The sequence below is a fragment of the uncultured Methylobacterium sp. genome, from assembly GCF_964244095.1.
Lineage (GTDB): Bacteria > Pseudomonadota > Alphaproteobacteria > Rhizobiales > Beijerinckiaceae > Methylobacterium.
The window spans coordinates 1-45406 of the sequence record NZ_CAXTHR010000016.1; the positions used below are offsets into that span (position 1 = coordinate 1).

General features: G+C 68.1%; 39 protein-coding genes, 1 tRNA gene and 4 pseudogenes. 16 read left to right on the forward strand and 28 right to left on the reverse strand.

From position 1 onward, the window contains the following. Window positions 1–117 precede the first annotated feature (117 nt). The 3 genes from ACFE86_RS04445 to ACFE86_RS04455 all read right to left on the reverse strand — a co-directional run bounded on the left by ACFE86_RS04445 (window position 118) and on the right by ACFE86_RS04455 (window position 1289). Window positions 118–372: a hypothetical protein gene (locus tag ACFE86_RS04445; RefSeq protein WP_375454120.1), complete on the reverse strand. Its 255-nt coding sequence runs from the start codon at window positions 370–372 to the stop codon at window positions 118–120. A 131-nt stretch (window positions 373–503) separates the two neighbouring features. Next, entirely contained in the window at window positions 504–815 is a 312-nt protein-coding gene (locus ACFE86_RS04450; RefSeq protein WP_375454121.1) for a hypothetical protein, read from the reverse strand. 219 nt (window positions 816–1034) lie between these two features. Further along, window positions 1035–1289 (reverse strand): hypothetical protein, encoded by a 255-nt coding sequence (locus tag ACFE86_RS04455; protein ID WP_375454122.1) that lies wholly within the window; start codon window positions 1287–1289, stop codon window positions 1035–1037. Between ACFE86_RS04455 and ACFE86_RS04460 the strand changes: the two genes are divergently transcribed. Continuing rightward, window positions 1288–2628 (forward strand): APC family permease, encoded by a 1341-nt coding sequence (locus ACFE86_RS04460; protein ID WP_375454123.1) that lies wholly within the window; start codon window positions 1288–1290, stop codon window positions 2626–2628. The genes ACFE86_RS04455 and ACFE86_RS04460 overlap by 2 nt on opposite strands. 34 nt (window positions 2629–2662) lie before the next feature. Here ACFE86_RS04460 and ACFE86_RS04465 read toward each other — a convergent pair whose 3' ends face one another. Then, complete coding sequence (locus ACFE86_RS04465; protein ID WP_375454156.1) at window positions 2663–3319, reverse strand: SAM-dependent methyltransferase; 657 nt, start codon at window positions 3317–3319, stop codon at window positions 2663–2665. Between the two features lie 212 nt (window positions 3320–3531). Between ACFE86_RS04465 and ACFE86_RS04470 the strand changes: the two are divergent. Continuing rightward, window positions 3532–4178 (forward strand): annotated as a pseudogene (locus ACFE86_RS04470) (SOS response-associated peptidase); the annotation flags it as partial. On the opposite strand, the gene ACFE86_RS04475 reads toward ACFE86_RS04470, so the two are convergent. From ACFE86_RS04475 to ACFE86_RS04490, 4 genes are all read right to left on the reverse strand, one after another. After that, entirely contained in the window at window positions 4104–4616 is a 513-nt protein-coding gene (locus tag ACFE86_RS04475) for a hypothetical protein (protein ID WP_375454124.1), read from the reverse strand. The pseudogene ACFE86_RS04470 and the gene ACFE86_RS04475 sit on opposite strands and share 75 nt — an antisense overlap. Then, window positions 4616–4885, reverse strand: a complete 270-nt coding sequence (locus ACFE86_RS04480; RefSeq protein WP_375454125.1) for a hypothetical protein — start codon at window positions 4883–4885, stop codon at window positions 4616–4618. Before ACFE86_RS04480 ends, ACFE86_RS04475 begins: the two co-directional genes overlap by 1 nt. Next, window positions 4830–5477: an acyl-homoserine-lactone synthase gene (locus ACFE86_RS04485; protein WP_375454126.1), complete on the reverse strand. Its 648-nt coding sequence runs from the start codon at window positions 5475–5477 to the stop codon at window positions 4830–4832. The genes ACFE86_RS04480 and ACFE86_RS04485 overlap by 56 nt, the downstream gene beginning before the upstream one ends. A gap of 87 nt (window positions 5478–5564) precedes the next feature. Next, window positions 5565–6302 carry a LuxR family transcriptional regulator gene (locus ACFE86_RS04490; RefSeq protein WP_375454127.1) on the reverse strand — a complete coding sequence of 246 codons (738 nt, stop codon included), beginning with the start codon at window positions 6300–6302 and terminating at the stop codon, window positions 5565–5567. A 144-nt stretch (window positions 6303–6446) separates the two neighbouring features. Between ACFE86_RS04490 and ACFE86_RS04495 the strand changes: the two genes are divergently transcribed. Continuing rightward, complete coding sequence (locus tag ACFE86_RS04495; RefSeq protein ID WP_375454128.1) at window positions 6447–6701, forward strand: hypothetical protein; 255 nt, start codon at window positions 6447–6449, stop codon at window positions 6699–6701. A 269-nt stretch (window positions 6702–6970) separates the two neighbouring features. Here the strand turns inward: ACFE86_RS04495 and ACFE86_RS04500 are convergent, their stop codons facing one another. Beyond that, window positions 6971–7351 carry a hypothetical protein gene (locus tag ACFE86_RS04500; RefSeq protein ID WP_375454129.1) on the reverse strand — a complete coding sequence of 127 codons (381 nt, stop codon included), beginning with the start codon at window positions 7349–7351 and terminating at the stop codon, window positions 6971–6973. A 57-nt stretch (window positions 7352–7408) separates the two neighbouring features. Continuing rightward, window positions 7409–7484: transfer RNA gene (locus ACFE86_RS04505), tRNA-Thr, on the reverse strand. 202 nt (window positions 7485–7686) lie between these two features. Between ACFE86_RS04505 and ACFE86_RS04510 the strand changes: the two genes are divergently transcribed. The 3 genes from ACFE86_RS04510 to ACFE86_RS04520 all read left to right on the forward strand — a co-directional run bounded on the left by ACFE86_RS04510 (window position 7687) and on the right by ACFE86_RS04520 (window position 17545). Beyond that, window positions 7687–8169, forward strand: coding sequence for a TerB family tellurite resistance protein (locus ACFE86_RS04510; protein ID WP_375454130.1), 483 nt, complete (start codon window positions 7687–7689; stop codon window positions 8167–8169). Between the two features lie 234 nt (window positions 8170–8403). Beyond that, on the forward strand, window positions 8404–15204 hold the full coding sequence (locus ACFE86_RS04515) for an Ig-like domain-containing protein (RefSeq protein WP_375454131.1): 6801 nt from the start codon (window positions 8404–8406) through the stop codon (window positions 15202–15204). A gap of 85 nt (window positions 15205–15289) precedes the next feature. Further along, window positions 15290–17545 (forward strand): CHASE2 domain-containing protein, encoded by a 2256-nt coding sequence (locus ACFE86_RS04520; RefSeq protein ID WP_375454132.1) that lies wholly within the window; start codon window positions 15290–15292, stop codon window positions 17543–17545. Window positions 17546–17552: 7 nt separating this feature from the next. Here the strand turns inward: ACFE86_RS04520 and ACFE86_RS04525 are convergent, their stop codons facing one another. Next, window positions 17553–18647, reverse strand: a complete 1095-nt coding sequence (locus tag ACFE86_RS04525) for an NAD(P)/FAD-dependent oxidoreductase (RefSeq protein WP_375454133.1) — start codon at window positions 18645–18647, stop codon at window positions 17553–17555. A gap of 126 nt (window positions 18648–18773) precedes the next feature. Between ACFE86_RS04525 and ACFE86_RS04530 the strand changes: the two genes are divergently transcribed. Further along, window positions 18774–18926: a hypothetical protein gene (locus ACFE86_RS04530; RefSeq protein WP_375454134.1), complete on the forward strand. Its 153-nt coding sequence runs from the start codon at window positions 18774–18776 to the stop codon at window positions 18924–18926. Between the two features lie 242 nt (window positions 18927–19168). Next, window positions 19169–19576 carry a MucR family transcriptional regulator gene (locus tag ACFE86_RS04535; protein WP_375454135.1) on the forward strand — a complete coding sequence of 136 codons (408 nt, stop codon included), beginning with the start codon at window positions 19169–19171 and terminating at the stop codon, window positions 19574–19576. 346 nt (window positions 19577–19922) lie between these two features. On the opposite strand, the gene ACFE86_RS04540 is transcribed toward ACFE86_RS04535, so the two are convergent. The 12 genes and pseudogenes from ACFE86_RS04540 to ACFE86_RS04595 all read right to left on the reverse strand — a co-directional run bounded on the left by ACFE86_RS04540 (window position 19923) and on the right by ACFE86_RS04595 (window position 30568). Then, window positions 19923–20054, reverse strand: a complete 132-nt coding sequence (locus ACFE86_RS04540) for a hypothetical protein (RefSeq protein ID WP_375454136.1) — start codon at window positions 20052–20054, stop codon at window positions 19923–19925. 211 nt (window positions 20055–20265) lie between these two features. Continuing rightward, window positions 20266–22776, reverse strand: coding sequence for an ELWxxDGT repeat protein (locus tag ACFE86_RS04545; RefSeq protein ID WP_375454157.1), 2511 nt, complete (start codon window positions 22774–22776; stop codon window positions 20266–20268). Between the two features lie 270 nt (window positions 22777–23046). Then, window positions 23047–23172: pseudogene (locus ACFE86_RS04550) on the reverse strand (ELWxxDGT repeat protein); the annotation flags it as partial. A 328-nt stretch (window positions 23173–23500) separates the two neighbouring features. Continuing rightward, entirely contained in the window at window positions 23501–23905 is a 405-nt protein-coding gene (locus ACFE86_RS04555; protein ID WP_375454158.1) for a (deoxy)nucleoside triphosphate pyrophosphohydrolase, read from the reverse strand. A gap of 20 nt (window positions 23906–23925) precedes the next feature. Then, window positions 23926–25176 (reverse strand): bifunctional glutamate N-acetyltransferase/amino-acid acetyltransferase ArgJ, encoded by a 1251-nt coding sequence (gene argJ, locus ACFE86_RS04560; protein WP_375454137.1) that lies wholly within the window; start codon window positions 25174–25176, stop codon window positions 23926–23928. A 193-nt stretch (window positions 25177–25369) separates the two neighbouring features. Further along, window positions 25370–26149 (reverse strand): annotated as a pseudogene (locus tag ACFE86_RS04565) (IS5 family transposase). Between the two features lie 169 nt (window positions 26150–26318). Further along, a complete protein-coding gene (locus ACFE86_RS04570) occupies window positions 26319–26708 on the reverse strand; it encodes a hypothetical protein (RefSeq protein WP_375454138.1) in 390 nt (129 codons plus the stop codon). A 345-nt stretch (window positions 26709–27053) separates the two neighbouring features. Beyond that, the gene (locus tag ACFE86_RS04575) at window positions 27054–27302 is read right to left on the reverse strand and encodes a Trm112 family protein (RefSeq protein ID WP_375454139.1); all 249 of its coding nucleotides are present in this window, start codon (window positions 27300–27302) and stop codon (window positions 27054–27056) included. 55 nt (window positions 27303–27357) lie between these two features. Then, window positions 27358–28026, reverse strand: coding sequence for an LON peptidase substrate-binding domain-containing protein (locus tag ACFE86_RS04580; RefSeq protein ID WP_375454140.1), 669 nt, complete (start codon window positions 28024–28026; stop codon window positions 27358–27360). Between the two features lie 22 nt (window positions 28027–28048). Further along, window positions 28049–28963 carry a tetratricopeptide repeat protein gene (locus ACFE86_RS04585; RefSeq protein WP_375454141.1) on the reverse strand — a complete coding sequence of 305 codons (915 nt, stop codon included), beginning with the start codon at window positions 28961–28963 and terminating at the stop codon, window positions 28049–28051. A gap of 102 nt (window positions 28964–29065) precedes the next feature. Continuing rightward, window positions 29066–29548, reverse strand: a complete 483-nt coding sequence (locus ACFE86_RS04590) for a hypothetical protein (RefSeq protein WP_375454142.1) — start codon at window positions 29546–29548, stop codon at window positions 29066–29068. Between the two features lie 42 nt (window positions 29549–29590). Beyond that, entirely contained in the window at window positions 29591–30568 is a 978-nt protein-coding gene (locus ACFE86_RS04595) for a glutathione S-transferase family protein (protein ID WP_375454143.1), read from the reverse strand. 361 nt (window positions 30569–30929) lie between these two features. Here ACFE86_RS04595 and ACFE86_RS04600 point away from each other — a divergent pair, with 361 nt between their 5' ends. Then, window positions 30930–31169, forward strand: a complete 240-nt coding sequence (locus ACFE86_RS04600; RefSeq protein WP_375454144.1) for a hypothetical protein — start codon at window positions 30930–30932, stop codon at window positions 31167–31169. Window positions 31170–31568: 399 nt separating this feature from the next. On the opposite strand, the gene ACFE86_RS04605 is transcribed toward ACFE86_RS04600, so the two are convergent. Continuing rightward, window positions 31569–32528, reverse strand: a complete 960-nt coding sequence (locus tag ACFE86_RS04605; RefSeq protein WP_375454145.1) for a hypothetical protein — start codon at window positions 32526–32528, stop codon at window positions 31569–31571. Window positions 32529–32623: 95 nt separating this feature from the next. Here ACFE86_RS04605 and ACFE86_RS04610 point away from each other — a divergent pair, with 95 nt between their 5' ends. The 5 genes from ACFE86_RS04610 (at window position 32624) to aat (ending at window position 37416) form a co-directional block, all read left to right on the forward strand. After that, window positions 32624–33754 carry a radical SAM protein gene (locus tag ACFE86_RS04610; protein WP_375454146.1) on the forward strand — a complete coding sequence of 377 codons (1131 nt, stop codon included), beginning with the start codon at window positions 32624–32626 and terminating at the stop codon, window positions 33752–33754. A gap of 46 nt (window positions 33755–33800) precedes the next feature. Then, the gene (locus tag ACFE86_RS04615; RefSeq protein WP_375454147.1) at window positions 33801–34328 is read left to right on the forward strand and encodes a 2'-5' RNA ligase family protein; all 528 of its coding nucleotides are present in this window, start codon (window positions 33801–33803) and stop codon (window positions 34326–34328) included. Between the two features lie 118 nt (window positions 34329–34446). Then, window positions 34447–35205: a phosphatase PAP2 family protein gene (locus ACFE86_RS04620; protein WP_375454148.1), complete on the forward strand. Its 759-nt coding sequence runs from the start codon at window positions 34447–34449 to the stop codon at window positions 35203–35205. 60 nt (window positions 35206–35265) lie between these two features. Further along, window positions 35266–36570, forward strand: a complete 1305-nt coding sequence (locus ACFE86_RS04625; protein ID WP_375454149.1) for a Gfo/Idh/MocA family protein — start codon at window positions 35266–35268, stop codon at window positions 36568–36570. Window positions 36571–36711: 141 nt separating this feature from the next. Beyond that, complete coding sequence (gene aat / locus ACFE86_RS04630) at window positions 36712–37416, forward strand: leucyl/phenylalanyl-tRNA--protein transferase (RefSeq protein ID WP_375454150.1); 705 nt, start codon at window positions 36712–36714, stop codon at window positions 37414–37416. An 85-nt stretch (window positions 37417–37501) separates the two neighbouring features. Here aat and ACFE86_RS04635 read toward each other — a convergent pair whose 3' ends face one another. The 3 genes from ACFE86_RS04635 to ACFE86_RS04645 all read right to left on the reverse strand — a co-directional run bounded on the left by ACFE86_RS04635 (window position 37502) and on the right by ACFE86_RS04645 (window position 40762). Continuing rightward, complete coding sequence (locus tag ACFE86_RS04635; protein ID WP_375454151.1) at window positions 37502–38146, reverse strand: DUF2155 domain-containing protein; 645 nt, start codon at window positions 38144–38146, stop codon at window positions 37502–37504. A 491-nt stretch (window positions 38147–38637) separates the two neighbouring features. After that, complete coding sequence (locus ACFE86_RS04640) at window positions 38638–39420, reverse strand: class I SAM-dependent methyltransferase (RefSeq protein ID WP_375454152.1); 783 nt, start codon at window positions 39418–39420, stop codon at window positions 38638–38640. Between the two features lie 382 nt (window positions 39421–39802). Continuing rightward, a complete protein-coding gene (locus ACFE86_RS04645) occupies window positions 39803–40762 on the reverse strand; it encodes a hypothetical protein (RefSeq protein ID WP_375454153.1) in 960 nt (319 codons plus the stop codon). A 147-nt stretch (window positions 40763–40909) separates the two neighbouring features. Between ACFE86_RS04645 and ACFE86_RS04650 the strand changes: the two are divergent. Then, window positions 40910–41178: pseudogene (locus ACFE86_RS04650) on the forward strand (IS66 family transposase); the annotation flags it as partial. 105 nt (window positions 41179–41283) lie between these two features. Here ACFE86_RS04650 and ACFE86_RS04655 read toward each other — a convergent pair. Further along, window positions 41284–41700 (reverse strand): NADH:ubiquinone oxidoreductase subunit NDUFA12, encoded by a 417-nt coding sequence (locus ACFE86_RS04655; RefSeq protein WP_375454154.1) that lies wholly within the window; start codon window positions 41698–41700, stop codon window positions 41284–41286. A gap of 531 nt (window positions 41701–42231) precedes the next feature. On the opposite strand from ACFE86_RS04655, the gene ACFE86_RS04660 reads away from it, so the two are divergent. After that, window positions 42232–45406 (forward strand): vitamin B12-dependent ribonucleotide reductase (locus tag ACFE86_RS04660; RefSeq protein WP_375454155.1); only part of this gene is annotated, 3175 nt, incomplete at its 3' end.

Consider the following 45406-nt stretch of genomic DNA (forward strand, 5'->3'; position numbering starts at 1 on the left):
CTCGGCTCGAACACGCGGCGTCGTGCGGGCGCTGCCGTGAAGAACGCCTGCCATAGTGCATCCTCCGCCTGACGCGTCAGCGCCAACAATGCACCATCACACTCCGGGACTGCACACCTAGTGCGCCACGCCTAGAAGCGTCTGCAGTTTCGATTGAAACAACATGATCGCGGTGAGGAGGGCCAGCCTCACAGTCGTCGCGGAAACGATAAAGCCCTTCAAGGGCAGGTGCGCCACGCGCTCCTTCAGCGTCGCGATCTCGACGGCGACGGTTTCAAGCTTGCCGTCGATCCGATCGAGCCGCGTGTCCACGCGTCCGAGGCGATCGTTCGTCGTGTCCATCCGGACTTCGAGTTTCGCGATCCGTTCCATGTCGGGAGGTATACCATCTCCGTCGCCGCCACGCGATAATTCTCTATCCTCGACCCATGAACCGTGGCTACCATCGATCAAACGCAAGGGCGCGCTTGATGTTCTCGACATTCCCGGCCGTGAAAGACTAATCATAACGCCTTCCTCGCAGCTTTCCAATTCATAAACGGAACTATGTCGAAGTTGTAAACATGGCCACACTTGTCGCAGTGCAGTTCGAAACTGCGAAAAAACAGTATCGTCCTCATTTTGAAATTAAAACGAACATGTGCAGGGTCGGTGCCGTCGTCCTGCGTGCCGTACAAGGTCATCGCTTCACTACCGCAGGTCACGCATTTCCACTTCGGTGCGACCTCGTCCATAAAGGCGACGACGTCTGCGAATTTCGAGAACAGCTCGGTTGCGTCTTCCGGGCTGATGTCCTCTTCGTCTCGAATTTCCATCGCTCTCGATCCGCCTTTTCCGAACACCGGCAGTTGAGCCGATCAGCCGTTGCGTGGGAAGCCGTCAACGCCCCTTCGTGATGACGATCATCAGCAGGGCAGCAGCGCGGCGATCAGCGCCCGACTCGGTCGAGCAGCGCGTCGGAAGCCAGCCGGGTTTTCCGCAGCGTGCTTGGTTCTAGGTCGGGCCAGAAGTTCACGACATCCTCCCGTGGCGTTTTAGTCGTCCTGCAAACTCTCCGCGAAATCCTCCGGCACCTCGCCCCATTGCCCGACGATCGTCACGCCCTCCAGCTCGCCGGTCTCGTCGTCGGCCATCACCTTCAGGGCCGCGGTGCCGGGCATCCGGCCGGCCATGGCTTGCGCCTTCTTCAACGCCCCGCTCTCGGTCGGGGCCACCTCGCGGTCGCCGGGGACGAGGCGCTTGCGCTTGATCGCGAACGTCTGCAAGGTGAAGGTCATCTTCATACCCATGGCTGGTAATCCACCCACCACTGGAACCGCCCTAACCGTTTCCACGCGGGCGGCGACCGCCATCGTCGTAGCCGACATGGTGGGCGTCGGCGTCTTCACCAGCCTCGGGTTCCAGGTGACGGACATCCCGTCTGGGTTCGCGCTGTTGCTGCTGTGGTTCGTCGGCGGCGTGGTCGCGCTGTGCGGGGCGTTCAGCTACGCCGAACTGGCCGCGATGTTTCCCCGCTCCAGCGGCGAGTACAACTTCCTCACGCGCGCCTACGGCCCGGCCTTCGGGTTCATGGCGGGATGGCTCTCGGCCACCGTCGGCTTCTCCGCGCCCGTGGCGCTCGCAGCGATGGCCTTCGGGCAGTATGCCGGAGCGGTCCTGCCGGGGGTACCAGCACTTCCGCTCGGGCTTGCGGTCATCTGGCTCGTCTCGGCTGTCCGCCTGCGCGGGGGGCGCCACGGCAGCGCGTTCCAGATCGGCTTTACGTTGCTGAAGTTTGCGCTGATCCTGGCCTTCATCGTCGCGGGCTTTGCCGGGGGTGGAGGCGGGTCGGTCTCCTTCGCGCCGAGCGCGTCCGACCCGGCCCTGATCTTCAGTACCGGCTTCGCGGTGAGTCTCGTCTTCGTGATGTACGCCTACTCGGGCTGGAACGCCGCGACTTACATCGTCGGCGACTTGAGTGACCCGGCCCGCAGCGTGCCGCGGGCGCTGTTCATCGGGACGGGCTTCGTGCTTGCTCTCTACGTCGCGCTGAACGCGGCGTTCCTCTACACGACGCCCGTGGCGGAACTTGCCGGGCAGATCGAGGTCGGTCTGATCAGCGGCCGGCACGTCTTCGGCGAGGCGGGCGGGCGCCTCGTCGGTCTGCTGATCTGCGTCGGCCTGATCCCGACGATCGGCGCGATGATGTGGATCGGCCCGAGCGTCGCGGTGGCGATGGGCGAGGACGTGCCGCTGCTGCACCGGTTCGCGCGCCGCTCGCCCACCGGCGTGCCCGTGGCCGCGATCCTCCTCCAGGCCGTCATCGCCAGCCTCCTGCTTCTCACCCGGAGCTTCGCGGCGGTGCTCGAATTCATCCAGTTCGGGCTGCTCGTCTGCGCGTTCCTGACGGTCCTTGGGTTGATGCGGTTGCGCATCGTCCAGCCGGACCTGCCGCGTCCGTTCCGCGCCTGGGGCTATCCCGTCACGCCGCTGATCTTCCTCGGCACTACGCTTTTCATGCTGGTGCATCTGGCGGCCTCCCGGCCGCTCCAGTCGCTCGCGGGCTGCCTGTTGATGCTGGCGGGCCTGGGGCTCCACGCCGTCACGGCCGCGCAGGCGCGGCGGGCGGCAGGGAAAGCCGCGCCATGAGGCGGTGCGGCCTCATGGACGGCGGCAGGTGCTATCACCGGGCGGAACCCGCCTCGGATGCGAGAGACCTCAGCACGTCGAGCCGGTATTCAGCGGCTCGCTGCTGCGTCAGGACCCGCGCGAAGCCTTGCGCGCCCGCGATGAAGCCCTCGGCTGCATCGTCCCCGGAAAGCGGGTAGTGGGTGACGCCGAGCCAATGCACCAGCACGACGTCGCCCCCGGGCAACAACGCCCCTTCGATCCGCGTGACAAGGCGCGCGAGGTCAGCCCGGTCGAGATAGTAGGCCACCTCCGAAATCACGATCAAGTCGAACCGCCCATCCGGCCATTGGCCGGGAACGGCGGCTAGCTGGAAGTGAGCGTTCGGCCAATCGGCGCACCGGGCACGGGCGTCGTCCAGCACGGACGGCACCACATCAAGCCCGAGCACCACATCGCAGCGGGGGCAGAGCTGGCGGGTGAACACGCCGATGGAACAGCCCACGTCCAGGGCGGACGCGTAACGGGCCCGCGGCAAGGCCGCGAGCGTGGCCGCGTACTTGTCCCGCTCGTAGGCGCTCGTGGCGAAGCGCCAGGGATCTGACTCGGTGGCGTACATGCCCCTGAAGTAGTCCGTGTCGAGGGAGTTCGACCGACGGCCCGTCTCGGCCGGCCCGCCGGCACCGGTCTCCGCGCCGGCTGCTCCTTTCATCCCAAGGATCGTGTCAGCGACGACGGCGCCTCCAGCCCCGAGCAAAACGCGGCGTGAGGGTGGCTTGCGGTCGCGCATGATAATCCTCAACACGTCCGTAGGCATGCGGCGGGGCAACTTCACTTGGAAGGGACAGTTCCGAGGCGCGACATGGAGTTGGTTGAAGGCTTGGGTTGCCGTCTCGGACCTGATCGGCGCACGGTGCGTGCAGGTGCAACCTCTACACCTCGATAAGAGCCAGGACGCCATTTGCGAGGCGTTCAAGGTCGATCGCGACGAAACCGGCAACCTGCCGCCGCTGCCGGCGATCTTCCCGGATCAGATGGCGCCGATCGTCCGCATCGCCGATGACGAGCGCACGCTATCCATGATGCGCTGGGGCTTCCCGCCGCCACCGAAGGCCGTTCCGCAGCCGGTGACGAACATGCGCAACGCCGCCTCGCCGTACTGGTGGCCCTGGCTGAAGCCGGAACAGCGCTGCCTCGTGCCGGTTTCGTTGTTCAGCGAGTACGCCGATACCTAGCCGCGCAAGACGCCGGTGTGGTTCGCCCTCGACGAGGACCGGCCGCTGTTCGCTTTCGCCGGGATCTGGCGCCTCTGGACGGGCGTGCGCGGCACAAAAGCCGAGAACCCGAATCGGAGCGAGGCGGAGCACCGGCTGTACTCCTTCCTGACCTGCCGGGCGAACGGCGTGGTCGGGCCGGTGCACCCGAAGGCGATGCTGGTGCTGCTGACGACGCCGGGGGAGTAGCGCGCTTGGCTGGAGGCGCCAGCCGAGATCGCCCTACAGCTTCAGCGAGCATTGCCCGATGAGGCGATGCAGGAGGTCGCGTGGGGGAACCGTAGCGACGGCGCGTGAGGCCGCCGATCTCCCCGTCACGGTCAGCGGATCGCAGATGCGGCGCACGCGACTGGCAGGTCGTAGGTCATGGTGAGCGCGGTGCGGAGCGCCTGTTGCAATCGCTGGTCTTCGGGGATCGTAGGCTCGCGACCACCCTTTCGCGGCGGAGCCCGCCCCGTCTCGGCCATGAGGCGCTTCAGCATAACCCTCGATCTTGGCCTCAACCGTATCGTCAGGGTCCGCCTCGCGGTCGAGAAGTCCGCGCCGCCGCAACTCGACGTTGACCTCGTCGGCCAGGCGGATGAATTTCTGTCCGATGTCTTCGAGCGTCGTCTCCAATTCAAACGGTAGATGTGGCGAGGCACATAGCTCCGTGATCATGGCTGCGTAGAGCGGCATGGTCACTTCGCGGTAGATCCGGAAGAACAACACGCTTTGCGAGGGCAGCGACGACATCAGATCTCGGTTGTTGAGGGAGTTGAGTGCGGACCGACCCTGGTGCCAAGGTCGAGGAGGATCACGTCGACCAGTTCGCGCAGATCTGGCTGATCGCGGACCGTCTCACGCAGAGCGCAGGCCTGCGCGACGGCGCGCTCGATCCATGCCTCCGGGTCGTTTCGGTCCTCGGCCATCGGTGCGATAAGGCTCAGGAGGGGCGTGCCGGCCGGGTCACGCCACGAGCCGATCCGGTAGTGCCAGCGCGGGGCGGCGACCGTCGACGACAAGGTCGGATCCGTATGCAGCGAGCACTGTCTGCGCCGTAGCGAGCGTGCGCTGCGTCAGCCGCGCGATTATGGGCAGGATCATGTTGCCGTCGTAGGCGGTCGGCAAGGCCAGCGGTTCGACGTCCCAGCCCATGTCCATGACCCGATCCGCTAGCATCGGATGGGTCTGCACCAGGAGAGCTTCGATTCCGACGGCCTCCGCTGCGCGCGCCACGGCCGCAAAATGCGCCTTCGTGAAGTCGCGGGCGCCTCGGCCTTCGCGCTTGCGCGGCGCGACGGCATGCCGGGTCCACTCGTAGATCCGCGGGCCGGTGGGCGAGGGTGCACCCTGCATGATTTCCGGGTAGACGTGGCTGACGAGGTGGGGGCGCGTCGTCGGCAGGAGGCGCGCGTAGGCGACGATCTCGTCGATTTCCTCGCCGACCACATGGATGCAGCCCGGCCCGTCGAACTGGTCACGCTCTCGTCCATCGGGTTTGCGGCAGGCCTCCCAATGCAGGTGGTCCACGAAAAAACCGTGACGAAACCTATAGATATGGTCCGCCAGTTCGGGACTTTCGGCGTCTATGTCACCATTCAGCAGTCTGAACACGGCCGGTATCTCCGCGAAACAGCGAAGATAATCTCTATTCTACGCAGAGCCGGGCATCCGTAGATCTACGGATAGACGCCTATTGGTTCAGCCGATCAGCCCGCGCCGAATCGCCTCCGCCACGCATTGCGCTCGGCTGACTGCGTCGAGCTTGCGTGCCGCACTGGCGAGATGCTGCTCCACGGTCCTAGAGGAGATCGATAGGATGACCCCGATATCCCACGCGCTCTTGCCGTCCGCCGCCCATTTGAGGCACTCCATCTCCCGACCGGTCAGGGGTGGGGGCGCCTCGTCCTTGCCGTCGGCCTCGCCCTCGCGTCGCAGGATCGCCTTGGCGCAGGACATCGCGTAGATCGCGACCAGATGGAGCCCGGCTCGCTCGTCCGGGGTCGGGGCATAGCGGTCGCCGCCGAAGCTGACGCCGGCCTCGCCTCCGTCGATCTGGTGGAAAGGTACGCACAGTCCGGCGTGAAGACCGTAAGCGCGGGCCTCGTCGAACACCACGGTGCCCTGCGGCGTGCCGACCGCCTCGGCAGCCTCCTGCCACAGGAAGGGGTCGGCCGTCCCACGGATGTGGCGGATGACAGGATCGACGTGCATGTATCGGCGGTCCTGGTAGCGGCGCTCCCACTCGGGTGGCCAGCCCGAGATGATTCGGCAGTCGAACAGGTTTTCGCGCGGGGACTGCGGGAGCCCGGCGACTAGGAACGCCTCGTACCCAAACACCCCGCCGCAACGGCGCAGCTCGGTGTAGAGGTCGATATGCGTCTGCGCCTCCTTCAGACGGTGCACGATGTCGAAGGTGATTTGGCGGACGTTCAACACGGCGGCGGATCGATCCCGGCGGCAAAGGTGCAGGGCAGAATTCAACCCGATCGCCGGGCCAACTCAAGATATGTTACTGACGCACCGCGCGTCCGCGATATAAAAACCTTAGATAGGTTTTGGTCAGGAGGCTAGGCGAAGTGGATGTTGAACAACGGGCGCAGCGCCGAACTGCTTCAGACCATTGCGGAAACGGTCGGCGCTGATCTCGCGACCTTCGACGCTTGGCGAAGCGGGCGCACCGCTCGCGATAGTGGCGACACGCCCGCGGAGCACCACCGGACGGTCCTGCTGTTCCGGCTGATCCGAGCATTCCGGTCCCTGCCCGATGGCGAAACCCGGCTACAGGCGCTGCAATACGTTGAGGGTCTGGCGGCCGAGCCGAGCCGCGCGGAGTGATGAGTGCGGATCAGTGAGAGGAGGATCACCAGAGCCGGAACGCGCGCCCGATCATGGCGACCACGATGGCCTAAGCAGGTTTCGCAAAAGTGCCCCGCGGTTTTGCGAAAAAAACCTGCGACAGACCAAGGACCTAAGCAGGCTCGCGTTGGCCTGCCAACGCGAGCCTGCTTAGAACAGCACCGTACAGAGGAGCATGACTGCGTTCGTAAGGCGGATCTCGGTGCGATGGGAACGGACTTCATCGCTGACAACGCGCGGCTCCCTGCTCATCTGTCCCGCCGCATCGTCACGGCGCCGTCGTGGAGATCGATAGCCTTGACCCGTGGACCGCGGACGGCTTCGTCCCGTTGCTCCCACGCGTCGAGCGCCCCGTTCGCGGCGTCAACGATGGCCGGCATCGATCCACTCGGGATCTGGGGTCGGATCGCCTCCACCAAGCGCGTCAGAACCGTCTGCTCGGCCAGCGGCTCGGCATGGACGAACGCACCATCGCTGACGCACTCGGGCAACGCACGACCGAGATGGCGCGTCGCTACGCGAAGGGTCCTGATCTCGCGCCGAAGATGCGGAACGTAGCGCGGAAGTTCGAGGCTGAACTGAACAAACGCGAAACACGGGGTGTCAAACCCGATCGCAAGAAGCGTCAAACCGGCTAGGCTTTCCGATGGCCATTTCGAAAAAATGAACGCCTGCAAAGCGTTAGGTGGTGCCGCAAGAGGGATTCGAACCCCCGACCCCCTCATTACGAATGAGGTGCTCTACCAGCTGAGCTATTGCGGCATCGCCCGGCACCCACACGCTACGGGTTTCCGAGGAGCCGGTGCATAGCCGTCCGGTCCGCCGTTGGCAAGGCGGTGGCGGCGGGCGCGATGCAGCGGGGACACGCGTGCCGGCCGAACCGCCCGGCCTGGGCACCGCGTCCTTGACGGGGCCGGGCGGCGGGGGAAGGGTCGGCGGGCACGCGGCGGGGCCGGAGCACATCATGTCGCTGATCGCACGCCTGCGGGCCTACGCGGCCGAGACCTTCGGCGTCGCCGCCGACGGGACGCCTCCCGACGACGCGCACCTGGCCGCGACCGCGCTCCTCGTCCACGTGGCGCGGGCCGACGGCATCCTCGCGCCGTCGGAAGCCGAGCGGCTCGCGCGGCTGGTGCGCGGGCGCTACGCGGACGGCGCCGCGGCGGCCGACGCGCTGATCGCCCGGGCGACCGCGTTCGATGCCGAGACCCGCGACGTGGCGAGCCTCGTCGAGATGCTGCCGCACGCCGACGATGCGGGCGAGCGCGGCCGCATCCTGGCGATGGCGTGGTCGGTGGCCGCCGCCGACGGCACCGTCGACGAGTTCGAGGAGGCGCTGGTCTGGCGGCTCGGCAAGCTGCTGGGGTTCGACGAGGCCGGGATCGCGCGGGCGCGCGGCGAGGGCATCGCGGAAACCGGCCTCGAGCGGGCACCGGGCCCGGCCTGAGAGGCCGGCGCGCGCCTGATCGCGAGCCCGACGATGCGGCGCGACGGCCTGCGCCCGGACGATCGCTCCAAGTCCGTGACGGACCACGGAATTCGCGCGCGTCGCCTTCGTACGGCTGCAATCGATTGCTGTATCCGAGCTATGTGAGCGACCGCACGACGCCGCCCGCGCCGGGGGGATAGCAGCGAGGACCGGTGCCCGGACGTTCCGGGCGATCGAATGGCGGATCTGCGCGTGTACAGTCTCGACGGCCCTTCCGCGCTCGAACCCGCATCCGCCTTCGGGCCCGGGGGCGTCCGCGTCGTCGAGGCCGGGGACGGCGACACGATCCGGGTCGCGGATTCCGCGCTCCTGTTCCACGGGGACTACGTGCGCGACGGCGCCGACCTGGTGATCGATGCCCCCGGTCACCGCCTCGTGGTGCACGACTACTTCACCGTAGCCCAGCGTCCGCGGCTCGTCGCGCCGGACGGTGCCTCACTCGCGGATGCCGTGATCGCGGCGCTCGCCCGGCCGCTGCACGGGGAGCAGGTGGCGCAGGCGGGCCAGCCCCCGGCCTCCGACGCCTCGGCGGCGATCGGCCGGGTGCAGACGGTGACGGGCGCCGCGAGCGCGGTCCGCAACGGCGTCACGGTCGCGCTCCATGTCGGCGACCTCGTCTACAAGGGCGACGTGGTCGCGACCGACAGGGCGTCGGCGCTGGCGATCGCGTTTCTCGACGGCACCCTGTTCAACCTCTCGGCCGGCGCGCGGATGGTGCTGAGCGAGATGGTCTACCAGGCGGACGGGGCGAACAACGCGGCGCTGTTCAACCTCGTCCAGGGCTCGATCACCTTCGTGGCGGGCCAGGTCGCCAAGACCGGCGACATGAAGGTCGGCACGCCGGTGGCGACCATGGGCATCCGCGGCACCGCGGTCCACGTCACGATCTCGGCGGACGACGGCACCACCCGGTTCTCGGTGATGACCGAGCCCGACGGCCATACCGGCCGCTTCGACGTCTACGACCGCAACGACCCGACCCGCCTGCTGTTCACGGTGTCCGATCCCGGCCTCCAGGCGATCGTCCGGCCGGACGGGCCGGCCCTGGTGCAGATCGAGCAGGTCCCGAAATCGCCGGCCGAGGTCGCGTTCGAGGCGGGGCTGGTGCTGGCGGTCTTCCGGGCGCAGGCCGAGGCGCCGCGCCTGCCGGTCTACCAGGGGCCCTCGACGGGGGGTGGAGGCGGATCGAGCACCGATCCGAACGTGGTCCAGCCGCCATCCGCGCCGGCCGCCCCGAACGGCGGCGGGCCGAGACCGGAGCCGGCTCCGCCATCGGGCGGCGAGGAGCAGCCCCGGGCCGGCGGCGGCGCGCCGACCGCGCCCCCCGCGCAGGCACCCGCGCCGTCGCCAGAGCCTCAGCCGAACCTGACGCTCGCCGGATCGAGCGTGAGCGTGACGCAAGGGGGCGCCCTCGTCGCCGCGACCGTCGCGCAGGGCGTGCTGTCGGCCGCGACCGGGATCGGGGTGCACGTCGTCGGCGGCCATGCCGGCGCGGCCGCGGACATGCCGGACCTGACGCTCACCGGCGGGTCGATGACGCTGACCGGCCGCTACGGCACCCTGGTGCTGACCGCCGACGGCACCTACGCCTACGTGGCCGACCGCGCCGCCGCCCTCGCGCAGGACGAGCATGCCACGGACGTGTTCCGCTACACCGCCCGCGACGGCAGCGGCGGCGCGGCCTCCGCGACGCTGACGGTGGACGTCGCCGGGAGCAACGACGCGCCGGTGGCCGATGCCGGCGCGGCGTCCGCCGCCGCGCGTGCCGGGACGGAGGCGGTGCTGCGCGCGGCCGGAACGATCGCCTTCGCCGACGCGGACCTGACCGACGCGCACACGGTGAGCGTGGCCGCGCCGAGCCTGACGCGATCGCGCGGCGGCGCGATCCCCGCGGACGCCGGCGCGGCGCTCGCGGGCGCGCTCGCGGCGACCCTGCGCGAGGCCGGCGGCGCCGGCACCGTCGACTACGCCTTCGCCGTGGGCGACGGGGCGGTCGCCTTCCTCCTCGGCGGCGAGCGGCTGACCGCGGTCTACGACGTCGCCGTCTCGGACGGCCATGGCGGCGTCGCGCACAGCTTGGTGACGATCACGGTGACGGGCCTCGACCACGCACCGGTCGCGCAGGACGCATCCGCCTCGGTGCCGGCCGGCCGGGTGCTGACGGGGACGCTGAGCGCGAGCGACGTCGATTCGCCCACGCTCACCTACGCGCCGGTGACCGGACCGGCGCACGGCACGCTCGCCCTCCAGGCAGACGGCCGCTACACCTACGTGCCGGCGGCCGGCTATTACGGCGGCGACGGCTTCAGCTTCCGCGCCAACGACGGCACGCTGGATTCCAACGTCGCCACCGTGACGATCGGGGCGCCGCCCGGCGTCGCGCCGGTGGCGCAGGACGCGTCCGCGGATCTGCCGGCGAGCCGCGTGCTAGCGGGCATGCTCACGGCTACCGACGTCGATTCGCCCACGCTGACCTATGCGCCGGTGACCGGGCCGGCGCACGGCACGCTCACCCTCCGGCCGGACGGGCGCTACACCTACGTGCCGGCGGCCGGCTATTACGGCGGCGACGGCTTCAGCTTCCGCGCCAACGACGGAACGCTCGACTCCAACGTCGCCACCGTCACGATCGGGGCGCCACCCGACCTCGCACCGGTGGCCGAGGACGCGTCCGCGGATCTGCCGGCGAGCCGCGTGCTGACGGGAACGCTGAGCGCGACCGACGCCGACTCGCCGACGCTGACCTATGCGCAGGTCGAGGGACCGGCGCACGGGACGGTGACCATCGAGCCAGACGGGCACTACACCTACACGCCCGATGACGGGTACTACGGCGACGACGGCTTCAGCTTCCGCGTCAACGACGGAACGCTCGAGTCCAACATCGCCACCGTCACGATCGGGGCGCCGCCCGACCTCGCGCCGGTGGCGGAAGACGCGTCCGCCGGTCTGCCGGCGAGCCGCATCCTGACGGGAACGCTGAGCGCGACCGACGTCGACTCGCCCGCGCTGACCTACGCGCAGGTCGAGGGACCGAGGCACGGAACGCTGATCGTTCAGCCGGACGGGCGCTACACCTACACGCCGGCGGACGGGTATTACGGCGGCGACAGCTTCACCTTCCGCGCCAGCGACGGCACGCTCGAGTCCAACGTCGCCACCGTCACGATCGGAGCGCCGCCCGACCTCGCCCCGGTGGCCGAAGATGCAGCCCCCACGGTGCCGGCGAGCCGGGTGCTCAGAGGAACGCTGGGTGCGAGCGACCCCGACTCGCCGGTGCTAACGTACGCGCAGGTCACCGGTCCGGCCCACGGGACCCTCACCGTCCAGCCCGATGGAGACTACACCTACACGCCGACGGACGGGTACTACGGCGGCGACGGGTTCACCTTCCGCGCCAGCGACGGCACGCTCGACTCGAACCTTGCCACCGTCACGATCGGAGCGCCGCCCGACCTCGCGCCGGTGGCGCAGGATCTTTCAGTCGCGGTGCCGGCGAACCGGGTCCTGACCGGTGTGCTGATCGCGACGGATGTGGATTCATCCACGTTGACCTACGCGCAGATCGAGGGACCGGCGCACGGCACGCTCACGCTCCAGCCCGATGGCGACTACATCTACACCCCGGCGGACGGCTATTACGGCGGCGACAGCTTCACGTTCCGCGCCAGCGACGGCACGCTCGACTCCAACCTCGCCACCGTCACGATCGGGGCTCCGCCCGACCTCGCGCCGGTGGCGGAGGACGCGTTCACCGCGGTGCCGGCCAGCCGGGTGCTCACGGGTGCGGTGACCGCGACCGACGTCGATTCGTCGAGCTTGACCTACGCCCTGACAAGCGGTCCGGCGCACGGGACGCTGACCCTCGCGTCCGATGGCCGCTACACCTACAGACCCGACGAAGGCTATTACGGCGGCGACCGCTTCACGTTCCGGGCGAACGACGGCACGCTCGACTCCAACATCGCCACCGTGACGATCGGCGCCCCGCCCGACATCGCGCCGGTGGCCGAAGACGCGACCGTGGCGGTGCCGGCAAGCCGCGTGCTGACCGGGGCTCTCGTCGCGACCGACGTGGACTCGCCGGCGCTGACCTACGCGCAGGTCGACGGGCCGATGCATGGCACGCTGATCCTCCGGTCGGATGGCGGCTACATCTACACGCCGGCGGACGGGTATTACGGCGGCGACCGCTTCACCTTCCGGGCGAACGACGGCACGCTCGACTCCAACATCGCCACCGTGACGATCGGGCCCCCGCCCGACATCGCGCCGGTGGCCGAAGACGCGACCGTGGCGGTGCCGGCGAGCCGCGTGCTGACCGGGGTCCTCGTCGCGACCGACGTGGACTCGCCCACGCTGACCTACGCGCGGGTCGAAGGACCGGCCCACGGAACACTGATCCTTCGGTCGGATGGCGGCTACACCTACACGCCGGCGGACGGGTATTACGGCGGCGACCGCTTCACCTTCCGGGCGAACGACGGCACGCTCGACTCCAACATCGCCACCGTGACGATCGGGCCCCCGCCCGACATCGCGCCGGTGGCCGAAGACGCGACCGTGGCGGTGCCGGCGAGCCGCGTGCTGACCGGGGTCCTCGTCGCGACCGACGTGGACTCGCCCGCGCTGACCTACGCGCGGGTCGAAGGACCGGCCCACGGCACGCTGACCCTCGGGTCGGATGGCCGCTACACCTACACGCCCGATGCCGGCTATCGCGGAAGCGACGGCTTCACCTTCCAGGCCAGCGACGGGACGCTGACCTCCAACACCGCCACCGTCACGATGACGCCGCCGCCGAACGCCGCGCCGGCGATCACCCACGGCGCCAGCGCCAGCCTCGCCCTGATGGCCGCCGCGATCCGTGCGCCGCAGGGGGCCGTCGCGAGCGGAGCCATCACCGCCGGCAACAGCCTCGTCGTCGGGCTCGGCGGCACGCCCGGCTTCGGGGAGACGACGCTCGAGCCCAACGACGACGAATCGTCGAGCGCCATCGACATCACCGGCGTGTTCGGAGCCGGCGGCCTCAACTTCTTCGGCGGCGCCTACACGTCGATCTACATCAACACCAACGGCAACATCACCTTCAACGGCCCGTCAGCGACCTTCGTGCCGACGGTGATCGATGCGGGTGCCGACAACCCGATCATCGCGCCGTTCTTCGCCGACGTGGACACCCGCGGCGGAGCGGCGGCGGCGACGCAGGGCGGGACCTCGACCGGCTCGAACCTGATCTACGTCGATCAGGACGCGGCCAACGGCGTCGTGACTATCACCTGGGACGATGTCGGCTACTACAACTCACGCACCGACAGCCTCAACGCCTTCCAGCTCCAGCTCGTCGATCTCGGCGGCGGCGATTTCGACATCGTCTTCCGCTACGAGGCGGTGAACTGGACGCTCGGCTCGGCCAGTGAGGGCCAGAGCGCGCGCGCCGGCTACGCCGCCGGCAACGGGGAGAACTTCTACGAGCTTCCGCAATCGGGCGACGCCACCGCGCTCCTGGCCCTGCCGACGATTGCCGGCAACACCGGCATCGCCGGCGTCTACGTGTTCCAGGTCGAGAAAGGCGCGGTCACCGCCGACACGACGTTGCGCGGCACCGGCACGGTCGATTTCTCCGACGCGGACGCCGACGACCGCCACGGCGTCACGACGCAGGTCGAGGCGGCCTCGGTGCAGTGGCGGCACGCGGACGGGCGTTCTGCGGGCACCGTCTCCGCCGCGACGACGAGCGCGCTCGCCGCCGCGTTCTCGGCGCGGATCACGCAGGACGGCGCGACCGCCAACGGAAGCGCCGGCACCGCGACCTGGACGCTGGCGCTCGCCAACAGCGAGGCCGCGTTCCTGGCCGCCGGCGACACGCTGTCCGTCACCTACGACGTGATCGTCGGCGACGGCAGCGCGAGCGCGCCGCCGGCCACCGTCGCCGTGACGATCACCGGCGTCAACGACGCCCCGACCTCCGGCGGCGACCACGCGCTCACCGTCGCCAGAGGCGGCACCGCGACGCTGACCCCTGCCGACCTCGCCGGGACGGACCCGGACACCGCCGCGGCGGATCTGGTCTACACGGTCGTGACCGACCCGCACGGCCGCTTCACGGTGGATGGCACCACGGGCGACGCGATGCGGTTCACGCAAGGCGACGTCGATGCCGGCCGCGTCCGGTTCCACCACGACGGCAGCGCGCTGGGCACCACGCCGGACGCGGTGGTGCTGACGCTTTCGGACGGCGCCGGCGGCAGCAGCCGCGCCGCGCTGAACCTGACGGTGACCCCGGACACCACCGTCGTCACCGCCGACGACCACGTGGTGCGCGCGAGCGACGCCACGGGCCCGCTGGCGATCCCGACGGAGGCGCTGCTGTTCAACGACCGCGGCGGCGACGGCTCGCCGCTCCATCTCCATGCCGGCAGCGTCGCCGGCCTCGGATCGGGCTACGTCGCAAGCTCGGACGATGCGGCGGTGACGGTGACGGTGCAGCCGGCGGCCTCCGGCCACGACGCCTTCACCTACCGCGCGGCCGACGAAGGCGATCACGCCGGCACCCTCGGCACCGTGTCGGTCGCGACCTCCACCGCCTCCGGGACGACGGCGCAGGCGATCGGCGGGGCCGGGGACGACATCCTGTTTGCGGGCCCGCAGGACACGCGGCTCACCGGCGGGGGCGGGCACGACGTGTTCGTGTTCGACACGCCCGGCCCGAACCCGGCCGCCCACACGATCACCGATTTCTCGGCCACGCAGGACGCGATCGACCTGCCCGGCTTGTCCGCGCATCCGGCGATCACGACGTTGAGCATCGGGACCTACGTCACCGTCGTCGGCAATGGGACCGCCGGCTACGACGTCGCGATCCGCGACGACACGAGCGCCTTCCACATCGCGCATCTCGACCCGACCGTCGCCGTCGGCAATGCGCTGACCATCCTCTGGCACGATCACGTGGCGCAGGTCACCGTCATGCAGTTCCCGTATGCCCTCTAGGGCGCTTCGCGATGGCGTGGATACGGGTCCGTCGTCGGAAGGCGCGGCGGAACGCGGGCGCGGCGCGCTGTTGCGATGCGGATGGATGCGGCGCGGCAGCCGGCAGGGTGCAACCGCGCCGCCGCCGAAGCGCCCCGCCCGCCCGCTGATCCGAAGGATCGGCCTCGACCGCCTGCTCGCGCTCGCCGTGCTCCTCGCCCTGGTGCCGGTCCGCCTGTGGGACCCGGCGCCGGTGGAGATCCTGCGGCTTCGCACCTTCGACGCGTTCCAGACTCTGTCGCCGCGGCCGGTCACCGCCCGGCCGGTGGTGATCGTCGACATCGACGAGGACAGCATCCGCGCCTACGGGCAATGGCCGTGGGCGCGCACCCGCGTCGCCGACCTCGTCGGCAGGCTCACCGCGGCGGGCGCGGCGGTGATCGGCTTCGACGCGGTGTTCCCCGAGCCCGACCGGCTCTCGCCGGGGCTGGTGGCGCAGTCGCTGGCGGGCCTCGACGCCGCGACCGTCGCCGCGCTCGCCAAGCTGCCGAGCAACGACGCGATCCTCGCCGACGCCATCGGTGCCGGCCGCGTCGTCGTCGGCCAGACGGCGCTCGCGCAGGCCACCGACAACGACGCGGCGCTGCCGCAGACGGGCTTTGCCACCCGCGGACCCGACCCGACCGGCTTCCTCGCCACGTTCCCGGGGCTGCTGCGCAACGTGCCGGCGATCGAGCGGGCAGCGGCCGGGCGCGGCCTGTTCACCATCGTGCCGGAGCGCGACGGCATGGTCCGCCGCGTGCCGCTGGTGATGGTCGCCGAGGAGCGGATGGTGCCGGCGCTCGCTCTGGAGATCCTGCGGGTGCTCTCCGGCGGCAGTGCGGTGCTGGTGCGCGGCAACGCGGGCGGCGTCTCGTCCGTGGCGATCCCCGGCTTCGAGGTGCCGACCGACGCCACCGGCGCGGTGTGGCCGCACTTCAACCACCACGACCCGGCCCGCTTCGTCTCGGCGCGCACCATCCTCGACGGGGCGCTGGCGCCTGCCGCGGTGGCGGGTAAGATCGTGCTGGTCGGCACCTCGGCGATCGGGCTCTTGGACAACAAGACCACGCCCGTCGACCGCACCATCCCCGGCGTCGAGGTTCACGCGCAGGTGCTGGAGAGCGTGCTCACCCGCACGACGCTGTCCTATCCCAGCACCGCGGTGGTGGTGGAGCTGGCGCTCGCGATCGCGGTCTGCCTCGGGATCATCGTGCTGGCGCCGGTGCTCGGCGCGATGCGGCTGCTGCTGCTGGCGGCCGTCGTCGCCGGCTCGATCGCCGCGGTGTCGTGGCTGCGGTTCACGCAGCTCGGCATCCTGCTCGACCCGACCTTCCCGCTCGGCGCCAGCTTCGCCGTCTACGCCGTTCTGGTATTCACCAACTACACCCGCGAGCAGGTGGGCCGGCAGCGCATCCGCTCGGCCTTCGGGCAGTACCTCTCGCCGGCGCTCGTCGCGCAGCTCGCCGCCCACCCGGAGCGGCTGAAGCTCGGCGGCGAGGCGCGCACCCTGACGATCATGTTCTCGGACGTGCGCGGCTTCACCACGATCGCCGAGTTCTACAAGACCGATCCTGCCGGTCTCACCGCCCTGATGAACCGCTTCCTGACGCCGCTCACCGACGCGATCCTCGAACGCCGCGGCACCATCGACAAGTACATGGGCGACGCGATCATGGCGTTCTGGAACGCGCCGCTGGACGATGCCGACCAGGAGGCCAACGCCTGCCATGCGGCGCTCGGCATGATCGCGCGGATGACCGCGCTCAACGCCCTGCGCAAGGCGGAGGCCGAATCCGGCGGCCACCCGGTGCTGCCGATCGACATCGGCATCGGCATCAACACCGGACTTTGCGTCGTCGGCAACATGGGCTCGACGCTGCGCTTCGACTACTCGGTGCTCGGCGACACCGTGAACCTCGCCTCGCGGCTGGAGGGCCAGTCGAAAGCCTACGGCGTCAAGACGATCCTCGGCGCGGCGACCGCGGGCGCGGTGGCGGACCGCTTCGCGGTGCTCGAGATCGACCTGATCCGGGTGAAGGGCAAGCGCGAGGCCGAGACCGTCTCGACCCTGCTGGGGGACGCTGCCCTGCGCGCCTCGCCCGCCTTCTCGGACCTGGCGGCCGGGCACGCCGCGATGCTCGCCGCCTACCGGGCGCGCGACTGGGCGGGCGCGCAGACCCGGCTCGACGCCTGCCGCGGCGCGGGCCGGGCTCTCGGGCTCGACGGGCTCTACGACCTCTATGCCGGGCGCATCGCCGGCTTCGCGGCCGAACCGCCGCCGGACGATTGGGGCGGCGTCCACGTCGCGCTGACGAAGTGAGCGCGCCTCATGCCGCCAGCCGGTCGGCGACGTCCTCGGCCAGCGACAGGCTCGCCGTCAGCCCCGGGCTCTCGATGCCGAAGAGCTGGACCAGGCCCGGCAGGCCGTGCTCGGCCGGGCCGTCGATACGGAAGTCCGCCGCGGGCTCGCCGGGGCCGGTGAGCTTGGGGCGGATGCCGGCATAGTCGGCCACCAGCGCGCCGTCGGGCAGGCCCGGCCAGTAGCGCCGGATCGCCGCGTAGAACGCCGCCCCGCGCGCCGGATTCACCCGGTAGTCGAGGCTGTCGATCCACTCCACGTCAGGACCGAAGCGCATCCGCCCGGCGAGATCGAGGGTGAGGTGGGTACCCAGCCCGCCCTCGACCGGGGCCGGGTAGATCAGGCGGCTGAAGGCCGCTTTTCCGGTGCAGCCGAAATAGTTGCCGCGGGCCAGCACCAGGGGCGGCACGCGGGCTGCGGGATAGCCCTCGGTCCGCGCGGCGAGCGCCTGCGCCCCGAAGCTCGCGGCGTTGACGACGGCGTCGCACGGGTAATTACCCGGCGCCTCGCCACCGAAGGCCGCGAGCCACCGGCCGTCCGCCCGCGACAGGCCAGCCACGGGCGTGCGCAGGGCGAGCGCGCCGCCGCGATCGGCGAGGTCGCCCTGGAGCGCCAGCATGAGCGCGTGGCTGTCGACGATGCCGGTGTCCGGCGACAGGAGCGCCGCAGTGCAGGCGAGGTTCGGCTCCAGCCGACGGGCCTGGGCGCCATCGAGCAGTTCCAGGCCCGCGACCCCGTTCGCGTCGCCGCGTTCGCGGATCGCCGCGATCCCGTCGGCTTCCGCTTCGGTCGCGGCGACGATCAGCTTGCCGCATCGGCGATGGCCGATGCCGTGGCTCTCGCAGAGGGCGTAGAGCATCCGCGCGCCGGCGACGCAGTGGCGGGCGCGCAGCGATCCGGACGGATAATACATCCCGCCGTGGATCACCTCGGAGTTGCGCGAGGACACGCCCGTGCCGACCGCGTCGGCGGCTTCGGCGAGCACGACCTCGTGCCCGCGCAGGGCGAGCGCGCGTGCGACCGCGAGACCGACGACGCCCGCACCGACGACCAGGATTTCCATGCCGAGACCCTCCCGCGCCCGTTCTCCGCGAGGACGACGCCCCGGTAAAGAGCCGCCCGCGTCGCGTCGGGCGGCGCAGGACGCGGCGGAGCCGGTGGCAGGATATGCCGATGAACGGCTCGGATGATGGCCGCCGCCGCCGAGCCTGCCGCGCGGACGGTCGCCGCAGAGCGGTCTTCGACGCAGGACAAGCCATTGAAAAAAAAGAGAAATTTCAATGTACGGCACGGCCGGGCGCAGGAGGCGTACAACCCGGTCGATCCCGTTAATCAATTCTAAGTAGGTTCAGTTTACGGAATAATACGCCTATAAGTTGTGTTTCTCGATCCTCGGTGCATAATCATGCCGGGCGGGATGGGCTGATGGCGTCGTGCGAAGCGGCCGAGGCCCGAGATTGCGCCGCGACGCCACGACCGGAGCCACGACCCGAAGGAACCCGGGCGCGATCCCGCATCGCGCATGCCGGAAGGCGCAGGCCACCAGATCGACCCGAAGCCCATCGACCCCGGAAGGAAACGACCGTGCAGACCAGAACCGACACCATCGCACTCGCCGCGAAGATCCTCACCACCTACGTCGCGCGGAACGCCGTCCCGGCCACCGGCCTGCCGGAGTTGATCCGCATCGTTCACGGGTCGATCACCGGCCTCCAGAGCCCGCGCGTGCCGGCCGTCGTCAAGCCGTCGGACGCGCAGATCCACGCCTCGATCCGGCCGGACACGCTCGTCAGCTTCGAGGACGGCAAGCCCTACAAGGCGCTGCGCCGGCACCTCACGCTCCGCGGCCTGTCGCCCGAGGCGTACCGGACCAAATGGGGCCTGCCCGTCGACTACCCCCTGGTCTCGGCCGCCTACAGCGCGCGCCGCTCCCTCATCTCCCGGGCGATCGGCCGGGGTCAGCGCCTGCGGTTGCAGCAGGCGGCGGAGTGAGCGGCCGGGCGGCCGGAGGAGCCCGCATCCGCCCCTCGTCCGGTCGGACGCGGCTCCGGGCGAGGGCCGGGACGGCCCGGAAGGCGCGCGTCCCGACCCTGTCCGTGTTCCAGCGGGAGAAGGGCTTCGTGCCCGATCCGGCGGACGCGATCGGGGATCGGCCTTTGCCCTGCGCCTCGACAGGCTGCCGACGCTCGCCGGGCCGCGCCGCGGATCGGCAGGCGAGCGCACGATGCCGAGCGATTAGAGCATTTTCCAGCGAGGTGGATACCGGCTCGCGTGAAGAAAATGCGACCACACAGAGACTTAGAGCATTTTCCATGATTCAAGAATCATGGAAAATGCTCTAGCCGGCGCGCAGCGCCATCGCCGCATGGACCGGCGCGTCGCCGGCCGGTGCGGCGGTGACGAAGATGGTGTCGCGTTTTGCGAGATCCTCCGGCATCCGCTCCAGCCCGTCGCGCGGCAGCGGTCGCACCAAGCCGCCGCGCGACCGATGCGCCGCATTTCGGCCGTCTAAGCATCGTCCCGCCTCCAGCGCGGTGAATGCAGGTTTTCATGGAGACAATGCAGTCCTACAACAAACATAAAGCGTTTTCAGTGATCGCAAGATCATGGAAAACGCTCTAAGTCTCTGTGTGGTCGCATTTTCTTCACGCGAGCCGGTATCCACCTCGCTAGAAAATGCTCTAGACGATGTTCCAGCCGGCTTCGATGCTCGCGAGAAGGTGCTGGTGCGCCTCTGCGCTTTGCGTGATCGCGATCGCGACGTCGGCACGGTTCGCACCGTGATCCAGCGTGTTCGACCAATACTGAAGGCTACCCGTATCGGCGCTGCGGCCAAGCGCATGCTCATAGAGCGCGTCTACAAATCGGCTGTTGTCCGGGCTGCCGAACCTGACCGCATATTCTCCCGATCCGAGGAACCCCTGCACGATGTCGTGCAGCGAGACACCTTGTCGGATCAGGTTCGCTTCAGCCGCCAGACCACCCGCATCAGGTGCGCGTCCAAGAACGCCGTAATATACCCGTGCCACATCCGTGGACGCAGTGTCAGAAACATAGATACCCGTATCGAACGCACCCTGCAGGTTTGCAATGTGCTCGGATGAAAGCGCGAAACCGAGCGCCACGTCCGCTCGCGATGCCCCGTGGTCCAATTGATCTCCCCAGTATTGAACGCCGCCTGCCTCGCCAGTTCGATGCAAGGTCGCCCCATAAAGCTGTTGTACGAAGTCTGTGCTGTTGAGTGCTCCCGCGCGAGCCTGTCCTTCGGGGGAAGCCAAGAATGCCTGCGCAACGCTTTGTAGCGATGCGCCTGCTCGAAGATTGGCGGTCCATCCTTCGAGCCCCAGCGGGTCCGGTGCTCGTCCGAGCAGACCGTCATAGAGTTCATAGACGCGTCCGGCGACGCTGCCCGGATCGTGGGTCACCGCCCCGAACAGATCGGGACGGGAGGTCATCGCCGCAGCGGCCGGGGTGGTAAAGCCGTCCGGATTGGAACTGAAAGCCGTTTGCGTTTCAGATACCTGTACCGTCCCGGCGGAACTGCCATCGGTTCGCCATACCTCGCGGCCGCTGGCCGCAGTGGCAGCGGTGAAGTAGACCAGCCCGCCGACGGCCGACAAACTGGCAGGACTCGAACTCGCAGCACCGGGGGCGACATCCAGAAGCCTTGTTCCAATCCCGGTCCCATCCGAGACCCAAAGCTCAGTACCGTGCGATCCGTCGTTGGCTGTGAAATAAAGCTGATTGTTCAAAAATGCCAGATTTGCGGGACCAGAGCTTCCCGCGCCCGGATTGATGTCACGCAAGAGCGCGGTTCCGCTCGCGTCTGTGCGCCATATCTCCAGCCCCGCAGACGGTGTCGAGGCCGTGAAATACAGAGCCCCGTTGCCATCGGTCAGGTTGGCGATGCCGGTCCTCTCGCCGGCGGCGAGAACGTTGATCCGGTAAGTGCCCGACGCACTGCCGTCCGAGGTCCACAGCTCCGTAGCGCCTCCCGTCCCCGTCGCGCGAAAGGTGATCGCTCCGCTCGAAGTCTGAAGATCGGTCGGTGCCGAGCTGCCAGCCGCCGCAAGGTCCGCCACGACCGTCGTGCCCTGGGTAGTGCCGTCGCTGTGCCAGATCTGCGATCCGCTCGTGAACGACAGTCCCGACGCGGTCGCGATCAGATTGCTCGGAGCGAAGCCGGAACCACTTGCGTGGACGACGACGGTCCCCTGCGCCGTGCCGTCACTGCGGTAAAGCGCGGAGCCGTGACCGTCGTCAGCGAGGAAATACAGTTGCCCCGCGTTGACGAGGTTCGTCGGATTGGAACTTGCGCTGCCCGGCAGGATGTCGCTGACGAGCAGCGTACCGGAAGCAGTCCCGTCCGTCCGCCACAGTTCCCGCCCGCTCTGGTTGTCTGCGGAGAAGTAGAGCTGGCCATTGTAGTTCGTGAAGTTGGCGGGATTCGAGCTACCATAGGCAATCGTCCCGCCTGCGATGATGCCTGCAACGTAACTAGACGGGTTGATGTCTTTCAGGAGGGTCGTACCGGCGGCTGTTCCGTTGCTGACCCAAAGCTCGCGACCATGAGCGACTTGTCCGAACCTGGAACTTTCGCCGTCGTTACGATTGAAGATCAGACGACCACCGACGACAGCAAGCGATCCGTCGAAACCAATGAAAGATGGCGATGGGTCCGTCAGCGGATTGATGTCGGCGAGGAATGCGGTTGCTGCACCCGTCCGGGTCCACAGTTCGGTCCCATGCCCGACGTCCGTTGCCGCGACGTAGCGCGTGCTTGAAGAGTTCGGGACGACGGCGTCCGCGCTCAACGCGATCGTCCCGGCCGCCGTACCGTCCGACGTCCATACGCGCGGCCCATCCGGGCCGTTGTTGGCGCGAAAGTAGAGCCGACCGTCGACGCTGGTCAGGCCGGTCGGGTTCGAGCTGGAGGAACCGGGCGCGATGTCGCGGACAAGGGTGGCTTCGCCAGACGACGCATCCGCCACCCAGAGTTCCCGACCGTTCACGCCGTCGTCTGCCGTGAAGAACAGCCTGGTTCCCACGACCGTCATTTCGGAGGGATACGAAGGGGCCGTGCCTGCGGCGATGTCCCTGACGAGCCGCGTGCCGGCCGCCGTGCCATCGCTGGACCAGAGCTCCGTCCCGGCTTGAGGGTTGGAAGCGTTGAAAAAGAGCGTGCGTCCCACACCGATCAGATCTGTAATATTATATGGCGAAGAACTACCGTTGCCGGTATAGATCGGTATTGTACCGATCGCAGTACCGTCAGACGTCCAAAGTTGCGTATTTGGATTGTTCGTATAAGTTCTGAAGAATAACCGGTCTCCGGCACTCGTAAGGTTTGTTATATTAGGAAAATTGTCGAGGAGGAACGTTGCGCTTGCCGTACCGTCGGTATGCCAGAGTCCGGCTCCGACTATGAAATACGCGCCTGTAGAGGTAGATGCAAAATCATGCGGTGCCGAGCCGGCGCTTCCTGGAAGGATGTCCTTCAGCAGCATGGTTCCCGTAGCGGTCCCGTCGGTCCGCCACAGTTCACGACCATGCGTACCGTCGTCGGCAGCGAAGACGGTAAGAGACATCGCGCAACCCTGCTTCCAAAAGTCTCAAGCTGAACCGGAGACGAAATCCGCCGATAACCGGCGTGATTTTCGATGCCGGGGGCCTTGTCATAGAAGCCGCTCGTCACGCCGTCCAGTTGACTGACACCTATCGCCGGCTCTTCCGGTGCTGCCGGTTTCTCGGATTCGGCAATGAGGCTTCGACGGCGGGGTCGCCTGCGGCTTGTCGGCAGCCACTTGCGACCTCCGCCCCTCAAGTCATAGATCGACCATGCGTATTCGTGCGGATCGCGGATTTGACCCCACCCCCGGTCCTCTAACGACCCAAGTTCAACCAAGTCAGCACGGCTCAGGGACCCAGCAGGTCGATCAGGCAGGGGATCAGTGGCGCGTCGGCCGGCGGCATCGCGAGATCGCGCAGGTCGCGCGGGCGCACCCAGCGCAGCGCCTGTCCCTCGAGCCCGCGCGGCGTGCCGCTCCAGCGGCGGCAGACGTAGAGCGGCATCAGGAGGTGGAAATCCGGATAGGCGTGGCTCGCGAAGGTGAGCGGCGCGAGGCAGGGCTCCGCGACGCGGACGTCGATCTCCTCGGCAAGCTCGCGGATCAGCGTCGCCTCGGGGCGCTCGCCCGGCTCGACCTTGCCGCCGGGAAACTCCCACAGGCCCGCGAGCGGCTTGCCGGCGGGACGCTCGCTCACCAGCACGCGCCCGTCAGGATCGATCAGCGCCACGGCGACGACGAGCAGGAGCCGCATCGGCGCCGCGTCGGCGCGCGTCACGAGCGGTAATCCCCGTTGATCTCGACGTAGCCCTTGGTGAGATCGCAGGTCCAGACCCGGGCCTGTCCCGAACCCAGCCCGAGGTCGACCCGGACGGTCACGTTCGGCTCGCGCATCACCGCGCCCGCGGCGTCCTCGCTGTAATCCGGGTCGCGCGCGCCCGCGACCGCGACCCGCACGTCGCCGAACCAGATCGCGAGGCGGTCGCGGTCGGCGGGCTCGCCGGCCTTGCCGACCGCCATGACCACGCGGCCCCAGTTGGCGTCCTCGCCGGCGACCGCGGTCTTCACCAGCGGCGAGTTGGCGATCGACATCGCGATGCGGTGGGCCGAGGCGTCGCTCTCGGCGCCGCCCACCGCGACGGTGACGAATTTCCGCGCGCCCTCGCCGTCCCGGGCGACGAGCTGCGCCAGCTCGATCAGGAGGTCGTCGAGCGCCGCGCGGAAGCCCGCGAGCCGCGGGTCGGCGGCATCCGCGACCGGCGCGGTGCCGGCGGCGCCGGTCGCAAACAGCATCAGCGTGTCGGAGGTCGAGGTGTCCCCGTCGACGGTCACGCAGTTGAAGCTCTTTCCCGCGCCCTGCGCCAGCATGGCCTGGAGCGCCGGCCGCGGCAGGGCGGCGTCGGTGAACACGAAGGCCAGCATCGTCGCCATGTCGGGGGCGATCATGCCCGCGCCCTTGGCGATGCCGTTGATCGTCACCGGCACGCCGTCGATCTCCGCCGTGCGGGTCGCGCATTTCGGGAAGGTGTCGGTGGTCATGATCGCGCGCGCGGCCGCCTCCCAGGCCGCGGCACCGCCCACGAGCCGGCCGGCGCAGACGTCGAGCACGCCCGCGAACTTGCGGGCATCCAGCGGCTCTCCGATCACGCCGGTCGAGGCGACGAAGACCTCGTGCTCCCGGCACCCGGCGGCCGCGGCGGCGATGCGCGCGGTCAGCGCCACGGCCTCGCGGCCGAGCCGTCCGGTGAACGCGTTGGCGTTCCCGGAATTGACGACCAGCACCCGGGCCGCGCCGCCGGCCAGCGCCTCGCGGCACCAGTCGACCGGCGCCGAGGGGCAGCGCGAACGGGTGAAGACGCCGGCGGCCTGCGTCCCCGGATCGAGCCCGACGTAGAGCACGTCGGTCCGGCCGGAATAGCGGATTCCGGCCTGCGCGGTGGCGAGGCCGACGCCGCGGATCGGCGGCAGCGCCGGCACCGACGCGGGGGCGAGCGGCGACACGGGGGGAGATTTTGCTGACGGCATCGATGTCCCTCTCCGGGCGTTCGCGCCGGATCGCGCGACGCGGCCGTGTTGCCCCGCCGGCCCGTCCGCGGTCAACCAGAGTGCTTCCCGACGAAGTGGACACCGGTTCGTCGCAAGGAAGCACGTCAAAACAAGAACCTGGAGCCGTGCCCGACCCAACGTGGTCGGGCACGGCTCCAGGTTGTGTGGACATTTACCGTGTCCATAGGACGATGGCGGCGAGCGTGACGACGGCGGCGTAGTTGCGCTCGGTCTTCTCGTAGCGGGTGGCGACGCGGCGGAACTGCTTGAGCTTGGCAAAGCAGCACGCGATGAGGTGGCGCTGCTTGTACGAGTCCTTATCGAAGGGATGCTTGAGCGCGCGGGAGGGGTTGTTCGGGATCACCGCCCGGGCGCGTTTCCCGGCGATGACCTTGCGCAAGGCGATCGCTGTCGTAGGCGGCATCGGCCATGACGACATCAGCCGGCAAGTCGGCGATCAAGCCGTCGGCCTGGGGGGCGTCGCCCCTCTGGCCCGCCGTCAGCGCGAAGCGCACCGGGCAACCAAGCCCGCGCACAGCAGGATGAATCTTGGTGCTCAGGCCGCCGCGCGAGCGTCCAAGCGCCTGATCAGACGGGGCTCGATCACCAGACCCCCCTTTTTAGCGCCAGCCGCATGTTGGTGGGCGCGCACGATGGTGGAATCCACGATCAGGTATTCGAAGTCCGGATCGTCCGACAGCGCCTCGAAGATACGCCACCACACCCCCTTCTGGCTCCAGCGGCTGAACCGGCGATACACGCTGTTCCACGCACCGAACGCCTCGGGCAGGTCGCGCCACGGCGAGCCGATGCGCACGATCCACAGGACGCCCTCGACAAACATCCGGTTGTCGCGGCCGGTCGAGCCCTTCGGGTCGGGCCGGCCGATGATCAGCGCCGCCATGCGCGCCCACTGCAGATCGCTGAGAACCAACCGATCCCAAACCCTCATGGCCGCCTCCAAAAGACAGCCTTGAATCACTCCCTAGCCGCTTTGTGAACCCCAAGAGTCCACACCGCCTAGAGCCGTGCCCGACCACGTTGGGTCGGGCACGGCTCTAAGGTCTTGTCGTGACGTGCTTCCTTGCGACGAACCGGCGTCCACTTCGTCGGGAAGCACTCTATCCGGCCTGTGCCGTCCGCGCGTCGGTGCGCCGCGCCGTCCAGCGGCCCGAGCACAGCGACGAGACCTTCCAGGTGCCGGCACCCCCCTGCGCCTGGAGCCGGCCCGCGGCCGCGCCGCGGGTCCCGCCGTTCGAGACGTCGAGGCCCACCGTGCCATCGGTCCCGACATGGCCGCTCATCCGTGTCCCGGCCTCGATCACTGAGACGAGTTGCACCTGCCCCTCGCGGATCGCCACGGCGTAGCTGTAGCGGGCGCGGCACAGGCCGCTCTCCGTAACGAGGTCCACCGCCCAGGTGCCGTTGTAGGCGCCCCACTCCGATGCCTCCGCCGCAGCCGGAAGGGACAGGACGGCGGCGAGGGCGAGACCCGCGAGCGTCTTCGACATTCAACTTGAACCTCTGAGAGAACGGCATGACATCCATGCGCCGCGACATGCGCGGCGCGATGCATCGCCATCGTTCATCCGTGATGACGCGGAAATGAACGATCCAGGCGGCGAGACTGTGACGCCGAAGCTTTTCGATGGAAGCTTTGCGGAACAGGGTTTTCCAGCGCAGTGATGGCCGGCTCGCGCGAAGAAAATGCGACCCTACAACGAGAGAGCATCCTCCGTGACCCGAAGGTCACGGAGGATGCTCTCGGGCCGTTCGTTTCGGGGCACAGAAACCTTCGGGATCGGCCGCGCGGGGGGCACAACCCGGATTGGTCCGCCACGGTTCGTGGCGGGCGTTCAGTCCGTCAGAGGGCGCGCCTCTTCGGGGAGCATGATCGGGATGCCGTCGCGGATCGGATAGGCGAGCTTGGCCGAGCGGCTGATCAGCTCCTGGCGCGCAACATCGTATTCGAGGGTGCCCTTGGTCAGCGGGCATACCAGGAGTTCAAGCAGCTTCGGATCGACAAGGGTCGCCTCGACGGGCGGCGCGCCTTGGACGGTCAAGCCTTCGGAAGTCGAGCCTTGGGAAGTCGGGTCCTGCGTCATTGTCCGGTCTCTCATGGAAAGGGTGACCGGGTGGTAGCCAAGGAACGCGGCCGCGTCACTGCATCGTCGACTCGGGGCCGGAACCGCGCACCATCTCCATCTCGGTGACCGCGACGAGGATCTCGGCGCGGCTCTTGAGGTCGGCGGCTTCGAGCATCGCCTGCTTCTCGCGCACGCCGAACGGGCTCATCATGCACAACGCGTTGACCAGCGCCTCGTTGGGCGCCTCCTCGATCCCGGCCCAATCGACCTTGAGGTCGTTGGAATCCACGAAGTCGCGCAACGCCCGGAGCACGCCCTCGCGGTCCACCGCTTCCTCGCCGGCCCGCGCCATGAAGTCGATGGAAAAGTCGTCGTAGGACACCTGGCAGCGGCGGTAGGCGCCTGTGGTGGAGAGCTCGCTCATGACCCGGAAGCGGCTGATGCCGGTGAGCGAGAGCAGGTAGCGTCCGTCGCTCGTCTCGGCGAACTGCGTGATGCGGCCAGCGCAGCCGACGCGGTAGAGCTTCGGGCTCATCGGCGACGTGCCGGCCTCGGCGTCCGGCTGGATCATGCCGATGATCCGGTCGGTGCGCAGGGCATCGTCCACCATCGCGAGATAGCGCGGCTCGAAGATGTTGAGCGGCATCTGCCCGCGCGGCAGCAGCAGCGCGCCCGGCAGGGGGAAGACCGGGATCACCGGCGGGCAATCGCCGGGCCCCTTGTAGCCCGCATGCGTACTCATGACATCTCCACCGGCATCCGGCTCAGGCGAACAGGAGCGTCGAGAGCTTGCGCCGCCCCCGGATCGCGGCCGGGTCCATCGGTCCCCAGGCCTCGAAGAACTGGAGCAACTGCTTGCGCGCCCCGTCCTCGTTCCAGGCACGGTCGCGGCGGATGATCTCGATCAGGTGATCGACGGCCTTCTCGCGCTCGTTGCGCGCGTTGAGGCCGAGCGCGAGGTCGAACCGGGCCTGATGCGCGTCCGGGTCCGCCTCCACCTCGGCCTGGAGACCGGCGAGGTCGCCGAGCGCGGCCGCCTGCTCCGCGAGTTCGATCGCGGCGCGGATGCCGGCGAGGCCCGGATCGGCGGCCTTCGCCTCTGGCACCATCGCCAGCACCTGCTTCGCGTTCTCGAGTTCGCCCGCGTCGAGCTGGATCTTGGCAAGGCCCGCGAGCGCCGGGATGTTGTCGGGCTGCTGGCCCAGCACCGCGGCGTAGAGCTCGGAGGCGCCGGCGAGGTCGCCCTCCTCCAGCGCGAGCGCGGCCTCGGCCATCACCCGGTCGAGCTCGCTCGGGCCGGCCAGGCGATCGAAGAACGCCTTGATCTGGCCCTCCGGGAGCACCCCTTCGAACATGTCGACGGGCCGGCCCTGATCGATGGCGACGACGGCCGGAACGCCCTGAAGGCCGAGTTGCTGGCCGATCTGTCCCCAGACCGCCGGATGCTCGTCGACGTTCATCTTCGCGAGCACGACCTTGCCGCCGGCCGCGTGGGCCATGCGCTCCAGGACGGCCATGAGTGCCTTGCACGCAGGCGCGCGCGGCGACCAGAAATTGACCAGCACCGGGCGGTGCATCGACTCGGCGATCACGTCCTGGCGGAAGCCGGCCGTGGTCGTATCCCTGACGAGGTCGGATGCACCCCGGAGTGCGTCCGTCGCGAGCGTGTCGTTGAGCATGCGGTCTGCGGCCTTGGGACTTTCTTCGTCAGACCCGATACATGGGACTCCCCCGGCCGCCTGACCAGTCCGGGCGGCCGGCTCTTCCGAGGACGCGGGCGGCTACCGGCCGGGCGCGCCGGGAGCGGCCCCGGCCTGCGTCAGGAAGGTCCCGGCGAAGGTCCGTCCGTCGATGGCCGTCGCCTCGCAGGTGATCGCCGTCCTGCCCGGCGCCGGCGTCGAGAAGGTGCAGGCGCCCACCGCCGGCGTCGGGTTGCGCACCACGCCCTTGTCGCTCGACGTGCCGGTCGTGACGAGGTTGATCGGCTGGAGCGGGTCGGTGTCGTCGGTGCGCTCCTGCTGGGCGCCGGTGCCGCTGAAGCTCAGCGTCCGGCCGTCGGTGGTCGCGAAGTCGAAGGTCGTGCGACGGCGCTCGGCGGTGTTGCCGAGCCTGGGCCTGCACTGCGCGGTCGCGTCCCGACCGTCGATGACGAGCGTCTCGCACGCGCCGTCCAGTTGCACCGCGGCCTGGGAACAGGCGGGGCCGGCGAGCGCCAGCGGCGCGGCGAGCAGGGCGAGGCGGCGAAGGGTTCTGGCGGTCGTCATGGCAGCCGATCTAACGCGCGCCGCGCGCCCGTCGAGCCCGCCTCACGCACCGAAGCGCAGGGCGCGGTCGTTCGGGACCTCGAAATCGAGCTCAGGGCCGAGCGGCACGATGCCGGTCGGGTTGATGGTCGGATGGCTCTCGTAATAGTGCCGCTTGATGTGGGTGAGGTTCACCGTTCCGGCCACCCCCGGCAGGGCGTGGAGGTCGCGCAGGTAGTTGGAGAGGTTGGGGTAGTCGGCGATCCGCCGCCGGTTGCACTTGAAGTGCCCGACATAGACCGCGTCGAACCGAACCAGCGTCGTGAACAGCCGGATGTCGGCCTCGGTGAGCCGCGCGCCGCAGAGGTAGCGCGCCCGGTCGAGCCGGGCCTCCAGCGCGTCGAGTTCGTCGAACAACGCCGCGAACGCCTCGGCATAGACGGACTGGTCCGTGGCGAAGCCGGCCTTGTAGACGCCGTTGTTGACCCGGTCGTAGACGCGGGCGTTCACGGCGTCGATCGCGTCGCGAAGGTCCTCAGGGTAGAGGTCGGGACCGGAGCCGCCGAAGGCCGCGTTCAGCATCCGGACGATCTCGGCCGACTCGTTCGAGACGACGGTGCCGCGCGCCCTGTCCCACAGCACCGGCACGGTGACGCGGCCGGTATAGGCGGGGTCGGCCGCAAGGTAGATTTCGTAGAGGCGGGACGCCCCGTTGACGGTGTCGGGTGTCGCGCCGGGCGAATCACCGAACACCCAGCCCTCTGCGCCCATGTGCGGATCGACCACCGAGACGGAGACCGCGTCCTCCAGGCACTTCAGCGCGCGCACGATCAGCGTGCGATGCGCCCACGGGCAGGCGAGCGAGACGTAGAGGTGGTAGCGGCCGGGCGCCGCCGCGAACCCGCCCTCTCCCGAGGGGCCGCGCGCGCCGTCCGCCGTGACCCAGTTGCGGAAGGCCGAGGCCTTGCGCTCGAAGCGCCCGCCGCTCGACGCGGTGTCGTACCACCGGTCCTGCCAGACGCCGTCGACGAGCAATCCCATGCGTTCGTCCGTTCCCTTGTCCGATGCGTTCGTCCCGCGCCACGATATCGTGCGCCGAACGTTCCAGTGCCCAGGGCCAACGCCCGCTCGAGGGCGTTGTCCACCTGCATCTCCAGTCCCGGCCCGATCCGCCAAGTCTCCCGGCCCGATCCGCCAAGTCCGCCTTGTCCTTCGCGGGGCGGAACCTCTCACGCAAGGCCGGCCGCTTGCAACCCTCTCCGCGCGGCGCCGGGAACGGGTGGCGCGGCGCTTGCGGGCGCTGGCGGGAAGGGCCGCTGGTGCTTGCGGGCGGGGCCGCTCCCGCGAAAGGACCGTGGAAAACGCTCGGACACGGCCTCGGGACACGGAGCATCAGAACACGATGTCGATGGCCTTTGCACTGCCCGTCGCCCTTCCCGTCGCCGAAGCGGCCGCGTTCACGGCGGGGTGCGCCCTGATCCACGCCCTGCGGCAACGAGCCGACGGGGTCACCGTGGCGCTCGCCGGGATCGTGGCGATCCTCGTCCTGTTGCTCGGCATCGCCTGCACCCCGGAGGCGCTCCCGACCGCGCAGGGCGACGGCGGCGTCGAGGAGACCAGCCTCGTGCAGCCGGGCTATTGAGGGCGATTCTCGACGGAGGGGCCACCCAGGGCAATCGGCGAACCCGATTGCCCTGGGTTCTTTGCTTGAACCTCAAGCGCCGGCGGCCGCATCCGGGCCTTGGCTATCGCTCCGCTCGACGCCTTGCAGGACTTGTCGTCCTGCAAAGCCCGCTCCGCGGGGCGCTCTTCGCGCCCGGAACGATGACAATCGGGTTTCAGCCGATTGCCCTGAGGGGCCACCGGCTCGTCGTCGGGAAGCGCGTCGAAACAGACCTAAGCATCATTGCCGCGAGGTGTCCCACGGTTCGTGGTCGAAAATGATGCGGCAACGAGAGAGAGCGAAGCAGGCTTGCGTGGGCGAAGCCACGAAAGCCTGCTTCGATACGCCGAACCGGCGTCCATTTCGGCGAAGGGCGCTTCAAGGACCGTCCTCGGCCGGAACGGGCGGCGCCGGCCCCCGTCCCGCCCTGCGGCCGGCGGCGACATCGAAATCGTCGCTCGGCAGGCGGGCGAGGAACCGCTCGGCCAGCTCGAACAGCAGGATGTCGGGCCGGACCCGCGCGATGTAGCCCCAGTCCAGGCTCGACGACCACACGAAGTGCACCTCGGCGAAGCTCTCGGCCAGCAACCCGGTGAGCAGGATCGGCGCGAAATGCGCGTAGGAATCGCCGAACAGCACGATGCGGCGCGGGTCGGCGGCGGGGTTGTCGTTGCGGTAGACCGCGTGCGCGCCGACATGCAGGTCCGACGCGCGGCCCGCCGCCTCGTAGGACGCGAGCAGCGCCCCGGTCCCGGCGCGCACCGCATCGCGCTGGATCTGCGGACGGACGATGCGCTCGACCGGGCGGCCCGGCAGCTTGTCGCCGAGATCCATCACCCGCGCATCGGCGACGACGGGACGCGTGCCGATGTCGGCGGGCGGGAGCGCGGCGACCGCCCGCATCACCTCGCGATAGGCGAGCAGGCAGCCCGCGGCCGACCAGTGCGTGTCGGTCCTGAGGTAGAGCGGCTCGGGGCCGTCGCGGGCGGCGCGGAAGGGGCCGAGCAGGTCGAGATAGGCGCCCTGGCCGGCAAGCCGCCGCGCGAGGCGCCGGGTCGAGGCCAAGCCGGCATCGTAGGGCAGGTCGCGCGTCATGTGGTCGTAGACCGAGAGCTTCTCCGGCACGATCATGTGGACGCAGCGTATACCGAGGCGCGCGGCGCGCGCGGCGCGGGCCTCGATCAGCCGTGCCCAGGCCCGCAGGTTCCACCAGTGCCGGAGCCCGCCGCGATACTGGTCCATGACGCTGTTGCTGCCCCCGGTGAGGAACAGCCAGCCGTCGCGCCCCTCGTGGACGGCGTCCCACCGGCGGGACGAGCGGGGACGCTTCGAGACCATGGCCGGTGCTTTAGCCGCAGCCCGGCTCGAGCGGAAGGCCGGAGCCGGTCCCGGCCGGAGCGCGTTTCCCGAGCATGGAACACGACCTCGCGGACATGCCTGTCACGCCCCTGCCTACCCCGTCCCCGCCCACATCGTTCCCGATCTACGCGCCGTCACCCGCCCGTCCCGCCCGTCTCTGGCGCCCGAAACGGGTCCTGGTGACGCCGGCGAGCCTGGAACACGCCCACGGACGCGCGATGCTCGCCCGCGCCGAGGGCCTCGGGCTTCACGTCGAGCGCCTGGCCGCCAACCGCCTCAGCGGATTGCGCGACGCCGACCCGCGGCGGGCCTACGCGGAGGCGAAGGCGACGCTCGCCCTCGTCGTCGCGCCGCCGACCAAGCTGCGGCTGCAGCCGATCCCGCCGTCCGCCGACTGGCGCTTCGACCTCGCCGAGGGCTGCCCGGCCCATTGCCAGTACTGCTACCTCGCGGGCTCGCTGTCCGGGCCGCCGGTGACGCGGGCCTACGCCAACCTCGACGCGATCCTTTCAAACCTCGGCGCCTATCTCGGGCAGGGCGCCGTCACCTCGGCGCAGGCGCCGCGGGCGCACGAAGGCACCACCTTCGAGGCGTCGTGCTACACCGACCCGCTCGGCATCGAGCACCTCACCGGGTCGCTCTCGGCGGCGATCCGGCATTTCGGCGCCTGGAAGGCGCCGGTGCAACTGCGCTTCACCACCAAGTTCGCCGCGGTCGAGCCGCTGCTGGACTTGGACCACGGGCGGCGCACGCGCATCCGCTTCTCGGTCAACGCCCGCGCCGCCGCGCGCTACGAGGGCGGCACCGCGAGCCTCGACGCGCGGCTCCGCGCGATGCGCGCCGCGGCGGAGGCGGGCTATCCGGTCGGGCTCACCATCGCGCCGATCCTGCCGGTGCCCGACTGGGCGGCGGGCTACGCCGCGCTGATCCGCGAGGCGGCCGCAGCACTTGCCGGGGTGCCCGACCTCGACCTGACGGCGGAACTGATCACCCACCGCTTCACCCCGGGCTCGAAGCAGGTGCTCGAGGGCTGGTATCCGGGCTCCGACCTGCCGCTGGACGAGGCCGCACGGTCGCGCAAGCTCACCAAATTTGGCTCCGTGAAGTACGTCTTCCCGAAGGACCTGATGCAGGCGATGCGCGAGAGCCTGTTCGCCTCGCTCGCCCGCGACCTGCCGGCCGCGCGCATCCTCTACTGGACCTGACCGCCCGCCGCGCCATCTCCCGCTTCGCGCCCCACCCAAGGCTCCGATGTCCGAACCGCCGACGCCGAGCCCCCTGATCCTGACGCTCGCCTTCGACGCGGACACGTTCGCGCAGTTCGACGGCCTGCGCCGGCGGCATTTCCCGGAAGCCCTGAACCGCATCCCGGCCCACGCCACCCTGTTCCATCACCTGCCGGGCGAGGACGAGGACGGCGTGCGCGAGACGATCGCGACGCTCGCGCGCGCGTTGCCGCCGCCGGAGGTGGCGGTAACAGGCCTGCGCTTCACCGGGCGCGGCGTCGCCTACGTCCTCGAATCCGAGGCGCTCTCCGGCTTCCGCGCCCGGCTCGCGAAGGCCTTCGACGGGCACCTCACCGCGCAGGACCGCCAGGGCTGGCGCCCGCACGTCACCGTGCAGAACAAGGTCGCCCCGGACACCGCTCGCGCGCTCCACGCCGCGCTCCGGCACGGCTTCGCCCCGTTCCGCTTCACCGCGCCGGCGACCCTGCTGTGGCGCTACCTCGGCGGGCCGTGGGAGGCGCGCGCACGGCTGCCGTTCGGAGAGAACGCGTGAGCGGGACCGCTACCGCGGCGTGGGTGATCGAAGCGCGACGACGCCGCTGCCCTCCCTCCTCTGAAAGGGGAGGGAAGACGCGCGTCTCCGTCATCGCCGGCCAGGGGATTTCCAACGGATGCGGGTGACAGGGACGCCGCGCCGCCATCCCGTCTTCACGCACGCCACGGCCGTCTGGCTGCGCCTGCGCCTCAACGAGGTCGGGCCGCTGCTGGCCCTGATCTGCGTCAGCGGGCTCGGCTACGGCTTCTTCGCGTTGGCCCACGAAGTCGGCGAGGGCTCGACCGAGGGGCTCGACCGCAAGATCCTCCTCTCCCTGCGCAACCCCGCCGACCTGTCCGACCCGATCGGGCCGCGCTGGCTGGAGGAGACGATGCGCGACATCACCGGGCTCGGCAGCGTCTTCACCATCGTGTTCCTGACGGTGGCGGTCGCCGCCTATCTCATGCTTTCGGGCAAACGCCGGGCGGGCTGGTTCGTGATCGGCGCGGTCGGCGGCGGCGAACTGGTCTCGACGGTGCTGAAACTGTTCTACCATCGCCCGCGGCCGGACCTCGTGCCGCACGGGATGGAGGTGTTCACCGCGAGCTTCCCGAGCGGCCACGCGATGATGTCGGCGATCGCCTACCTGACGCTGGCGACGCTGCTTGCCCGCATCGACCGCCGCCGGCGCGTGAAGGCGCTGGTCCTCGCCCTCGGGGTGACGGCGACCCTCCTCGTCGGGATCAGCCGGGTCTATCTCGGCGTCCACTGGCCGAGCGACGTGCTCGCCGGCTGGTGCGTCGGGGCCGCGTGGGCGTCCCTGTGCTGGTTCGTGGCGCTCCAGCTCCAGCGCAGGGGCGAGGTCGAGGCGCCGGACCCGCCGCCGGCAGCGTGAGGGAACCCCGCCCTCCGGCCCCACGTTCCCCGGCTCTCCCCCACGGCTGGACGGGAACGCATGGCGGACGAAAGCGGGCTCTCCCGACGCACCCTCCTCCGGGCCGGCGGCGTCACCCTCACCGGCGCGGCGCTCGCGGGCGCCGCCCCGGCGCAGGCGACCCCTCCGGGCCCGACGGTGCCGGCCGATACCGGCGCGGTCCAGGGCGGGCACGTGCAGTTCCCGAACTGGCGCGGGGCGGGCGACAAGCCGCCGGCCCCGACGCCCGCGCCGCAGCCGCCGGGCAAGCGCGTCGGCTACTGCGTCGTCGGCCTCGGCCGCCTCAGCCTCGACGAGATCCTGCCGGCGTTCGGCGCGGCGAAGCGTGCGCGCCTCGTCGCGGTGATGTCGGGGACGCCCGACAAGGCCAAGCTCGTGGCGCAGCAGTACGGCGTCCCCGAGAGCGCGGTCTACGGCTACGGCGACTGGGACGCGGTGAAGACGAACCCGGAGATCCAGGCGGTCTACGTCGTCACGCCGAATGCCGTGCACCGCGACAACGTCGTGGCGGCGGCCGGTGCCGGCAAGCACGTGCTCTGCGAGAAGCCGATGGCGGCCTCGTCCGAGGAGGCCCGCGCGATGATCGCGGCCTGCGCCCAGGCCAACGTCAAGCTGATGATCGCCTATCGCTGCCAGTACGAGCCCTACAACCGCGAAGTCGTGCGGATCGCGCGCTCGGGCGAGTTCGGCAAGCCGCGGATGATCCAGGCCTTCAACGGCCAGACCACGGGCCTGCCCGAGCAGTGGCGCCTGAAGAAGGCGCTCAGCGGCGGCGGCGCACTGCCCGACATCGGCCTGTACTGCCTCAACGGCGTCCGCGCGCTGCTGGGCGAGGAGCCGGACCTGATCCAGGCGCAGGTGCATGCGCCAGCCGACGACCCGAAGTTCCGCGAGGTCGAGGAGAGCGTGAGCTTCACCCTGCGCTTCCCGTCGGGCGTGTTGGCGCAGTGCATGACGAGCTACGGCGTCCATGAAGCGCGCCGCCTCACCGTGCACACGGCCGGCGCCGAGATCGACCTGCAGAACGCCTTCGCCTATGTCGGCCAGCGCCTCGTCGTCACCCACCGCGACGCCAAGGCGATTGCGCAGGATACGCGGGTGCTCGGTGCCAAGAACCAGTTCGCCCTGGAACTCGACCACTTCGCCCGCTGCATCCAGGAGAACCGCCGCCCGCGCACGCCGGGCGAGGAGGGCCTTCAGGATCAGGTGCTGATGGAGGCGATCTACGAGGCCGCCCGCACCGGTGCGCCGGTGAAGGTGTCGCCGCCCGGCGCGGGCGGCGGCCTCGACGCGACCCGCGGCCCGGAGCCGGACGAGGCGGGCTGAGGCGTCTCCACATCCGCGCCGTCGGAGGGCGGCCGTGGGCGACGGGACCTCGGAGCCCGTCCTGCGCCGGTGCCCGCCCGGTGGGTTATTTTACCGCCGCGCCCCCTGGTCTTCCAAGCCTTCGCGCGCCAGAGTCCGGCGATGCACGACGGCGCCCGCGTGGAGATCACCCCGGAGATCCTGCTCAAGGCCTATGCCGCGGGCATCTTCCCGATGGCCGAGGACGCCGACGACCCGACGCTCTACTGGGTCGAGCCCCGCGCCCGCGGCGTGCTGCCGCTCGACGGGTTCCGCGTCTCGCGCCGGCTCGCCCGCACGGTGCGTTCCGACGTGTTCGAGGTCCGCAGCGACACCGATTTCGATCGCGTGATCGCCGGTTGCGCCGCCCCGCGCCGGGAGAGCGAGCGCACCTGGATCAACGGCCGCATCCGCGAGCTCTACGGCGCCCTGTTCGACCGCGGTCACGCCCACACCATCGAGGTCTACGCGGGCGAACCGCGACGGCTCGTCGGCGGGCTCTACGGGGTGTCGCTCGGCGCCGCCTTCTTCGGCGAGAGCATGTTCCACGAGGTCCGCGACGCCTCGAAGGTGGCGCTGGTCCACCTGATGGCGCGGCTCAGGGCCGCCGGCTACCGGCTCGCCGACACGCAGTTCGTCACCGAACACCTCGCACAGTTCGGCGCCGAGGAACTGCCGCGTCACGTCTACAAGCGGCGGCTCGCCGAGGCGCTCGGCGCGGAAGCCGACTGGACCGCGTGGCCCCGCGACGGCAGCGTCCGCGGGGCGCAGGTGCTCGCCGGCCTCGTCGGGGCGGCGGGGCCTCGGCCGTCGGAGCCTGTTCCCTGATCTTGGCATTACGCACCAGGCTTGTCTCCGTGCCGGCGCGCATCCGCTTCACGCGAGCCGGCATCAGCCCGGCTCGGGACTGCTCTCAGCGGAAGATCGCGTCGAAGAGCGATTGCGGCGGCTGCGGTTGCGGCGGGGCCGCCGCCGGGCCCTCGTTCGACGGGAAGAACTTTCGCGACGGCTTCTGGCGCGGCTGCACCGGTACGCCGCGCGGCGCCTCGACGTCGACCTGGCCCGCCGCGTTGACCTGCTGCGCGGTCTTGGTCGCATCCCGCGCGCGCTTCGGGCGCTCGGGCTTGGCCGCCATCGCGGGCACGTCCTCCTGCTCGCGGGCCTCGGCGATGATGTCGCTGCCGCCTTTGCAATCGACCAGCCACACGTCGTAGATCGGGTGCTCGATGGCGTGGAGGCCGGGGCTGGCCGCGAACATCCAGCCGGTGAAGATCCGGCGGTACTTGTTCTCCAGCGTCACCTCGTCGACCTCGAGGAAGGCCGTGGTCCTGGCGCTCTCGGTCGGCGGGCGGGTGTAGCAGACCCGCGGGGTGAGCTGCAGCGCGCCGAACTGCACGGTCTCGTCCACCGCCACCTCGAAGGAGACGATGCGGCCGGTGATCTTGTCGAGGCCGGAGAACACCGCCGTCTGGTTCTTGATCTTGTCGGCGGCGGCGGGCAGCGCCCAGAGCGCGACGGCGGCGAGGCCGAGCGCGGCGCGTGCGGTGATGCGGCTCAAGGCACGCCCCTCTCGAACTGGACGGCGCAGGCCGTGGCCGGCGCAATCGGCGCCTTCAACACGGGAACGGTGGTGGAAAAAGGGCGTGGCGGACGCGAGCCCGACGCGGATGGATCGGGTTGGGTCACGATTCTACGGAAGCGTGGCGGAGGTTATCCGCTTGCTCGGGCGCGAGGTCAGGAAATCAGCAACGCCATCCCGCCCGGCCTTGACCTGCCAGACCGTGAGAAGCTTCGCGTCCCGCCCGTTCGGAGCGGCCATGGGACCGTCGAAGAGAAACTTACAGTCTCTCACAAAACGCCCGACGCACCGTAGGCACCCGAGCGAAGGGCATCGGCTTTAAACATTGCTCACTGCACATCCACCGCATTGTCCTCTAGATGCCAGTGATTAAATCAATTCTTCCCTACGAAGCAGCGATTAACAACGCCACTTCGTAGAAATACGATAATATAATATGCTATTCAAGCGCTAATTTAATTTCCATGATATTATTTGCGTTTACGGGCAATTATTGTTGGTCTCCGAGCCATAGTTGGGCCATTTGCTCCGTCATTGTGTCGCGCTTGAGCGAATTTAACTTCCATATCGAAACCAAGATTATCAAATATACGTCTGTATAAACCTTCAGATAGCTGCCACCAAGCATAATTAAAATTATGATTAGTCCAATCAGTCATAGGCTTCATATATAAATCGCTTCCTTCGGCCATATCTGTAAACGGAATAAGAACAGCTTCTTTCGCAATTTTTGTCCAGGCGCCAATTGAGTATACCGGATCTGATAAGTGCTCTATGATAGCCCCGGCCATTACTACATCAAATGATAAATCCCATTCGTAAAGATCTGTTAGTGGCGCATAAATACATCTAGCATTACTAGAAAATTTACTCCAACTATACCACCAAGAATTTTTTATGGGGATTAAGTTATTCTGATTCCAATGATCTTGAGACTGTTTTATATTTTTGTATGACTCGGATACAGCAAAAGGCACATGCCTAAATTCTTTGGTTGTTGCTGCATCCAATGCAGTAACAATAGCGCCGGCCTTTTCTGCATTAAATGCTAAAAACCCAGAGGCCGTTCCAACGTCTAAAACAGTTTTTCCTGATAAATCGTACCCTCCAATATATTCGTTAAAATCAGCAATGGTCCAGCTTCCTTCAATATGATCACCGTCTGGAAATGATGTAGTATGGTACCAGTAGCATTTATCTTTTTCGATATTGGTCCAAGGAATTTCATAAACTGGTATCAATTTACTCTCCAAGTTTTGCCAAAAATTTTGGGCTTATTCATCTACTGTTTAACTTCGGGGCGTATGGCCTCCAAACTCGGTCGGGACGTCTCCGTTTTTCGCGCTTCCGCCATTGCTGTAGCGACCTCAGGACACTCGCCACGCGAGACTGCTACAGGGCCGTTTGTCATCTGCAAACGAGCGCAATTCTCCATGGCCCCGACTAGCCCTGCGACTTCACCGTAAGGTCGACTGTCAAGATATTTCCTGATCTCTGTAAGTAAAGCAGACGGCATCATGAGAGTTCGCGGCATCTCGACCGCAAAAGAGAATTTTACGCTTGCGAAAGTTATAAAAGTAAAAATTAAGATTCTCATGATAAGCTCTGCCCATTGGTAAAAACATTAATACTCTATTAAAAATTTTGTAATTGAACTCTTTTCCATGAGTTCGTATTTACGCAAAAATTGACATAATTTATATCAAAAACAATTTGCCCTTGTGTACATGGGAGAGTCGAGTATGGAACAGTTCCAGGAGTTACGATCAACGCGCCTGCATAAACACCACCTCCACCATCCACTCTGAAGCCAGGTGCGAGAATAGAGAACTGTGAATAGGAACCACTGAGAGTTAGGCCATATGCATGTGAGCTAATATCTCTTATCAGATAAGTCGAGGCTGTTTCGTTCTGAATAGAAGCGACATTGATCCCGGACGCGCTTGCTCCTGGAGGCTGAGAAAATCTCAGACCAACTTCCCAAAGCGAAAAATTCCCGGATCCTCCGGCAATTTCTATGGCAGTGTTGTTCATATAATTTCCAGACCCGTTGAGCAGAAGACCAACTGCTCGATTGGGAGATTGATATACGGAACCTCCCCGTGGGGCGTCGGAATTATTGAGATCAATCTCGATACCGTTAATTTGTGCGGTGTTCGTAAAGCTGCCTTGTGGAGCCAAACTTGCGACGACGTTGGCACCGAATACAGGGCCGGACCCCGGTTGGGCGACAGCTTCTGATACGAGGCCAACTTTATAGAAACTCTGATCGATGCCGCCGCCAGCCGTTCCCTGCACAGAGATATAAATTCCTGCCTCTGCCGCATCTGAACGAGCGGCATTGAATATTGATGTGATCGAAGAGTATTGTGTCAGTCCCGCAAAGGTATATGGCGTTAAGCCCGACTCGGTTGAAATGAAATTAGAGGCTTTTGCGACGTACTTTCCTCCACTATATGTACCGATCTGCGGTCCATTCTGGAAGAATAAACTTCCTGAGGAATCAACTGTTGCTGGACCAAATACTTGATCTGAAGATGCGGGTGTTGCGAGCAAGGTGGCCGCAACACCTAGCAGGGCCCTGAAACGGTGCATGGATGCATCCTTTTCGACTTTATTAGGTTTCATAAAATGGCCCTCAGCCGATCCTAGATCAAATTTTATTTATAGCAAATAGGAAGACAAAGGACCGTAATTACCCACTCCCTTGCGCGGGTGGGGTTTCGCTGATTCCCTCGTGTGATGGGCCGAAGTGATCTTAAACGGCTGAGCCGTGAGGAGTTGATCGAACTGGTGCTGCGATTGCAGCGTCCGGAGAAGACCTCGCACCTCCTCGAAGCCGCCGGCGACCGATCCTAGGAGCGCCGGGAGCAAGCCTAGCACGGTGAGGCCAAGCCGGGTCTGAGGGCCATAGCCGCGTGCTGAGCGATGATCTCGATGCTGTCGTCGAGTATCGTCCGGATCGCTGCTCATGCTGTGGGAGCGCTCTGCACACGGAACTGTCGGCCGAGACCGCCATCCGCACCGTCGTCGACATCGCGCGCCTCACAGGTGGCAGCCCTTTCAGAATCATCCTTAAACCCGTCGACGCCTGAACCCAGGCTCGGCGAACGACTCTAGTCGCCCGGCGTCCACGGCACGTAGTCGCCGGTGGCGGCAGGGCGCGCGCCCCAGGCCAGTTGCGAGCCTTTCGGCCGGTAGGCGTCGGCCGAGCCGGTGCGGTTCTCCACGTGCGGCTTCTCCCACGCGCGGGGCGCGTAGCTCTCCTCGCTCGGGGGCAGGTCGACGTTGTGGCAGAGCCAGCCGCGCCAGCCCGGCGGGACCTTCGAGGCGTCGGCGTAGCCGTTGTAGACCACCCAGCGCCGCTCCGAGCCGACCGAGCGGTCGATCAGCGCCCCTTGCGCGCGGTAATACGTGTTGCCGTGGTCGTCGCGGCCGACGAAGTTCCCGCTGCGCGCGGTGTAGAACGCGAGCGACATCGTCTGCCCGTTCCACCACGTGAAGATGCGCAGCAGCGTGTCCTTGAGCGCCATCGCCGTCCTCGAGCCATCCGGCGCGCCGCGACCGAAGCCGGCGCGCACCGCGCAGTTATGGTGAGCGGACGCGCGCGAGTCCAGAACCAGATCCGGAATCAGTCGGTGATGCAGGGCGCCGAGCGGTGTCGCCCGCCGGCCATGCCGGGCCGGGCTCGGACCCGTCATGCGACGCGAAGCCCCGGCCGGCGCGCCGCCGCTGTGGACGCAAAATTTTTCCGCACGGAATCCGACAGGCCGAAAGGAGACTTGCGCGAAGGCCGGACTTGTCCACAGCCTTGTCGCCGAGAACACAACATCTAGCGGGGAACATAGCCGGCGCACACCACTTGTTGACGTGAAGGCCGACGCGGCGTTAAGCTCTTGACCGTGGTTCAGGAGCGCCGACCCGTCGGGTCAACGCGCTCGGAGCCGTCTTCCTTCAGCGTCCGCCGGGCCGCCGCCATCCAGGCGCACGGCTCCGGACATCCGGAACCAACCCCGCGACGTCGCGGGACGGGGCGTCCTGCCCCGTCGGGAGAGGTGTGTTTCATGCGGTTCGAGCGTCGTTACACCACGTCCGGTTCCTCGCCCTACGCGGGCGTCCCGTTCCGCAAGGCGCTCTCCGAGATCCGCAACCCGGACGGCTCGACGGTGTTCCGCCTCGACGGCATCTCGGTGCCGGAGGGCTGGAGCCAGGTCGCCAGCGACGTGCTCGCCCAGAAGTATTTCCGCAAGGCCGGCGTGCCGACGCGCCTGCGCAGGGTCGAGGAGAACGCCGTCCCGTCGTTCCTGTGGCGCTCCGTGCCCGACGAGGCGGCACTCGCAGAGCTGCCCGAGGACCAGCGCACCGGCTCCGAGATTTCCGCGACGCAGGTGTTCGACCGGCTCGCCGGGTGCTGGACCTACTGGGGCTGGAAGGGCGGCTACTTCACCTCGGAAGGTGACGCGTCCGCCTTCATGGACGAGCTGCGCTTCATGCTCGCCAAGCAGATGGTCGCGCCGAACTCGCCGCAATGGTTCAACACCGGCCTGCACTGGGCCTACGGCATCGACGGCCCGAGCCAGGGCCACTACTACGTCGATCACGAGACCGGCGTGCTGACGAAGTCGGCCACCGCCTACGAGCATCCGCAGCCGCATGCCTGCTTCATCCAGTCGGTCCAGGACGACCTCGTCAACGAGGGCGGCATCATGGACCTGTGGGTGCGCGAGGCGCGCCTGTTCAAGTACGGCTCCGGCACCGGCTCGAACTTCTCGTTGTTGCGGGGCGAGAACGAGAAGCTCGGCGGCGGCGGCAAGTCGTCCGGGCTGATGTCCTTCCTCAAGATCGGCGACCGGGCGGCGGGCGCGATCAAGTCCGGCGGCACCACGCGGCGCGCCGCCAAGATGGTGATCGTCGACATCGACCACCCCGACATCGAGCAGTTCATCGACTGGAAGGTCAAGGAGGAGCAGAAGGTCGCAGCCCTGGTCACCGGCTCCAAGGTCGTCTCCAAGCACCTCACCGCGGTGATGAAGGCCTGCACCCAGTGCGAGGCGGAAGGCGACGCCTGCTTCGACCCCGAGCGCAACCCGGCGCTCAAGCGCGAGATCAGGGCCGCGCGTAAGGCGTCGGTGCCGGACAGCTACACCAAGCGCGTGGTGCAGTTCGCGCGCCAGGGTTTTACGAAGATCGACTTCCCGGTCTACGACACCGACTGGGATTCGGAGGCTTACCTGACGGTCGCCGGCCAGAACTCTAACAACTCCGTCTCGCTCACCGACGATTTTCTGCGCGCGGTGGAGGCGGATGGCGACTGGCTGCTGAAGGACCGCAACTCGGAGAAGGTCAAGTCGGTCGGCGCCCGCCACCTGTGGGACAAGATCGGCGAGGCGGCCTGGGCCTCGGCCGATCCGGGGCTGCACTTCAACACCACGATGAACGATTGGCACACCTGCCCGGTGGGCGGGCGGATTCGGGCCTCGAACCCGTGCTCCGAGTACATGTTCCTCGACGACACAGCCTGCAACCTGGCCTCGGCCAACCTGCTGACGCTGTACGACCGGCAGACCAAGCACTTCGACGGGGAGGCGTTCGAGCACGTCTGCCGCCTGTGGACGGTGGTGCTCGAGATCTCGGTGACGATGGCGCAGTTCCCCTCAAGAGAGATCGCCGAGCTGTCCTACAAGTACCGCACGCTGGGCCTCGGCTACGCGAACATCGGCGGCCTGCTGATGACGATGGGCCTGCCCTACGACTCGGACGAGGGCCGGGCGCTGGCCGGCGCGCTGACCGCGATCATGACCGGCGTGGCCTACGCGACGTCGGCCGAGATGGCGGCCGAACTCGGCCCCTTCCCCGGCTACGAGGATAACGCGGACGCCATGCTCAAGGTGATCCGCAACCACCGCCGCGCCGCGCATGGCGAGCACGCGGGCTACGAGTTCCTCAGCATCGCGCCGGTGCCGCTGGACATCGCCAACATCCCGCAAGGGGATCTGGCCGCGCATGCGAAGGCTGCCTGGGACAAGGCCCTGGCGCTCGGCGAGGAGCACGGTTTCCGGAATGCGCAGGCGACCGTCATCGCCCCCACGGGGACGATAGGTCTGGTGATGGACTGCGACACGACGGGCATCGAACCGGACTTCGCCCTGGTGAAGTTCAAAAAACTCGCCGGCGGCGGCTACTTCAAGATCATCAACCAGGCGGCGCCCGACGCGCTGCGGGCGCTCGGCTACCGCGAGGCCGAGATCGCCGAGATCGAGGCCTACGCCGTCGGCCACGGCTCGATGGGGCAGGCGCCGGCGATCAACCCCGGTTCCTTGCGCGCCCGCGGCTTCACCGACGACAGGATCGCGTCGATCGAGGCCGGGCTGAAGTCGGCCTTCGACATCAAGTTCGTGTTCAACCGCTGGACGTTGGGCGACAGCTTCCTCACCGACACCCTGAAGGTGCCGACGGAAAAACTCTCCGACCCGGCGTTCGAGCTGCTGCCGTTCCTTGGGTTCTCAAAGGCCGACATCGACGCCGCGAACGTGCATGTCTGCGGGGCGATGACGCTGGAGGGCGCGCCCTACCTGAAGCCCGAGCATTACGCGGTGTTCGATTGCGCCAACCCCTGCGGACGCACGGGCAAACGCTACCTCTCGGTCGAGAGCCACATCCGCATGATGGCGGCGGCGCAGCCGTTCATCTCGGGAGCGATCTCGAAGACGATCAACATGCCCAACGACGCCACGGTGGAGGATTGCAAGGCGGCCTACATGCTGTCCTGGCGCTTGGCGCTGAAGGCCAACGCCCTCTACCGCGACGGCTCCAAGCTGTCGCAGCCGCTGAACTCCGCTCTCATCCAGGATGAGGACGACGACGAGGATGCGGTCGAGGCGCTGATCCAGGCGCCGGCCGCGGCGAAGGCCACGCAGCTCGCCGAAAAGATCGTCGAGCGGGTGATCGAGCGCGTCGAGCGCATCCGCTCGCGCGAGAAGCTGCCGCACCGGCGGAAAGGGTACACCCAGAAGGCGGTGGTCGGCGGCCACAAGGTGTACCTGCGCACCGGCGAGTACGACGACGGCCGCATCGGCGAGATCTTCATCGACATGCACAAGGAGGGCGCGGCCTTCCGCAGCCTGATGAACAACTTCGCCATCGCGATCTCGCTCGGACTCCAGTACGGCGTGCCGCTGGAGGAATACGTCGAGGCCTTCACCTTCACCCGCTTCGAGCCGGCGGGCTTCGTGCAGGGCA

Excerpts from the sequence above, each read along its gene's own strand:
- ACFE86_RS04445 (WP_375454120.1), bottom strand. The coding sequence starts at position 372 with ATGGAACGGATCGCGAAACTCGAAGTCCGGATGGACACGACGAACGAT.
- ACFE86_RS04450 (WP_375454121.1), bottom strand. The coding sequence starts at position 815 with ATGGAAATTCGAGACGAAGAGGACATCAGCCCGGAAGACGCAACCGAG.
- ACFE86_RS04460 (WP_375454123.1), top strand. The coding sequence starts at position 1,288 with ATGGCTGGTAATCCACCCACCACTGGAACCGCCCTAACCGTTTCCACG.
- ACFE86_RS04455 (WP_375454122.1), bottom strand. The coding sequence starts at position 1,289 with ATGGGTATGAAGATGACCTTCACCTTGCAGACGTTCGCGATCAAGCGC.
- ACFE86_RS04465 (WP_375454156.1), bottom strand. The coding sequence starts at position 3,319 with ATGAAAGGAGCAGCCGGCGCGGAGACCGGTGCCGGCGGGCCGGCCGAG.
- ACFE86_RS04475 (WP_375454124.1), bottom strand. The coding sequence starts at position 4,616 with ATGTCGTCGCTGCCCTCGCAAAGCGTGTTGTTCTTCCGGATCTACCGC.
- ACFE86_RS04495 (WP_375454128.1), top strand. The coding sequence starts at position 6,447 with ATGTTGAACAACGGGCGCAGCGCCGAACTGCTTCAGACCATTGCGGAA.
- ACFE86_RS04510 (WP_375454130.1), top strand. The coding sequence starts at position 7,687 with ATGTCGCTGATCGCACGCCTGCGGGCCTACGCGGCCGAGACCTTCGGC.
- ACFE86_RS04520 (WP_375454132.1), top strand. The coding sequence starts at position 15,290 with ATGCGGCGCGGCAGCCGGCAGGGTGCAACCGCGCCGCCGCCGAAGCGC.
- ACFE86_RS04525 (WP_375454133.1), bottom strand. The coding sequence starts at position 18,647 with ATGGAAATCCTGGTCGTCGGTGCGGGCGTCGTCGGTCTCGCGGTCGCA.
- ACFE86_RS04530 (WP_375454134.1), top strand. The coding sequence starts at position 18,774 with ATGGCCGCCGCCGCCGAGCCTGCCGCGCGGACGGTCGCCGCAGAGCGG.
- ACFE86_RS04555 (WP_375454158.1), bottom strand. The coding sequence starts at position 23,905 with ATGCGGCTCCTGCTCGTCGTCGCCGTGGCGCTGATCGATCCTGACGGG.
- argJ (WP_375454137.1), bottom strand. The coding sequence starts at position 25,176 with ATGCCGTCAGCAAAATCTCCCCCCGTGTCGCCGCTCGCCCCCGCGTCG.
- ACFE86_RS04570 (WP_375454138.1), bottom strand. The coding sequence starts at position 26,708 with ATGTCGAAGACGCTCGCGGGTCTCGCCCTCGCCGCCGTCCTGTCCCTT.
- ACFE86_RS04575 (WP_375454139.1), bottom strand. The coding sequence starts at position 27,302 with ATGACGCAGGACCCGACTTCCCAAGGCTCGACTTCCGAAGGCTTGACC.
- ACFE86_RS04580 (WP_375454140.1), bottom strand. The coding sequence starts at position 28,026 with ATGAGTACGCATGCGGGCTACAAGGGGCCCGGCGATTGCCCGCCGGTG.
- ACFE86_RS04585 (WP_375454141.1), bottom strand. The coding sequence starts at position 28,963 with ATGCTCAACGACACGCTCGCGACGGACGCACTCCGGGGTGCATCCGAC.
- ACFE86_RS04590 (WP_375454142.1), bottom strand. The coding sequence starts at position 29,548 with ATGACGACCGCCAGAACCCTTCGCCGCCTCGCCCTGCTCGCCGCGCCG.
- ACFE86_RS04595 (WP_375454143.1), bottom strand. The coding sequence starts at position 30,568 with ATGGGATTGCTCGTCGACGGCGTCTGGCAGGACCGGTGGTACGACACC.
- ACFE86_RS04600 (WP_375454144.1), top strand. The coding sequence starts at position 30,930 with ATGTCGATGGCCTTTGCACTGCCCGTCGCCCTTCCCGTCGCCGAAGCG.
- ACFE86_RS04605 (WP_375454145.1), bottom strand. The coding sequence starts at position 32,528 with ATGGTCTCGAAGCGTCCCCGCTCGTCCCGCCGGTGGGACGCCGTCCAC.
- ACFE86_RS04610 (WP_375454146.1), top strand. The coding sequence starts at position 32,624 with ATGCCTGTCACGCCCCTGCCTACCCCGTCCCCGCCCACATCGTTCCCG.
- ACFE86_RS04615 (WP_375454147.1), top strand. The coding sequence starts at position 33,801 with ATGTCCGAACCGCCGACGCCGAGCCCCCTGATCCTGACGCTCGCCTTC.
- ACFE86_RS04620 (WP_375454148.1), top strand. The coding sequence starts at position 34,447 with ATGCGGGTGACAGGGACGCCGCGCCGCCATCCCGTCTTCACGCACGCC.
- ACFE86_RS04625 (WP_375454149.1), top strand. The coding sequence starts at position 35,266 with ATGGCGGACGAAAGCGGGCTCTCCCGACGCACCCTCCTCCGGGCCGGC.
- aat (WP_375454150.1), top strand. The coding sequence starts at position 36,712 with ATGCACGACGGCGCCCGCGTGGAGATCACCCCGGAGATCCTGCTCAAG.
- ACFE86_RS04645 (WP_375454153.1), bottom strand. The coding sequence starts at position 40,762 with ATGCACCGTTTCAGGGCCCTGCTAGGTGTTGCGGCCACCTTGCTCGCA.
- ACFE86_RS04655 (WP_375454154.1), bottom strand. The coding sequence starts at position 41,700 with ATGGCGCTCAAGGACACGCTGCTGCGCATCTTCACGTGGTGGAACGGG.